At 72.2% G+C, this 57,252-nt stretch carries 52 protein-coding genes (2 of these 52 cut by a window edge); 27 read left to right on the forward strand and 25 right to left on the reverse strand.

Annotated elements, in window-relative coordinates; genetic code table 11:
• The 15 genes from M8H82_RS02340 to M8H82_RS02410 all read left to right on the forward strand — a co-directional run.
• Positions 1-1,080, forward strand: the 3' portion of a protein-coding gene (locus M8H82_RS02340) for a hypothetical protein (protein ID WP_250070589.1). 78 nt of this gene lie to the left of the window's left edge; the window shows 1,080 of its 1,158 coding nt (coding positions 79-1,158); its start codon lies off the left edge, out of view; the stop codon is at positions 1,078-1,080.
• A 142-nt stretch (positions 1,081-1,222) separates the two neighbouring features.
• The gene (locus tag M8H82_RS02345) at positions 1,223-1,810 is read left to right on the forward strand and encodes a TIGR03086 family metal-binding protein (RefSeq protein WP_250070590.1); all 588 of its coding nucleotides are present in this window, start codon (positions 1,223-1,225) and stop codon (positions 1,808-1,810) included.
• A 330-nt stretch (positions 1,811-2,140) separates the two neighbouring features.
• On the forward strand, positions 2,141-2,818 hold the full coding sequence (locus M8H82_RS02350) for a GntR family transcriptional regulator (RefSeq protein WP_250070591.1): 678 nt from the start codon (positions 2,141-2,143) through the stop codon (positions 2,816-2,818).
• Positions 2,815-3,726, forward strand: coding sequence for a dihydrodipicolinate synthase family protein (locus M8H82_RS02355; RefSeq protein WP_250070592.1), 912 nt, complete (start codon positions 2,815-2,817; stop codon positions 3,724-3,726). Before M8H82_RS02350 ends, M8H82_RS02355 begins: the two co-directional genes overlap by 4 nt.
• A complete protein-coding gene (gene araD / locus M8H82_RS02360) occupies positions 3,714-5,444 on the forward strand; it encodes an L-arabinonate dehydratase (protein ID WP_250070593.1) in 1,731 nt (576 codons plus the stop codon). The genes M8H82_RS02355 and araD overlap by 13 nt, the downstream gene beginning before the upstream one ends.
• Positions 5,445-5,526: 82 nt before the next feature.
• Positions 5,527-6,462, forward strand: a complete 936-nt coding sequence (locus M8H82_RS02365) for a carbohydrate ABC transporter permease (protein ID WP_250070594.1) — start codon at positions 5,527-5,529, stop codon at positions 6,460-6,462.
• On the forward strand, positions 6,459-7,352 hold the full coding sequence (locus tag M8H82_RS02370; RefSeq protein WP_374211616.1) for a carbohydrate ABC transporter permease: 894 nt from the start codon (positions 6,459-6,461) through the stop codon (positions 7,350-7,352). The genes M8H82_RS02365 and M8H82_RS02370 overlap by 4 nt, the downstream gene beginning before the upstream one ends.
• Before the next feature lie 76 nt (positions 7,353-7,428).
• The gene (locus tag M8H82_RS02375; protein ID WP_250070595.1) at positions 7,429-8,586 is read left to right on the forward strand and encodes a Gfo/Idh/MocA family protein; all 1,158 of its coding nucleotides are present in this window, start codon (positions 7,429-7,431) and stop codon (positions 8,584-8,586) included.
• Positions 8,586-9,431, forward strand: coding sequence for a PmoA family protein (locus M8H82_RS02380; protein WP_250070760.1), 846 nt, complete (start codon positions 8,586-8,588; stop codon positions 9,429-9,431). The genes M8H82_RS02375 and M8H82_RS02380 overlap by 1 nt, the downstream gene beginning before the upstream one ends.
• Complete coding sequence (locus M8H82_RS02385) at positions 9,428-10,963, forward strand: glycoside hydrolase 43 family protein (protein ID WP_250070596.1); 1,536 nt, start codon at positions 9,428-9,430, stop codon at positions 10,961-10,963. Before M8H82_RS02380 ends, M8H82_RS02385 begins: the two co-directional genes overlap by 4 nt.
• A 78-nt stretch (positions 10,964-11,041) precedes the next feature.
• Positions 11,042-12,058, forward strand: coding sequence for a polysaccharide lyase family 1 protein (locus tag M8H82_RS02390; RefSeq protein ID WP_250070597.1), 1,017 nt, complete (start codon positions 11,042-11,044; stop codon positions 12,056-12,058).
• 47 nt (positions 12,059-12,105) lie between these two features.
• Positions 12,106-13,449, forward strand: a complete 1,344-nt coding sequence (locus tag M8H82_RS02395; protein ID WP_250070598.1) for a sugar ABC transporter substrate-binding protein — start codon at positions 12,106-12,108, stop codon at positions 13,447-13,449.
• Between the two features lie 107 nt (positions 13,450-13,556).
• A complete protein-coding gene (locus M8H82_RS02400; protein WP_250070599.1) occupies positions 13,557-14,345 on the forward strand; it encodes a rhamnogalacturonan acetylesterase in 789 nt (262 codons plus the stop codon).
• A gap of 35 nt (positions 14,346-14,380) precedes the next feature.
• Positions 14,381-15,697, forward strand: a complete 1,317-nt coding sequence (locus tag M8H82_RS02405; protein WP_250070600.1) for a polysaccharide lyase family 1 protein — start codon at positions 14,381-14,383, stop codon at positions 15,695-15,697.
• Positions 15,698-15,759: 62 nt separating this feature from the next.
• Positions 15,760-16,890, forward strand: a complete 1,131-nt coding sequence (locus M8H82_RS02410) for a pectinesterase family protein (protein WP_250070601.1) — start codon at positions 15,760-15,762, stop codon at positions 16,888-16,890.
• 94 nt (positions 16,891-16,984) lie between these two features.
• Here the strand turns inward: M8H82_RS02410 and M8H82_RS02415 are convergent, their stop codons facing one another.
• From M8H82_RS02415 to M8H82_RS02425, 3 genes are all read right to left on the reverse strand, one after another.
• Positions 16,985-17,815: a pectate lyase gene (locus M8H82_RS02415; RefSeq protein WP_250070603.1), complete on the reverse strand. Its 831-nt coding sequence runs from the start codon at positions 17,813-17,815 to the stop codon at positions 16,985-16,987.
• A gap of 81 nt (positions 17,816-17,896) precedes the next feature.
• A complete protein-coding gene (locus M8H82_RS02420) occupies positions 17,897-18,628 on the reverse strand; it encodes a hypothetical protein (protein ID WP_250070604.1) in 732 nt (243 codons plus the stop codon).
• Complete coding sequence (locus tag M8H82_RS02425) at positions 18,625-19,188, reverse strand: SigE family RNA polymerase sigma factor (protein ID WP_250070605.1); 564 nt, start codon at positions 19,186-19,188, stop codon at positions 18,625-18,627. The genes M8H82_RS02420 and M8H82_RS02425 overlap by 4 nt, the downstream gene beginning before the upstream one ends.
• A gap of 182 nt (positions 19,189-19,370) precedes the next feature.
• On the opposite strand from M8H82_RS02425, the gene M8H82_RS02430 reads away from it, so the two are divergent.
• On the forward strand, positions 19,371-20,822 hold the full coding sequence (locus M8H82_RS02430; protein ID WP_250070606.1) for an NCS2 family permease: 1,452 nt from the start codon (positions 19,371-19,373) through the stop codon (positions 20,820-20,822).
• A gap of 10 nt (positions 20,823-20,832) precedes the next feature.
• Here the strand turns inward: M8H82_RS02430 and M8H82_RS02435 are convergent, their stop codons facing one another.
• The 5 genes from M8H82_RS02435 to M8H82_RS02455 all read right to left on the reverse strand — a co-directional run bounded on the left by M8H82_RS02435 (position 20,833) and on the right by M8H82_RS02455 (position 26,080).
• Positions 20,833-22,284 carry a penicillin-binding protein 2 gene (locus tag M8H82_RS02435; protein WP_250070607.1) on the reverse strand — a complete coding sequence of 484 codons (1,452 nt, stop codon included), beginning with the start codon at positions 22,282-22,284 and terminating at the stop codon, positions 20,833-20,835.
• 55 nt (positions 22,285-22,339) lie between these two features.
• Positions 22,340-22,990, reverse strand: a complete 651-nt coding sequence (locus M8H82_RS02440) for a response regulator transcription factor (protein ID WP_250070608.1) — start codon at positions 22,988-22,990, stop codon at positions 22,340-22,342.
• Positions 22,987-24,240, reverse strand: a complete 1,254-nt coding sequence (locus tag M8H82_RS02445; protein ID WP_250070609.1) for a histidine kinase — start codon at positions 24,238-24,240, stop codon at positions 22,987-22,989. The genes M8H82_RS02440 and M8H82_RS02445 overlap by 4 nt, the downstream gene beginning before the upstream one ends.
• Complete coding sequence (locus tag M8H82_RS02450; protein ID WP_250070610.1) at positions 24,237-25,220, reverse strand: hypothetical protein; 984 nt, start codon at positions 25,218-25,220, stop codon at positions 24,237-24,239. The genes M8H82_RS02445 and M8H82_RS02450 overlap by 4 nt, the downstream gene beginning before the upstream one ends.
• Before the next feature lie 86 nt (positions 25,221-25,306).
• The gene (locus M8H82_RS02455) at positions 25,307-26,080 is read right to left on the reverse strand and encodes an IclR family transcriptional regulator (protein ID WP_250070611.1); all 774 of its coding nucleotides are present in this window, start codon (positions 26,078-26,080) and stop codon (positions 25,307-25,309) included.
• Between the two features lie 133 nt (positions 26,081-26,213).
• On the opposite strand from M8H82_RS02455, the gene M8H82_RS02460 reads away from it, so the two are divergent.
• Together M8H82_RS02460 and M8H82_RS02465 are read left to right on the forward strand one after the other, a co-directional pair.
• Positions 26,214-27,743, forward strand: a complete 1,530-nt coding sequence (locus tag M8H82_RS02460) for an aldehyde dehydrogenase (NADP(+)) (protein WP_250070612.1) — start codon at positions 26,214-26,216, stop codon at positions 27,741-27,743.
• A 4-nt stretch (positions 27,744-27,747) separates the two neighbouring features.
• Positions 27,748-28,356, forward strand: a complete 609-nt coding sequence (locus tag M8H82_RS02465) for a DUF1349 domain-containing protein (protein ID WP_250070613.1) — start codon at positions 27,748-27,750, stop codon at positions 28,354-28,356.
• Here the strand turns inward: M8H82_RS02465 and M8H82_RS02470 are convergent.
• Positions 28,259-29,695 carry an MFS transporter gene (locus M8H82_RS02470; protein WP_250070614.1) on the reverse strand — a complete coding sequence of 479 codons (1,437 nt, stop codon included), beginning with the start codon at positions 29,693-29,695 and terminating at the stop codon, positions 28,259-28,261. The two genes, M8H82_RS02465 and M8H82_RS02470, sit on opposite strands and share 98 nt — an antisense overlap.
• A 70-nt stretch (positions 29,696-29,765) precedes the next feature.
• Between M8H82_RS02470 and M8H82_RS02475 the strand changes: the two genes are divergently transcribed.
• The 3 genes from M8H82_RS02475 to M8H82_RS02485 all read left to right on the forward strand — a co-directional run bounded on the left by M8H82_RS02475 (position 29,766) and on the right by M8H82_RS02485 (position 32,666).
• Positions 29,766-30,737, forward strand: coding sequence for a GlxA family transcriptional regulator (locus tag M8H82_RS02475; protein WP_250070615.1), 972 nt, complete (start codon positions 29,766-29,768; stop codon positions 30,735-30,737).
• 63 nt (positions 30,738-30,800) lie between these two features.
• A complete protein-coding gene (locus M8H82_RS02480; protein WP_250070616.1) occupies positions 30,801-31,517 on the forward strand; it encodes a DsbA family oxidoreductase in 717 nt (238 codons plus the stop codon).
• A gap of 96 nt (positions 31,518-31,613) precedes the next feature.
• Entirely contained in the window at positions 31,614-32,666 is a 1,053-nt protein-coding gene (locus M8H82_RS02485) for an aminotransferase class V-fold PLP-dependent enzyme (RefSeq protein ID WP_250070617.1), read from the forward strand.
• Positions 32,667-32,739: 73 nt separating this feature from the next.
• Here M8H82_RS02485 and thpD read toward each other — a convergent pair whose 3' ends face one another.
• From thpD to M8H82_RS02510, 5 genes are all read right to left on the reverse strand, one after another.
• Entirely contained in the window at positions 32,740-33,624 is an 885-nt protein-coding gene (thpD, locus tag M8H82_RS02490; RefSeq protein WP_250070618.1) for an ectoine hydroxylase, read from the reverse strand.
• 6 nt (positions 33,625-33,630) lie between these two features.
• The gene (locus tag M8H82_RS02495; RefSeq protein WP_250070619.1) at positions 33,631-34,035 is read right to left on the reverse strand and encodes an ectoine synthase; all 405 of its coding nucleotides are present in this window, start codon (positions 34,033-34,035) and stop codon (positions 33,631-33,633) included.
• Positions 34,036-34,054: 19 nt separating this feature from the next.
• Entirely contained in the window at positions 34,055-35,326 is a 1,272-nt protein-coding gene (ectB, locus tag M8H82_RS02500) for a diaminobutyrate--2-oxoglutarate transaminase (RefSeq protein ID WP_250070620.1), read from the reverse strand.
• Positions 35,327-35,369: 43 nt separating this feature from the next.
• Complete coding sequence (ectA, locus tag M8H82_RS02505) at positions 35,370-35,876, reverse strand: diaminobutyrate acetyltransferase (RefSeq protein ID WP_250070621.1); 507 nt, start codon at positions 35,874-35,876, stop codon at positions 35,370-35,372.
• 250 nt (positions 35,877-36,126) lie between these two features.
• Complete coding sequence (locus tag M8H82_RS02510; RefSeq protein ID WP_250070622.1) at positions 36,127-37,197, reverse strand: aminotransferase class V-fold PLP-dependent enzyme; 1,071 nt, start codon at positions 37,195-37,197, stop codon at positions 36,127-36,129.
• A gap of 221 nt (positions 37,198-37,418) precedes the next feature.
• Between M8H82_RS02510 and M8H82_RS02515 the strand changes: the two genes are divergently transcribed.
• The 5 genes from M8H82_RS02515 (at position 37,419) to M8H82_RS02535 (ending at position 42,051) form a co-directional block, all read left to right on the forward strand.
• Positions 37,419-38,270, forward strand: coding sequence for a basic amino acid ABC transporter substrate-binding protein (locus tag M8H82_RS02515; RefSeq protein WP_250070623.1), 852 nt, complete (start codon positions 37,419-37,421; stop codon positions 38,268-38,270).
• A gap of 4 nt (positions 38,271-38,274) precedes the next feature.
• Positions 38,275-39,108 carry an amino acid ABC transporter permease gene (locus tag M8H82_RS02520; RefSeq protein ID WP_250070624.1) on the forward strand — a complete coding sequence of 278 codons (834 nt, stop codon included), beginning with the start codon at positions 38,275-38,277 and terminating at the stop codon, positions 39,106-39,108.
• Positions 39,105-39,896, forward strand: coding sequence for an amino acid ABC transporter ATP-binding protein (locus M8H82_RS02525; protein WP_250070626.1), 792 nt, complete (start codon positions 39,105-39,107; stop codon positions 39,894-39,896). Before M8H82_RS02520 ends, M8H82_RS02525 begins: the two co-directional genes overlap by 4 nt.
• A 21-nt stretch (positions 39,897-39,917) precedes the next feature.
• Positions 39,918-41,009 carry an amidohydrolase family protein gene (locus M8H82_RS02530; protein WP_250070627.1) on the forward strand — a complete coding sequence of 364 codons (1,092 nt, stop codon included), beginning with the start codon at positions 39,918-39,920 and terminating at the stop codon, positions 41,007-41,009.
• Between the two features lie 154 nt (positions 41,010-41,163).
• Positions 41,164-42,051, forward strand: a complete 888-nt coding sequence (locus tag M8H82_RS02535; protein WP_250070628.1) for an SCO1860 family LAETG-anchored protein — start codon at positions 41,164-41,166, stop codon at positions 42,049-42,051.
• Positions 42,052-42,059: 8 nt separating this feature from the next.
• Here the strand turns inward: M8H82_RS02535 and cobC are convergent, their stop codons facing one another.
• Genes cobC through cobM form a run of 6 tightly spaced genes read right to left on the reverse strand, consistent with a single transcriptional unit; the run spans position 42,060 to position 48,344 of the window.
• Entirely contained in the window at positions 42,060-43,136 is a 1,077-nt protein-coding gene (gene cobC, locus M8H82_RS02540; protein ID WP_250070629.1) for an Rv2231c family pyridoxal phosphate-dependent protein CobC, read from the reverse strand.
• On the reverse strand, positions 43,126-44,046 hold the full coding sequence (locus tag M8H82_RS02545; RefSeq protein ID WP_250070630.1) for a sirohydrochlorin chelatase: 921 nt from the start codon (positions 44,044-44,046) through the stop codon (positions 43,126-43,128). Before M8H82_RS02545 ends, cobC begins: the two co-directional genes overlap by 11 nt.
• Positions 44,043-44,630 (reverse strand): precorrin-8X methylmutase, encoded by a 588-nt coding sequence (locus M8H82_RS02550; RefSeq protein WP_250070632.1) that lies wholly within the window; start codon positions 44,628-44,630, stop codon positions 44,043-44,045. The genes M8H82_RS02545 and M8H82_RS02550 overlap by 4 nt, the downstream gene beginning before the upstream one ends.
• Positions 44,627-46,300 carry a precorrin-3B C(17)-methyltransferase gene (cobJ, locus tag M8H82_RS02555; RefSeq protein ID WP_250070633.1) on the reverse strand — a complete coding sequence of 558 codons (1,674 nt, stop codon included), beginning with the start codon at positions 46,298-46,300 and terminating at the stop codon, positions 44,627-44,629. The genes M8H82_RS02550 and cobJ overlap by 4 nt, the downstream gene beginning before the upstream one ends.
• A complete protein-coding gene (gene cbiE / locus M8H82_RS02560) occupies positions 46,297-47,529 on the reverse strand; it encodes a precorrin-6y C5,15-methyltransferase (decarboxylating) subunit CbiE (RefSeq protein WP_250070634.1) in 1,233 nt (410 codons plus the stop codon). The genes cobJ and cbiE overlap by 4 nt, the downstream gene beginning before the upstream one ends.
• Positions 47,526-48,344 carry a precorrin-4 C(11)-methyltransferase gene (gene cobM, locus M8H82_RS02565; RefSeq protein ID WP_250070635.1) on the reverse strand — a complete coding sequence of 273 codons (819 nt, stop codon included), beginning with the start codon at positions 48,342-48,344 and terminating at the stop codon, positions 47,526-47,528. Before cobM ends, cbiE begins: the two co-directional genes overlap by 4 nt.
• A 142-nt stretch (positions 48,345-48,486) precedes the next feature.
• Between cobM and M8H82_RS02570 the strand changes: the two genes are divergently transcribed.
• Positions 48,487-49,215, forward strand: coding sequence for a ZIP family metal transporter (locus M8H82_RS02570; RefSeq protein ID WP_250070636.1), 729 nt, complete (start codon positions 48,487-48,489; stop codon positions 49,213-49,215).
• A gap of 17 nt (positions 49,216-49,232) precedes the next feature.
• On the opposite strand, the gene cobI is transcribed toward M8H82_RS02570, so the two are convergent.
• The 5 genes in view from cobI to cobN are tightly spaced (each overlapping or abutting the next) and all read right to left on the reverse strand, a layout consistent with a single transcriptional unit that may run on beyond the window.
• The gene (cobI, locus tag M8H82_RS02575) at positions 49,233-49,979 is read right to left on the reverse strand and encodes a precorrin-2 C(20)-methyltransferase (RefSeq protein ID WP_250070637.1); all 747 of its coding nucleotides are present in this window, start codon (positions 49,977-49,979) and stop codon (positions 49,233-49,235) included.
• Positions 49,964-51,364, reverse strand: coding sequence for a cobyrinate a,c-diamide synthase (locus tag M8H82_RS02580; RefSeq protein ID WP_250070638.1), 1,401 nt, complete (start codon positions 51,362-51,364; stop codon positions 49,964-49,966). Before M8H82_RS02580 ends, cobI begins: the two co-directional genes overlap by 16 nt.
• The gene (gene cobO / locus M8H82_RS02585) at positions 51,364-51,963 is read right to left on the reverse strand and encodes a cob(I)yrinic acid a,c-diamide adenosyltransferase (RefSeq protein ID WP_250070639.1); all 600 of its coding nucleotides are present in this window, start codon (positions 51,961-51,963) and stop codon (positions 51,364-51,366) included. The genes M8H82_RS02580 and cobO overlap by 1 nt, the downstream gene beginning before the upstream one ends.
• Positions 51,963-53,954 (reverse strand): putative cobaltochelatase, encoded by a 1,992-nt coding sequence (locus M8H82_RS02590; RefSeq protein WP_250070641.1) that lies wholly within the window; start codon positions 53,952-53,954, stop codon positions 51,963-51,965. The genes cobO and M8H82_RS02590 overlap by 1 nt, the downstream gene beginning before the upstream one ends.
• On the reverse strand, positions 53,951-57,252 hold the 3' portion of the coding sequence (gene cobN, locus M8H82_RS02595) for a cobaltochelatase subunit CobN (protein WP_250070642.1). The gene runs 352 nt beyond the window's last position; only the last 3,302 of its 3,654 coding nucleotides appear in the window; its start codon lies off the right edge, out of view — the gene reads right to left on this strand; its stop codon occupies positions 53,951-53,953. The genes M8H82_RS02590 and cobN overlap by 4 nt, the downstream gene beginning before the upstream one ends.

Genomic DNA, 57,252 nt, shown 5'->3' on the forward strand with positions numbered 1-57,252 from the left:
GTCGGGCAGGTGACCCTGGCCGCCGCCTACCACTCCACGCGCGCGCTCACCCCCCGCCACCCGCGCCACCGCATCGTCACGGCCGAACACGCGGCCGTGCTCTACCCGGCGGACGCCCGCTGGGACGGCCGGGAGCTGCGCCCGTACGCGGCCGGTGACTGGGCGCCCGGGGACGCCTACGGCGAGGCGGCGGCCGCGCTCGCGGAGGCCGGCCTGGAGGTGCACACCTGGGTGGTGCTCGCGCACAACTCCCGCCTCGGCGCCGAGCACCCGCACACCTCCGTCGTCAACGCCTACGGGGACCGCTACCCCTGGGCCCCGTGCATCGCCCAGCCCGCCACGCGCGCGTACCTGACCGAGCTGGCCGCGGAGGCGGCGGTACGGCCCGGCGCGCGCGGCACCGAACTGGAGTCGCTGGGCTGGTACGGCCTCGCCCATCTGCACGCCCACGACAAGACCGGCGGCGTCGGCCTGGGGGAGGCCGGGCAGTACCTGATGTCGCTCTGCTTCTGCCCGGCCTGCCGGCAGGGCTACGGCGCCCAGGGCCTGGACGCCGACGAGCTGGCGGCGGCCGTCCGGGCCGCCCTGGAGCCGCTGTGGCGGGGCGTGGCCGCCGACGAGGGCTGGGCGGACGTCGAGAAGCTGCTCGGCGAGGGCCACGCGGCCGCCACGCGCGCGTGGCGCGAGGAGACGGCCCGCACGCTCCAGGAGGCGGCCGTCGCCGCGGTCCGTGCCGCAGCGCCGGACGGCTTCCAGGTGCTGCTGCACGCCGACCCCGTGTCCTACCACTGCGGGGCGAACGCCGGTGTGGATCCGGCGCACATCCTGTCGGTCGCCGACGGTGTGGTCGTGCCCTGTACCGGCGGCCCCGGCGCGCTGGCGCCGTTCGCGGAGCAGCGGCGCGGGGTGCTGGCCGCCAACCTCACCGTGGTCTCCGGCATGGGCGGCAGCCCGGGCACCCTCGCCGCGGACGCGGCACGCGCGCGTGGGCTCGGGGCGACGGAGCTGCGGCTGTACCACGCGGGGCTGGCATCCGACGGGGACCTGGAACTGGTGCGGGCGACGCTCTCCGGGGGCTGACGGGCGCCGGGGCGGCGGTGGTGGTGCCGGCGGGTGGGAGCCGCCGTCGGGAGAGCCGTTTCCCCGGGTACGGGCGATGAGTTTCCGGGGTCGGGACGGTCCACGCTTCAGGACCGCCGTGCCGACCTCGAGGAGCAGCCCCATGACCGACTCGATCATCGACCTGGGACCCCAGACCCAGGTCCTCGCCCGCCTTGCCGAGGGCGTGACCGACCAGCAGCTGACGGGCCCGACGCCCTGCCCGGACCTGCGGGTCCGCAATCTGCTGGGCCACCTGCTGGGCCTGTCCGTCGCCTTCCGTGACGCCGGCCGCAAGAACCTGGGCGCCACGACCGACACCGCCCCCACCGCCTCCGTCCCCGACATCGGCCCCGGCTGGCGCGAGGAGTTCCCGAAGGTCCTGGACGAACTCGCCGGGGCCTGGCGCGACCCGGCCGCCTGGACCGGGATGACCCGGGCGGGCGGCGTCGACCTGCCCGGCGCCGTCGCCGGTGCCGTGGCCATCGACGAACTGGTCATCCACGGCTGGGACCTGGCCGTGGCCACGGGTCAGCCGTACGACCCCGACCCGGTCGCCCTCCGGGCCGCCCACGACTTCCTCCTCGCCTCGAAGGACGACCCCAGCCGCGGCGAGATCTTCGGTCCGGTCGTCCCGGTACCGCAGGACGCCGCTCTCCTCGACCGGGCGGTGGGTCTCAGCGGGCGGGATCCGCACTGGACGCGGCCGTAGCCGAAGGCAGTGAGCGGGGCGGCGACAGAGCCGCCCCGCAGGACCCTCACGCGCAGCACGCGGTTGCAGCGGCACACGGACCCGGCCGTGCGCGCACCCGGGCGACACCGACCGGCATCGCGAAGGCGAACACGTTCATGTGACCCGCGCTGCCTCGGCCTCCGTCGGCGTACCGCCACCGCCCGGACCGGAGCAACGCACTCCGCCCGAACGCAACTTCGACTTTCTTTGTCCGAAGCATTGACGAAACACAGGGGCGCTCCTACCTTCATCGCGTCGTACTTCGTACGTCATATATGAGACGCGATATGTGAGATCCGAGAGGCGCGCATGACCTCTGTGCCCACGCCGATCCCCTCCCGCACGCAGTACGTGCTGGAGGAGATCAAACGCCGTATCCTCACTGGCCAGTTGACTCCCGGTCAGGCTTTGGTGGAGGCCGAGCTGGCTGCGCAGTTCGGGGTGTCCAAGACCCCGGTGCGCGAGGCGCTCAAGACGCTCGCCGGGACCGGGCTCGTCGTGATGAACCAGTACAAGGGCGTCACGGTGCGCATGGTGGACGCGGACATGGCGCGCGAGGTCTACGACGTGCGGCTGCTCCTGGAGCCCGAGGCGCTGAAGCGGGCCGTCCGGCGGGGTGCCTCGCTCGACGCCGCCCGCGACGCGCTGACCCGCGCGGACCAGGCCACCGACACCGCCGAACGCTCCCTGGCCAACCGGGAGTTCCACCGCGCCCTGTACCTGCCCTGCGGCAACCCGCTGCTCGGCCGGATGCTCGACGAGGTCCGGGACCAGGCCGCCCTCGTCTCCGCCGTCGCCTGGGCCGCCTCCCCCTCCTGGGAGCGGGAGGCCGGTGAGCACGAGGAGATCCTGCGGCTCGCCCTCGGCGGCGACGCGGACGGCGCGGCACGCGCCCTGCACGCCCACATCGCGTCGTTCGTCGAGCGGGCGTTCCCCGGCACCGCCATCCAGGTCCCAGGCACCGCCAACCAGGAAGGTCAGGAATGAGCAGCGAGACGTTCGAGACCCAGCGGGCGGCCCTGGCCGACGTGGTGTCGATCCCGGTGACCCCGTTCGCCGAGGACGGCAGCGTCGACCAGGACGTCCACCGGGCCCTGCTGCGTCGGCTGCTCGACGGGGGGATCCGGACCCTGACCCCCAACGGCAACACCGGTGAGTTCTACGCCCTCAGCCCTCAGGAGCGCCGGCTCGTCACCGAGCTCACCGTGGACGAGGCCGGCGACCGTGCCGTGATCCTCGTCGGCGTCGGCCACGACGTGCCCACCGCGATCGCCTCCGCCCGGCACGCCCGCGAGCTGGGCGCGGCGATGGTGATGGTCCACCAGCCCGTCCATCCCTATGTCTCCCAGGACGGCTGGGTCGACTACCACCGTGCCATCGCCGAGGCCGTGCCCGAGCTGGGCGTGGTCCCCTACATCCGCAACGCCCAGCTCACCGGCGCCCGACTGGCCGAACTCGCCGACTTCTGCCCGAACGTCATCGGCGTCAAGTACGCCGTCCCGGACGCCGCCAAGTTCGCCGCCTTCGCCCGGGACGCGGGGCTCGAACGCTTCGTCTGGGTCGCCGGGCTCGCCGAGCCGTACGCCCCCTCCTACTTCTCGGCGGGCGCCACCGGCTTCACCTCGGGGCTCGTGAACGTCGCCCCGGCCGTCTCCCTGAACATGATCGAGGCGCTGCGCTCCGGTGACTACCCGGCCGCCATGAAGGTCTGGGAGCAGATCCGCCGCTTCGAGGAACTGCGGGCCGCGAGCGGCTCCGCCAACAACGTCACCGTGGTCAAGGAGGCCCTCGCCTCCCTCGGCCTGTGCCGCCGGGACGTCCGCCCGCCGAGCAGGCAGCTGCCCGAGAGCGAGCGCGCCGAGGTCGCCGCCATCGCCGCCGGATGGTCCATATGAAGACGCCGGAGGAGCTCAGAAGCCACCAGTGGTACGGCGCCGAGGGCCAGTTGCGCACCTGGTCGCACAACGCCCGGATGCGCCAGCTGGGCTACGAGGCGGAGGAGTACCGCGGCCGCCCCGTGATCGCCGTGCTCAACACCTGGTCCGACATCAACCCCTGCCACGTCCATCTGCGCGAGCGCGCCGAGGCGGTCAAGCGGGGCGTGTGGCAGGCCGGGGGCTTCCCGCTCGAGTTCCCGGTCGCCACGCTCTCGGAGACGTACCAGAAGCCGACCCCGATGCTCTACCGCAACCTCCTCGCCATGGAGACGGAGGAGCTGCTGCGGTCGTATCCGATCGACGCGGCGGTGCTGCTCGGCGGCTGCGACAAGTCGACGCCCGCGCTGCTCATGGGCGCCGCCTCGGCCGACGTCCCGTCGCTCTTCGTGCCCGCGGGGCCGATGCTGCCGGGGCACTGGCGGGGGGAGACCCTCGGCTCCGGCACCGACATGTGGAAGTACTGGGACGAGCACCGCGCCGGCAATCTCACCGACTGCGAACTGCGCGAGCTGCAGGGCGGGCTGGCGCGCTCCCCGGGGCACTGCATGACGATGGGGACCGCGTCCACGATGACCGCGGCGGCCGAAGTCCTCGGCATGACCCTGCCGGGCGCCTCCTCGATCCCGGCGGTCGACTCCGGGCACGAGCGGATGGCCGCCGCCTCCGGGCGCCGCGCCGTGCACCTCGCCTGGAACGGGCCCCGGCCCTCCGCGGTCCTGACCCGCGCGGCCTTCGAGGACGCCGTCACCACGGTGCTCGGTCTGGGCGGCTCCACCAACGCGGTCATCCATCTGATCGCGATGGCCGGCCGCTGCCAGGTCCCGCTCGCCCTCGACGACTTCGACCGCATCGCGCGTACCGTGCCGGTGCTCGCCAACGTCCGCCCCGGCGGCCGCACCCACCTCATGGAGGACTTCTACTTCGCCGGCGGCCTGCCCGGGTTCCTGTCCAGGATCACCGATCTGCTGCACCTGGACCGGCCGACCGTCAACGGCACCCTCGGGGAGCAGATCGCGGGCGCCGTCGTCCACGACGACGACGTCATCCGCACCCGCGCCAACCCGGTCGCGAGCGAGGGCGGAGTCGCCGTGCTGCGCGGCAACCTCTGCCCGGACGGCGCCGTCATCAAGCACATCACCGCCGAGCCGCACCTGCTCAAGCACACAGGCCCCGCCGTCGTCTTCGACGACTACCGGACCATGCAGCGCACCATCAACGACCCGGCGCTGGGCATCACCGCCGACAGCGTGTTGGTGCTGCGCAACGCCGGACCCAAGGGCGGCCCCGGCATGCCCGAGTACGGCATGCTGCCGATCCCCGACCACCTGCTCAAGCAGGGCGTACGCGACATGGTGCGGATCTCCGACGCCCGGATGAGCGGCACCAGTTACGGCGCCTGCGTCCTGCACGTGGCGCCCGAGTCGTACGTCGGCGGACCGCTGGCCCTGGTGCGCACCGGGGACTCCATCACCCTGGACGTCGAAGCGCGCACCCTCCAACTCAACGTGGAGGACGAAGAGTTGGCCCGCCGCCGGGAGCGCTGGACAGCGCCGCCCGCGCGCTACGAGCGCGGCTACGGCGCCCTCTACAACGAACAGATCACCCAGGCAGACACCGGCTGCGACTTCGCGTTCCTGGCCCGTCCGGGCACGGTGCACGACCCCTACGCCGGCTGAACCACCCCCTCGACCACCACCCTCTTCGGTCGAGCCCCCGAACGCTGATCGGAAAGCGCTTCACCGAGAACGGAGAACAGTCATGGCCCAAGCCGCAGCCGTGGCGAAACCGCCCGCGCCACCGAGGCGGCGCCGTGCCTCCGCCACCCCGCGCAGGCTCCCCTACCTGCTGATCGCCCCGGCCGCCCTGCTCATGCTGGGCTTCATCGCCTACCCGGTGATCAGCGTCTTCTACTACAGCCTGCAGCACTACAACCCCACCAAGCCGTGGCGCAACGGCTACGCGGGCTTCGACAACTTCATCCACGCCTTCACCGAGGATCCGCTGTTCTGGGACACGCTGGTCTTCAGCGCCAAGTGGGTCTTCGTCGAGGTCGGACTGCAACTGCTGTTCGGACTCGCGCTGGCCCTCATCGTCAACCAGACCTTCGTCGGGCGGGGACTCGGCCGCGCGATGGTCTTCTCCCCCTGGGCCGTCTCCGGAGTGCTGACCTCCGCGATCTGGGTGCTGCTCTACAACTCCCAGACGGGCATCACCCGTTACCTCGCGGACATGGGCATCGGCTCCTACGGCACCAGCTGGCTGTCGGACCCCTCCACCGTCTTCCCGGCGGCGATCATCGCCGACCTGTGGCGCGGAGTCCCCTTCTTCGCCATCCTCATCCTCGCCGACCTGCAATCCGTCTCGAAGGACCTGTACGAGGCCGCCGAGGTCGACGGGGCCGGCCGGCTCAAGCAGTTCTGGCACATCACGCTGCCCCATCTGAAGGACGCCATCATCCTGTCCACGCTGCTGCGCGCGGTGTGGGAGTTCAACAACGTCGACCTGCTCTACACCCTCACCGGCGGCGGACCCGCGGGCGAGACGACGACACTCCCGCTGTACATCGCCAACACCAGCGTCGACGCCCACAACTTCGGTTACGCGTCGGCCCTGACCACGGTCGCGTTCGTGATCCTGCTCTTCTGCTCGATGGTCTATCTGCGGCTGAGCAAGTTCGGAGGCGAGAGCAAGTGAGCATCAAGGAAGCCCCCCCGGTCGTGCCCGCCGCGCGCAAGACCCCGCCGCCGCCCCGCCCCACCAGCAAGCACCGCGCCTGGGACGAGGCCCCGCGCTGGCAGATCTATCTGCCGCTCGGCATCTATCTGGTCTTCACCCTGATTCCCTTCTACTGGATCCTGCTCTTCGCGCTCCGCCCGGCCGGCTCGACCTCGCTCGTGCCCTGGCCGATGACCTTCGACCACTTCGAGAAGGTCTGGAACGAGCGGAGCTTCGGCACCTACTTCCAGAACAGCGTCCTGGTCGGCGTCGCCACCCTGGTGATGACGACCGTCGTCGCCCTGGCCGGCGGTTACGCCCTCGCCCGGTTCGACTTCAAGATCAAGCGGGCCTTCATGCTCGCCCTGCTCTGCTCGCAGTTCGTGCCCGGCGCGCTGCTGCTGGTGCCGCTGTTCGAGATCTTCGCCGAACTCCAGATGATCAACTCGCTGGTCAGCGTCATCCTCGCGGAGACCGTCTTCCAGCTACCGCTGTCGATGATCCTGATCAGCAACTTCATCAAGAACGTGCCGTACTCCCTGGAGGAGGCCGCCTGGGTGGACGGCTGCGGACGGATGCGGGCCTTCCGGGTCGTGGTGCTGCCGCTGCTGCGGCCCGGTCTGATCGCGGTCGGCTCCTTCGCCTTCGTGCACTCCTGGAACCACTTCCTGTTCGCCCTGATGTTCCTCAACAACCAGGACAAGCAGACCATCCCGGTCGGCCTCAACACCCTGATGAGCGCCGACAGCGTCGACCTCGGCGCGCTCGCCGCGGGCGGCATCATCGCGGCCGTACCGGTGGTGCTCGTGTTCGCCTTCATCCAGAAGTGGCTGATCACCGGCTTCAGCGCGGGGGCGGTGAAGGGATGAGGAGGCATCGGTTCGCCGTCCCGCTCGCCCTGCCGGGCACCGCCCACGCACGCGGCGCGGGCGCGGGGAGGCTCCCATGAGCGGCGTGGACATCGTCCTGGCAGGCGCGCGCGGCCACGGTCGCTGGCACCTGGAGAACATCCGCCGGCTCCAGGACAAGGGCGTCGTCCGGCTGGCGGGCATCTGCGAACTGACCCCGCTGACCGCGCGGGAACTCCCCGAAGGACTCGGCACGCCCGAGCAGTCCGCCGACTTCGGCGCCCTGCTGGACTCCACCGGCGCCCGCATCGCGGTGCTCTGCACCCCGATCCAGACCCACACCGACCTCGCCCTCGAAGCGGCCCGGCGCCGCGTGCACCTCCTCCTGGAGAAGCCGCCCGCCCCGTCCTGCGCCGAGTTCCGGCGCATGGCCGAGGGGGTCGCGGAGGCCGGGATCGCCTGCCAGATCGGGTTCCAGTCGCTCGGTTCGCAGGCGGTGCCCGCGATCCGGCGGATGATCGCCGAGGGCGCCATCGGCCGGCTGGCCGGCATCGGCGGGGCCGGCGCCTGGGCCCGTGCGGAGTCCTACTACCGGCGCGCACCCTGGGCCGGCAGGCGGCGCCTGAACGGCGTCGACGTGATCGACGGCGCGCTGACCAACCCGCTCGCGCACGCCGTCGCCACCGCCCTCGCGCTCGGCGGCACGACCCGCGCCGAGCACGTCACCCACGTCGAGACCGAGCTGCTGCGCGCCAACGACATCGAGTCCGACGACACCTCCTGCGTCCGCGTCGCCACCGCACAGGGCCACCCGGTCACCGTCGCCGCCACCCTGTGCGCCGAACAGCCCGCCGAGCCGTATGTCGTGGTGCACGGCAGCAGCGGCCGGATCACCTTCTGGTACAAGCAGGACCGGGTGCTGCTCCAGCGCGCCGGCCACGGCCCCGAGGAGTCCGAGTACGGCCGCACCGACCTGCTGGAGAACCTGGTCCGGCATCTCACCGACGGCGACGACCTGCTGGTCGCCCCGGAGGAGACCGGCGCCTTCATGAAGGTCGTCGAGGCGGTCCGGCTGGCCCCCGACCCGGCGCCGCTGCCCGCCGGGGCCTGGCATCTGCTGCCCGACGAACAGCGCCGGGTCGTGCCCGGCGTCGACGGCCTGGTCGCGGCCGCCGCCGACACCCTCGCCCTCTACTCCGAGCTGGGCGCCCCCTGGGCGCTGCCGCACGGACTCCGCAAAGAGGTGAGCACATGATGACGACCCACGAGGCCCCCGTCCTGCGGGTCGCGGGCCGCCCGGTCGGCCGGTACGTCACCCGGCCCGAACTGCCGGAACGGCTCTCCCCGCGCCCGTACCTGCACCCGGTCACCACCCTGGCCGGCACGGCGGTCACCGAACTCGGCCCCGCCGACCACCCACACCACCTCGGCGTCGGTGTCGCCGTTCCCGACGTCGAGGGGCACAACTTCTGGGGCGGGCGCACCTTCGTCCGCGACCAGGGGCCCACCGAGCTGGACAACCACGGCGCCCAGCGCCACGCCGGCTTCCCGCTGCGCGACCCCGACGGCTTCGTCGAGGAACTGCGCTGGATGGCCGCGGGCACCGAGCTGCTGCACGAGCGCCGTACCGTCGCGGCCACCGAACTCACCGGCTCCGCCTGGGCGCTGGACTTCACCTTCTCGCTCACCAACACCACCCCGGCCACGCTGACCATCGGCAGCCCGGCCACCAACGGCCGCCCCGGTGCTGCCTACGGCGGCTTCTTCTGGCGGGCCCGCAAGGAGGCCGCCGCCCCGGACGTCCTCACCCCCGACACCGAGGGCGAGGAGCGGGCGCACGGCAGCTGGGCCGACTGGGTCGCCCTCGTCGGCTCCTCCTGGACGCTGGTGTTCGCGGGCGCCACCGAACGGACCCGGCAGGACCCGTGGTTCGTACGGACCGCCGAGTACCCGGGGGTCGGTTCCTCCCTCGCCCACCGGGACCGGCTGCCGGTCGCCCCGGGCGACACCGTCGTGCGCCGCATCGTCACCGTGGTCGCCGACGGCCGCCTGGACCGGGAAGCGGCGGCGGCCCTGGTCAAGAAGGCGGTGAGCCCGTGACGACGTACACGAACCCGATCCTCGACGCGGACTGGTCCGACCCGGACGTGCTGCGCGTCGGCGACGACTTCTACCTGACCGCCTCAAGCTTCGGCCGCGTCCCCGGACTGCCGCTGCTGCACTCCCGCGACCTGGTCAACTGGACCCTGGTCGGGCACGCCCTGGACCGCCTGGAACCGGCGGCCGAGTTCCGCACCCCACGGCACGACTGCGGGGTGTGGGCACCCTCCCTGCGCCATCACGCCGACCGCTTCTGGATCTTCTGGGGCGACCCCGACCAGGGCATCTTCCAGATCAACGCCCCCGCGATCCGCGGCCCGTGGAGCCGGCCGCACCTGCTGAAGGCCGGCAAGGGCCTGATCGACCCCTGCCCGCTGTGGGACGAGGAGACCGGCGAGGCGTATCTGGTGCACGCCTGGGCCAAGTCCCGCTCCGGCATCAAGAACCGGCTCACCGGCCACCGGATGGACCCCGACGGCACCGAACTCCTCGACGAGGGCAAGGTCGTCGTCGACGGCGACCGCATCCCCGGCTGGTTCACCCTGGAGGGCCCCAAGCTCTACCGGCACGACGGCTGGTTCTGGATCTTCGCCCCCGCCGGGGGAGTGGAGACCGGCTGGCAGGGCGCCTTCCGCTCCCGCGGCTTCTTCGGCCCGTACGAGGAGAGGATCGTCCTCGAACAGAAGGACACCGACGTCAACGGCCCCCACCAGGGCGGCTGGGTGCGCACCCGGTCCGGCGAGGACTGGTTCGTCCACTTCCAGCAGCGCGGCGCCTACGGCCGGGTCGTGCACCTCCAGCCGATGCGCTGGGGCGCCGACGGCTGGCCGGTGCTCGGCGCGGACGGCGCCCCCGTCACCGTGCACCGCAGGCCCGCCCTGCCGCCGCAGCCGCCCGCCGCGCCGGCCACCGACGACCACTTCCCCGGCGGCCGGCACGGCCGGCAGTGGCAGTGGACGGCCAACCCCCGCGAGGGCTGGTCCACCCAGCACTCCGCGGACGGGCTCCGGCTCACCTGCGTCCGCTCGGCCGACGCGCACGACCTGCGCAGACTGCCGAACGTCCTCACCCAGCGGCTGCCCGGCAGGCCGGCCACCGTCGAGGTCGGCCTGCGCCTGGACAGCGACGAGCCGGGCGCGCGGGCCGGACTCGCGGTGCTCGGGGACGCGTTCGGCTGGATCGGCCTCCAGCGCGGCTCGGACGGCAGCGTCCACCTCGTCCACCGCTTCGCCGAGCCCGTCGCCATGGGGGCACCTCCCACGCCTTTCGGGCAGTGGGGGAGCGAACGCGACGCGGGCCACCCCCGCCCGGCCCCCGAGGGCCGCGCCCGGCTGCGGATCGAGATCACCCCCGGCGCGCGCTGCCGCTTCCTGTACGACGTCGGGGACGGCTGGACTCCGTCCGGTCCTGTCTTCGCCGCCACCCCCTGGCGCTGGGTCGGCGCCCTGCTCGGCCTGTTCGCCCTCGCGCCCACCGGCCAGGGACACGCAGGCGCGGCAACCTTCACGCACTTCACGGTCACTCCCTCGTAACCCACTTCCTCCGTACGCCTGTTGGGAGACGCAATGACGCACCTCCGAGGCAAGCGCTTGCCAGGCGCGGGCAGAACCATGGCCGCCGTCCTGGGACTGGTCGCCGCCCTCGCCCTGGGGGCGGTCGGCGAGGCGGACGCCGGGTCCGCCCCCGACACGACGGCCGACCGCTTCGCCGACCGCCCGCACGGGTTCGCCTCCCTGGCGGGGGGCACCACCGGCGGCGCCGGCGGAAAGGTCGTCACGGTCACCGACCAGGCGGCGCTGGCCAGGTACGCGGCGGCGGCCGAGCCGTACGTCATCCGCATCGCGGGCACGGTCACCGCCGAGCCGTTCGGGGCGGTCATCGAGGTCGCCTCCGACAAGACGATCGTCGGGGTCGGCCGGAGCGGGGAGCTGGTCCAGGGCGAGCTCCGCCTCGGGCCCGGCACCCACAACGTGATCATCCGCAACCTGACGATCCGCGACTCGGCGGTCGAGGGCGACTGGGACTGCAAGGGCACCGACTTCGACGGCATCCAGATGGACACCGCCCACCACGTCTGGGTCGACCACAACCGCTTCTCGAACATCTGCGACGGGCAGCTCGACATCCGCAAGGACAGCGAGTACGTGACCGTCTCCTACAACCGCTTCGAGAACAACAACAAGACCTTCGGCCTGGGGTGGACCAGCAACCTCAGGACCCAGATCACCATCGACCACAACTGGTTCGCCCGCACCAAGCAGCGCAACCCGTCCGTGGACAACGCCGCTTACGCGCACCTGTACAACAACTACCTGACCGCGCAGGCGGATCCGGGCGACCCGGTGTGGACCTACGGCAACTGGTCCCGCGGCCGGACCCGGATGGTCATCGAGAACAGCTACTACCAGGACGTCCAGCACCCCTACCAGGCCGACGCCACCGCCGAGCTGGTGCAGCGCGGATCGATCCTGGAGAACACCACCGGACGCCACGACACCCGGGGCGCCGCCTTCGAACCGCGGGAGTTCTACGACTACCGCCTCGACCCCGCCGCCGCCGTGCCCGCGCTGGTGAAGCGCTTCTCGGGACCGCAGGAGCACCTCGGCCGGGCCCGCCCCACCCACTGACCCCCACCACCGCATGTCCCGCAGGATCCAGAAGAGAGAGCCGACCAATGAAGATCAGCATCCGTAGAAGCAGGCGCGCTGCCATAGCCGTCGCCCTGGGCTCCGTGCTCGCCCTGACCGCCACCGCCTGCGGCGACGACGGCAGTGGCAGCGGCGGGGACAAGGGATCCGAGGGCTCCGGCAAGGGCGAGATCGTCTTCTGGGACAACAACGGCGGTGTGCGCACCGACATCTGGAAGGAGATCATCACCGACTTCGAGAAGGCGAACCCGGACATCAAGGTCGAGTACGTCCCGATCGCCGCCACCGAGGTGCAGTCCAAGTACGACACCGCCATCCAGGGCGGCGGACTGCCCGACGTCGGCGGTGTCGGCGCCGCGATGCTCGCCGGGATCGCCGCACAGGACGCGCTGGAGCCCGTGGAGACCCGGCTCGCCGAGTCCGGCCTGAACGGCAAGCTCAACGAGGACATGGTCGAGTCGGTGAAGGTGGCCGGCGGCTCCGAGCAGCACATGTACTCCATCCCCACCTCCGCCAACAACGGCGTCCTGTACTACCGGACCGATTTGTTCAAGAAGGCGGGCCTGGAGGAGCCGACGACCTGGGACGCCTTCTACGAGGCCGCCGAGAAGCTCACGAACGTCGGCAAGAACCAGTTCGGGTACACCATCCGCGGCGGCGCGGGCTCGATCGCGCAGGCGCTGGACGCGATGTACGGGCAGAGCGGGATCACCTCGTTCTGGGACGGCGACAAGACCACCGTCAACGACCCCAAGAACGTGGAGGCGCTGGAGAAGTACGCGGGCCTCTACAAGAAGGTCACTCCGGCCGCCGACCTCAACAACGACTTCACCAAGATGGTCGCCCAGTGGGACTCCGGCACGATCGGCATGCTCAACCACAACCTGGGGTCCTACCAGGACCATGTGAAGGCGTTCGGGGTCGACAAGTTCCGGGGCATCCCGCAGCCGGTCGGCTCCTCCGGCAAGCGGGTCCAGGTGTCCAACCCGGTGGACGGGCTGGGGCTGTTCAAGAGCTCCAAGAACAAGGACGCGGCCTGGAAGTTCATCGAGTTCGCGGCGTCGCACGAGGCGAACTCGAAGTGGAACGAGTCGGCGGGCGCGATTCCGTCGAACACCGAGGCGGCGAAGGACGCGTGGATCAGTGAGGCGGAGCCCACGAAGCTGGCGGCTGCCTCGCTGAACGACGGATCCACGACCATCGTCCAGCTTCCCTACTACCTGCCGGACTGGAACACCATTTCCAAGGCGGACAACGAGCCGAACTTCCAGAAGGTGCTGCTCGGGAAGATGAGTGCGAAGGACTTCCTGGACACGCTGGCCGAGCAGCTGAACGAGGCGCAGGCCGAGTGGAACGAGCAGAAGTCCTAGCGGGTCGGGGGTTGTCCGTCGTGGGGGACTGCCGGCTGGTTGTGGCTGGTCGCGCAGTTCCCCGCGCCCCTGGGGAGTTCCACTTCCCTTGGCTGTAAGGAGATGGTGTGTCTCTGTCCCGTAGGCAGGTCGCCGGTGCCGTTGTCGCCGCCGTTCCGCTCACTTTCGGTACCGCCCAGGCCGGGGAGCGGCGCGGGCGTACGCTCTTCATCGCCGGGGATTCCACCGCCGCGCAGAAATACGCGGACGCCGCGCCCGAGACCGGGTGGGGAATGGCTCTTCCCTTCTTTCTCCACAAAGGGCTCGCGGTCGCCAATCACGCCGTGAACGGGCGCAGTTCGAAGAGTTTCGTCGACGAGGGCCGCCTCGATGCCGTGCTCGGGGCCATGCGGCCCGGGGACCTGCTGGTGATCCAGTTCGCGCACAACGACGAGAAGGTCACGGACCCGGCGCGCTGGACCGAGCCCTGGACGACGTACAAGGACTATCTGCGGCTGTACATCGAGGGTGCCCGTTCGCGGGGCGCCCGGCCCGTGCTCGCCACCGCCGTGGAGCGGCGGCGGTTCGACGCGCAGGGCAACGCCCAGGCCAGTCACGGCGACTACCCGGCTGCCATGCGCTCGCTCGCCGAGGAGGAGGGGGTCGCCCTGCTCGACCTCCAGGCGCGGTCGCTCGAGTTGTGGCAGTCGCTGGGGGCCGAGGAGACCAAGAAGTACTTCAACTGGACCGCCACCGAGCAGGACAACACCCACTTCAACCCGCCCGGGGCCATCGAGGTGGCGCGGCTCGTGGCGCGGGAGTCCCTGCGGACGCGGGTGCTGCGTCCGCAGGATCTGCGGCGGCTGGACGAGGTGATCCCGGAGTCCTGGATCACCTGGCCGGACGCCGGGGCCTGACCGTATCCCCACCGCTCAGAGAAGAGAGCCGCATCATGAACGCATACAAGTGGCATGGGCATGCCATGAAGAGAGCCGCCGTGCTGGCCGGCTGTGTCTCCCTCGTCCTCGGGGTCACCGCGGCCGGGACCGCCCAGGCGGGGCCGGCCCGTGATCTCGCGCGACAGGTGCTCCCCGCCGGGGACGGCTGGGCGTCCGAGGGCGCCGGGACCACCGGCGGGTCGGCCGCCGACGCCGCGCACGTCCACACCGTGACCACCTGGGCGGAGTTCAAGGCCGCCCTCGCGGACGGCGGCACCGGGCCCCGGATCATCAAGGTCAAGGGCATGCTCGACGCCGTCTCCGAGGGCTGTGACGCCCTCGCCGCCGAGGGGTACGACTTCCAGCAGTACCTCGCCGACTACGACCCCGCCGTATGGGGCCACGACACCCCGGTCAGCGGCGAGCAGGAGGACCTGCGGGCCGCCTCCGCCGCCAACCAGGACAGGATGATCAAAGCGAGCGTGCCGGCCGACACGACGATCGTGGGCGTCGGCCGGAACTCCGGGATCCGGGGCGGCAGCCTGCAGATCCGGGGCGTCGACAACGTGATCGTCCGGAACCTCACCATCGAGGCCCCGCTCGACTGCTTCCCGCAGTGGGACCCGACCGACGACAACAGGACCGGCGCCTGGAACTCCGAGTACGACGGTGTCGTCGTCTACGGCTCCACCCATGTGTGGATCGACCACAACACGCTCACCGACGGGCGCTACCCCGACAGCTCCCTGCCGGAGTACTTCGGCAAGGTCTACCAGCAGCACGACGGCCTGTTGGACGTGGTGCGCGGCGCCAACCACGTGACCGTGTCCTGGAACTCCTTCGAGGACCACGACAAGACCATGCTGATCGGCAACAGCGACGGCGCGGGCTCCACCGACGCCGGAAAGCTCAAGGTCACCCTGCACCACAACCGCTTCGAGGGCATCGTGGAGCGGGCGCCGCGCGTCCGATTCGGGCAGGTCGACTCGTACAACAACCACTTCGTGGTGACCGCCGGCCAGAAGTTCGGCTACGTCTTCGGCATCGGCGCCTCCTCCCAGTTGCACGCCACCCACAACGCCTTCTCGCTGGCGCCCGGGGTCAGCACCGGCAAGGTGCTGAAGAAGTGGAGCGAGGCGCCTCTCACCGCCGCGCACAACTACGTCAACGGCAAGCTCACCGACCTGATCGCCGTCCACAACGCGGAGATCCCCGGCGAGACCCTCCAGTCCGGGGCGGGATGGACGCCCACGCTGCGGACCCGGGTCGACCACCCCCGGGCGGTCCCGGGCATCGTCGACCACCGCGCGGGTGCCGGCCGCATCTGCTGACCCGCTGCGGGGACCGGGGCGGCCTCGCCCCGGCCCCCGTCCGCCTGTGAAGGAGCACCCGCATGCCCTCGCCCCACCTCCGACCCCCCTTCTCCAGAAGGGGATTCCTCCTGGCGAGCGCCGGAGCGAGCGCCGCCCTCGGGCTCGCCGCCGCCCCCGCACCGGCCGCCGCCGGCCACCGCCCGTTCGGCCGGTACGGCTCACCGGCCGCCCGCCTCACCCCGAGCACGCTCTACGTCGACCCGCACGGCCGCGGTGACGTCACCACCGTCCAGGCCGCCGTGAACGCCACCACCGGCAGCGGCTGGACCCTCGTCCTCGCACCCGGCACCTACCGGGAGACCGTGAGCGTCGACCCCACCCGCACCGAGATGACCTGGCTCGGCGCGGGCGACGGCCCCCGGGACGTCGTCATCGTCTACGACAACGCCGCCGGCACCCCGAAACCCGACGGCTCCGGCACCTACGGCACCACCGGATCGGCCACCACCACCGTGCGCGCCGACGGCTTCACCGCCCGCCGGATCACCTTTGCCAACGACTGGCTGCGCGCCGACCACCCCGGGACGAGCGGCACCCAGGCCGTCGCCATCAAGGTCACCGGCGACCGCTCCGCCTTCCACCACTGCCGCTTCCTCGGCCACCAGGACACCCTGTACGCCGACACCAACGCGCTGACCGTCTTCGCCCGGCAGTACTTCGCGCACTGCTACGCCGAGGGTGACGTCGACTTCGTCTTCGGCCGGGCGACGGCCGTCTTCGAGCACTGCCACTTCCGCACGCTGCCCCGCACCGACCTGGCCTCCGCGCCGTACGGCTTCGTCTTCGCGCCCTCGACGGCGGGCGCCAACCCGCGCGGCTACCTGGTCACCCGGAGCCGGATCACCAGCGAGGCCCCGGACGCCTTCTACAAGCTGGCCCGCCCCTGGGTGCCCAGCTCCGACCGCACCGCCCGTCCCATGCTGACCGTCCGGGACACCTGGCTCGGCCCCGGCATCGACGCGGCGGCGCCCTACGCGAACATGTCGGACGCCTACCCGTGGCAGGAGCAGCGGTTCGCCGAGTACCGCAACACCGGCCCCGGGGCGGAGATCACCCTGCCCGCCAACCGGCCCCAACTCACCCCCGAGGAGGCCGGGTCGGCGACCCGGGCGGCCTACCTGGGGGACTGGCGGCCGTGGAGCACGGACTGACCCACGGCGCCCACGAAGACGCCCCCGCCGGTCGTCACCGGCGGGGGCGTTCCTCTGCTGACCGAGGGGGGCTCAGGTCAGCAGGTCCTCGGGATTACTGGTACGTGATGTCAGACGCCGTGAAGCGGCACGACGTTGCGTCCGGGCCCACACCGAGCTGGGTCGGCTCGGCACCGGTGTTGTTGCCCTTGAAGCGGACACACGTCTTGATCTTCTTGGCGCTGTCGCCGTGGATGCGGACCTTGCGCAGCGCCGCCGTGTCCCCGTAGTTGGTGTTGATGCCGACGATGGAGTTCATCGGCGCGGTGACGTCCACGTCGTTGATGATGACCGTGCGCTTGTACTGCGTGGAGCAGTTGCCGCAACTACGCACCAGCTTACCGGAGTTGGCCACCTGGAACTTGCTCACGACCAGCTTGCCGGCACCGTTGAACTGCAGGACCTTGTCCGAGGCGTTCTTCGCGCCGCCGCCGTACACCGTGTACACGGAGGAGGCGGACTTGCCCTTGAAGGTCGCCGCGTCCTCGCCGACGTCCAGCCACCACACGTTCTGCAGCGTGCAGGAGCCCAGGCAGTGCACGCCGTCCGCGGCCGGGGTCCCGATGATCACGTTCTTCAGGACGGCGCCGTCGGCGAGCTGGAACACCGGGTCCTGGCCCTCGTCCTGGCTGTCGCCGCCGAGCGCGCCGCTGCCGTAGAACTTCTTGTAGCCGCCGTCGTAGGTGCCCGAGACCTTGATGGTGCCGGTCACGGCCTGGCTGCCCTTGGCCGTCGGCCAAGTGGACGCGGCTCCCGCGGTGGACAGCATCGTCGTGGTGACGATCGCCGCGCCGGTGATGCCGAGGGCGGAGGCTCCGGCGATCACCGCCCGTCGCCTGGTGACCTTGCGGCGGTGGCGGACGCGCTGTTCGGCTGGTGCAGTCATGCCCATTCCTTGCGTGGGAGGTGTCTTGCGCTCCTTGGTCGCCACCGGCCGGGAAAGGGTTGCCGCGGTTCCGGAAATTTTCTACGAGCGCGGCGCGAAGTCGCCCGCCACGGAGAACTCTTCGTCTCCCGCGCGGGCCGTCGCCGAGTAGCCGTCGTCCTTGGCGTCCCGGCCGCCGCGCGCATGGTCGTACTGTCCCGCGAACACCCACTCGCCCGGCGGGACGGTACGGCCGTCCCTGAGCCGCCAGGTGTAGACGAGGAAGCCGTCCCGCTCGGCGACCGTCAGCGCGAAGTCGTCCTCGGGCAGGGACCGCCAGGCACCGGTGGAGGTGACCCCGCCGGTCTGCGCGACCGTCAACTCGACTTCGAGGGCGGTGAGGTGGCGGCCGGTCTTCAAGGTCACATTGCTCTGTGCCCAGAACTCGTTGCTGTGCGGGTCGACCGAGCCGTCCGACCAGAACGGCCCGTCCTCCTCCGACGGCGTGGACGCGGGGGCGGACGTCGGACTGGACGTAGGAGTGGACGGGGGCGTGGGTGAAGTGGCCACCGTCCGCTGCGCGGTGTCCTCCTTCACGGCCGACGCCACCGCCCAACCGCCGGCGGCCAGCACCCCCGCGACCGCGGCCGTGGCACCGGCCACCCGCAGCCAGCCGAACACCGGCGGCCGGGCCGCCCGGCGCTCGGGACGGGCTTCCTCGGCCATGCCCCGTTCGATCCGGGCGAGGATGCGCTCGCGGTCCGGCTCGTGCGCCCCGGCCGCCTCCTGCAGCCGGGCGCGCAGCTCGTCGTGCACGTCCCGCCGCATCGTCATCGGTCCCTTCCCGCCGCGTCACCGGTACGCGCCATCGCCGCATGCATCCGCGGTGCCGCCCGGGGGCCGAGCAGTCGCTGGAGTTCCGCCATCCCCTTGGAGGTCTGGCTCTTCACCGTACCCACCGAGACACCGAGGGCCAGCGCGGTGTCCTTCTCCGAGAGGTCGAAGGCGTGCCGGAGCACCACACAGGCGCGTTTGCGGAACGGCAGTCTGCGCAGCGCCTCCTGCACATCGACCACGCCGGCCACGTCGGGGTTCTCGGTCCGCTCCTCGCGCTGCGACCAGAACAGCGCGATCCGGCGCCGCTCGCGCACCGCGCTGCGGATCCGGGTCCGGGCCAGGTTGGTGACCACGCCCCGGGCGTAGGCGACGGGGTGGTCGGCGGCGCGGACCCGGTCCCAGCGGTGCCACAGCGCCAGCAACGCGTCCGCCGCGAGATCGTCGGCGGCGTCCGCCTCGCCCGTCAGCAGATGGGCCAGGCGCGACAGTTCGGCGTAGTGGCGCTCGAAGAAGGCGTGGAACTCCACGGAGGCGGCGTCGTCGACGACCGTGCCCACCGCTACCCCTCCTGCCTCCGAGTGCGCTCCCACGTTCGTACGGAGCTTCGAACACTGTATGGCCTGCCGCACATGAGCAGGGCTGATTCCGTAACACGGGGAAAACCTGTGGCGGGTGCAACACGGGAACAATCCAGCCAGCATCCGCCCACCGATCATTCAGGTACCGAGGAGCCGCTGTCATGTCCGAGACCCACCAGGCCGTCGAGCGGCCGGAGGGCACGCCTCCCGCCCCGAGCGGCGTCGACCGCTTCTTCAAGATCTCCGAACGAGGATCCACGGTCGGCCGTGAGATACGCGGCGGCTTCGCCACGTTCTTCACCATGGCCTACATCCTTGTCCTGAATCCGATCATCCTCGGCAGCGCCAAGGACAAGTTCGGCGAGACCCTCGACCCGGTCCAGCTCACCACCGCCACCGCCCTGGTGGCCGCCGTCATGACGGTCATCATGGGCGTCGGCGGCAACCTCCCCCTGGCGCTCGCCGCGGGCCTCGGCCTGAACGCCGTCGTCGCCTTCCAGATCGCCCCGTTGATGAGCTGGGACGACGCGATGGGCCTCGTCGTCCTGGAGGGCCTGCTGATCTGCGTCCTGGTGGTCACCGGGCTGCGCGAGGCCGTCATGCACGCCATTCCGCAACCCCTCAAGCAGGCGATCAGCGTCGGCATCGGCCTGTTCATCGCCTTCATCGGCTTCGTCGACGCCGGGTTCGTCAGCCGGATCCCGGACGCGGCGAACACCACGGTTCCGGTGCAGCTCGGGGGCACCGGCAACCTCACCGGCTGGCCCATCCTCGTCTTCTGCCTCGGCGTGCTGCTGACGGTCGGGCTGCTCGCCCGCAAGGTCAAGGGCGCGATCCTGATCAGCATCGTGGTCATGACGCTCGTCGCGCTCGTCATCAACTCCCTGGCCGACGTCAAGAGCTGGGGCCTGACCACGCCCGAGTGGCCCGAAAAGCTCGTCGACGCCCCCGACTTCGGGCTGCTCGGACAGTTCAGCCTCTTCGGCGCGTTCGGCGAGACCACCGTCATCACCGTCGTACTGCTCGTCTTCACGCTGGTGCTGTCCGACTTCTTCGACACCATGGGCACGGTCGTCGGCATCAGCGCCGAGGCGAACCTGCTGGACGAGGAGGGCAAGGTCCCGGACCTCGGCCGGGTCCTGCTCATCGACGGCGCGGCGGCGGTCGCGGGCGGCGCGGCGTCCTCGTCCTCCGCGACCTCCTACATCGAGTCGGCGGCCGGCGTCGGCGAGGGCGCGCGCACGGGCTTCTCGAACCTCGTCACCGGCGGCCTCTTCGCCCTCGCCCTCTTCCTGACCCCGCTGCTCACCATCGTCCCGCTCCAGGCCGCGGCGCCCGCCCTGGTCGCGGTCGGGTTCCTGATGATGACGCAGGTCAAGCACATCGACTGGGACAAGTACGAGATCGCCATTCCGGCCTTCCTGACCATCGCGGTGATGCCGTTCACCTACTCCATCACCAACGGCATCGGGGCCGGCTTCATCGCCTACGTCGTCATCAAGGCGGTGCTGGGCAGGGCGAAGGAGGTCCACTGGCTGCTGTGGGGCACCTCGGCGCTGTTCCTCGTCTACTTCGCCATCGACCCCATCGAGCAGATCCTCGGCGTCAAGTAGCGGGCCCGCCTCAGTCCTCCAGCGCCGCCTGCATCATCGCCTTCGCCACCGGCGCCGCCAGCCCGTTGCCACTGACCTCGGAGCGGGCGGCGTCGGACTGCTCCACCAGCACCGCCACGGCGACCTGCCGGTCACCGTCGGTCGCGTACGAGGTGAACCAGGCGTACGGGATCTCGCTGTTGTTCTCGCCATGCTGGGCCGTACCCGTCTTGCCGCCCACCGTCGCGCCGGAGATCTGCGCGTTGCTGCCCGTGCCCTCGGAGACCACCGTCTCCATCGCCGACCGCAACTGCTCGGCAGTCGAGGCGCTCACGATCTCCTCGCTGTCCGGGTCGGAGCCGTAGTCCTGCAGAACGTCCCCGCCGCCGTCGGTCACCTGGGACACCATGTGCGGCGAGACCAGCTTGCCGCCGTTGGCGATGGCCGCCGACACCATGGCGATCTGCAGCGGCGTGGCCGTGACGTCGAACTGGCCGATACCCGTCAGCGCGGTCTGCGCCTCGTCCATGCCGGAGGGGTACACGCTGGCGTACGCCCGCACCGGCACGTCCTGCTCGGCGTCGTTGAAGCCGAACTTCTCGGCCATCGCCCGGACCTTGTCCTGGCCCAGGTCGTGGGCCATGTTCGCGAAGACGTTGTTGCAGGAGTACTGCAGCGCCACCCGGATCGTGGCGTTCTCGCAGGGCGCCGACTTGTTCTCGTTCTCCAGCACGGTGACCGTGCCGGGCAGCGTGTACGGGTCCGGGCTGTCCGTCCTCTCGTCGACCGAGGAGTACAGCCCGTCCTCCAGCGCGGCCGCCGCCACGACCAGCTTGAACGTCGAACCCGGCGCCACCGGCCGGCGCAGCGCGCGGTTGGTCAGCGGCTTGTCGGCGTCCTCGGTGAGCTTCTTCCAGGCCGCCCCGGCGGTGTTGGCGTCCGTCAGCGACGAGGGGTCGTACGACGGGGTCGACGCGACCGCCAGGATCCGGCCGGTGGCCGGGTCGAGCGCGACCGCCGCGCCCTTCTTGTCGCCGAGCGCGTCGTACGCCGCCCGCTGCACCTCGGGGTCGATCGTGGTGATCAGGTTGCCGGGCTCGGCCCGCTTGTCGGTGACCGTGTCCAGCACGGTCCGCAGCCGGCTGTCCGTGCCGTTGAGGACGTCCTGGTAGATGCCCTCCAGCTGGGTCGGCGCATACGCCTGCGAGGCATAGCCCGTCACCGCGGCGTACAGCTCGCCGTCGGTGTACGTGCGTCTGTACGCGAGGTCGCTGCCCTTCGCCCGCTCGGAGCCGGTGATCGCCTCCCCGGCCACGATGATGTTCCCGAGCGGGGCCGCGTACGTCTCGATCGCGTTCCGCCGGTTGTCCGTGTCGTCCGCGAGTGCCTGGCCCTCGTAGAACTGCACCCAGGTGGCCCTGGCCAGCAGAGCCAGCACCATGAGCAGTGTGAAGACCGATGCGCGCCTGATCGTCTTGTTCATTGCAACGGTAGGGACGAGCGAAGCGGGACGGATCGTTCCCGGGCGGTGGCTTTTCTCATCGGGGATTCATGAAGCCGGCCTCGTACGCCGCGATCACCGCCTGGGTGCGGTCCCGGGTGCCGGTCTTCGCCAGGACGGCCGCCACATGCGACTTCACGGTGGCCGGACCGACCGCCATGCGCTCGGCGATCTCCGCGTTGGTCAGGCCGCCCGCCATCAGCCGCAGCACCTCGCTCTCCCGGCCGGTGAGCCGCGCCACCCACGGCGGCGGCGCCGGGTACGCGCGCGCGTGCTCGGCCGCGAGGGTGCGCAGGGCCGCCGGGAACAGCAGGGTGTCGCTGCGCGCGACCAGCCGTACCGTCTGCACCAGCGCGTCGGCGTCGGACCGCTTGAGCAGGAACCCGGCGGCTCCGGCGCGCAGGGCGTCGTAGACGTAGGAGTCGTTCTCGAAGGTGGTGACCACGACGATCCTGGGCGGCTCGGCGAGCGTGGCGAGGATCTGCTCGGTGGCGCGGATGCCGTCCAGTTCCGGCATCCGGACGTCCATCAGCACGACGTCCGGGGTCCGCTCCCGGACCACGGACACCGCCTCGGCGCCGGTCGCCGCCTCGCCGACGACCTCCATGTCCGGCTCGGCGGAGAGGATGGCGCGCAGGGCGGTGCGGACCATGAGTTCGTCGTCGGCGAGGACGACACGGATCGTCATGCGGGTCCTTTCAGGGGCAGTCCTACGTGCAGTCGCCACACCCCGTGCACGGCGCCCGCCTCCGCCGTCCCGCCGAGCAGCCGGGCCCGGTCGGCGATGCCGCGCAGACCGTGCCCGCCGCCGGGACGGCAGGCGGGGGCAGGAGCGGACGGGACGGGATTCTCCACGGTGATCTCCAGGTGCCCGCCGGTCACCGCGATCCGCAGCAGCACGGGCCTGCCCGCGTGCTTGAGGGCGTTGCTCAGTCCCTCCTGCACGATGCGGTAGGCCTCGCGGGACAGGACGGGCGGCAGGCGTTCGGGGTCGGCGTCGATCGTCGCGGTCACCCGCAGCCCGCCCGCCCTCGTGCGGTGCAGCAGTCCGTCCAGGTCGGCGGCGAGGGTCGGCGCGGGTGCCGTACCGGGCGCGTCGCCTTCGCGCAGCACCCCGAGGACGGCGTCGAGTTCACCCACCGTGCGCCGGGTGGTCTCCTCGATCGCGGCCAGCGCCGTACGGACGAACTCCGGGTCGCGGTCGAGCAGTCGGCGGGCCGCGCTCGCCTGGAGGGTCACCGCGCTCAGGGCGTGACCGACGGAATCGTGCAGCTCGCGGGCGAGCCGGTTGCGTACGGCGAGATCGGCGGCGCGCGCCTCGGCCGCCGCGAGCCGGTCCTCGGGCGTGGGCCCGAGCAGCGCCGGAGCCCACCGGGCGAGCAGGGCGCCCGCGACGGCCGCGCAGGCGGCGAGCGCGAGCAGACAGGCGGCGCCCGCGACCGGCATCAGCGCCAGCACCCAGCCCCGGTCCAGGGCCTCGGGCAGTCCGAGCAGATCGTCCCGGAACACGGCGACGGCCGGCAGGGCGATGAGCATGGCGGCGAACGGCGGCAGCGCCAGCGACATCCCCGAGATGATCCCGCCGAGGCCGAGGTGCAGCGTGAACCAGGCCGCCGTGCGCCCCTTGGCGGCCCGGCCGTGCGCGGGGGAGGAGGAGAGCCGGTCCGCGCCGACCCCGCACAGCGAGCGCACCGCGCCCGCCTCCAGCGAACGGGTCAGCGGGAACAGCGCCGCGGTGAGCGCGGCCAGCGGCAGCGCGACCGCGAACGACAGGAGCTGCGCGAGGAGATCGGCGAAGACGTAACGGGCGTGCACGGCCGGTCCGACGATCAGCTGGCCGACGAAGACGTACGGCATGGCGAGCGCGCCGCCGAGGATCAGATGGATCCACCGCCGGCGCGTCCGCCGCCCGAGCAGGAACCGGGCGAGCTCCCTCACGTGCGGCGCCGGGGGAGGACGGCGGACCGCTGCGCGAGGAAGTGGGCGCCCACGGCGGCCACCAGGATGCCGGTGAGCATCCGGCCGGCGTGGGCGAGGTGCATCCACCCGGTCGCGGTCCCGGGATCGACCAGGGAGGCGAGGCTGAGCCATGCTCCCCAGCAGGCCGCGACGCCGGACCCGACCCAGGCCAGGGCGAGCGGGACGCGCACGGGCAGCACCGGGACGCGCCGGAAGGCGAGCGCCAGGGCGCCGCCCACGGCCGCGAGGAGGAAGAGGGCGTCCAGTGCCTGAAGGACATGGACGTCGGTGGTGCGGGCGTCGTTCAGTCCGGCGGTGACCCCGCCCGCCCACAGCAGGTGCAGGGTGAGCGGGCCCAGGGCGACCACGGCGGCCGTCACCGCGCCGACGCGCTGGACCGTGCTCCCGGAGGCGCGGGGCAGCTCCCACACCCGGCCCCGCCACAGGTGGCCCCAGCGGTCACGGGCGTACAGCGCGAACAGGGTGCCGAGCGCCAGCCCCTGCACGATGAAACCGCCGTACACCACCCCGAACACCCAGTCGTGGAGGAAGGGTTCGCCCCCGGTGTCGCCCGCGGAGTTCACGGTGCCGCCGAACAGCCTCACCAGGAGCTGCAGCGGGAACCCGGTCATGATCGGCGCGAGCAGCCCCGTGGCGACCCACACGGGCACCGCCAGCAGCCAGGCCGGTACCCGGAGCCCCCAGGGCCGGGTCAGCACCAGCGCGAGCACGATGACACAGGCGTCCATCAGCAGCGTGACGCCGTTGGCGACGGCCACCGCGGCCCGGTGCTCCAGCAGGGAGCTGCCCGCGGGGACCCCGATCTCGCTCCCGGCGAGCCAGGCGACCTTCAGCCCGAGGTAGGGCAGACAGGACACGATCGCGACCGCGCGCAGCAGCGCACGCCGGCCGGAGGGACCGAGGGCACCGGAGGGTTGGGCAAGCAGTGACTGCGTCATGCGTACACGCTCTCGCGGGAACGGCCCCCGGCACGTCCTGCCCGGCGATGATCCCGCTCCGCCTGACGGGGGAGAAGGGACTCGGCCTAGAGTCGGCGGGTGGCCAGGGTCAGCCGGTCGCGGGCGTCGAACAGGGCGTCCTTCACCATCTGTTCATGGGCCGGGGTCAGCCGGGCCACCGGGACCGAGCAGCTGATCGCGTCGCGGGCCGGGGTGCGGTAGGGGATCGCCACGCCGAAGCAGCGCAGGCCCAGCGTGTTCTCCTCGCGGTCCACGGCGAAGCCCTGCTCGCGGACCTGGTGGAGCTCCTCGATGAGCCGCTCGCGGTCCGTGATCGTGTTCTCGGTCAGCGCCGGCAGCGTCTCGGGGAGCATCTTGCGGACCTGCTCGTCGGTGTAGGTGCTGAGCAGCGCCTTGCCGAGGGAGGTCGAGTGGGCGGGCAACCGGCGGCCCACGCGGGTGAAGGGCCGCAGGTAGTGCTGGGACTGGCGGGTGGCCAGGTAGACCACGTTCGTGCCGTCCAGGCGCGCCAGGTGGATGGTCTCGGTGGTGTCGTCCGACAGCCGGTCCAGCGTCGGACGCGCCGCCGCGACCACCTCGTCGCCGTCGATGTACGACGTGCCGACCAGCAGCGCCCGCACCCCGATGCCGTACCGCGTGCCGGTCGCGTCGGTCTCCACCCAGCCCAGTTCCACCAGGGTCCGCAGCAGCATGTACAGGCTGGACTTGGGGTAGCCGACCGCCTCCTGGACCGCCGCGAGGGAGTGCATACCGGGGCGTCCGGCGAAGTACTCGAGCAGTTCAACCGTCCGTACGGCGGACTTGACCTGCGACCCGCCCCCCGTCTCGCCAGCCGACATCGCCCTTGACCCCTTCGTTCGGCGGGAAATAGTCTCGCACAGCATATTCACCATGCGGGACAGCGTTCAGTATATCGAACAACCCTGGTGAATGACCCCGTACTGCGGCAATACATGTGTGGAGGGACTCGCGGTGGCAGCAGCACCAGTCTGGAGTGTCGACCCCCGAACCGGGAAGCAGCGCGAGCAGGTTGCGGTGGAGGCCACAGCCCAGGAGGTGGACGCCGCCGTCCGCGCCGCGCAGGGGGCGCGCGGCGCCCTCGCCGACCGGACGGTCCGCGCGGCCTTCCTGCGCACGGCCGCGGACCGGCTCCAGGACGCCAAGGACCGGCTCGTCGAGGCCGCCGACGCCGAGACCGCGCTCGGCCCGGTCCGGCTGGCCGGCGAACTCGCCCGCACCTGCTACCAGCTGCGCGCCTTCGCGGACATCGTCGACGAGGGCGCCTTCCTGGACATCGTCATCAACCACCCCGACGACACCGCGACCCCGCCCGTCCCGGACCTGCGGCGCTACAAGGTGCCGCTCGGGGTCGTCGCCGTCTACTCCGCCTCCAACTTCCCCTTCGCCTTCTCGGTCGCAGGCGGCGACACGGCCAGCGCGCTCGGCGCCGGCTGCCCGGTGGTCGTCAAGGCCCACCCCGACCACCCGGCCCTGTCCGAGCTGGTCGCCCAGGTGCTGCGGGACGCCGCCGCCGAGCACGGCATCCCCGAGGGAGTCCTCGGCCTGGTCCACGGCTTCGAGGCGGGCGTCGAGCTGATCAAGCACCCGCTGGTCGCCGCGGCCGGCTTCACCGGGTCGGTACGCGGCGGGCGGGCCCTCTTCGACGCGGCGGCGGCGCGGCCGGTGCCGATCCCGTTCCACGGCGAGCTGGGCTCGCTGAACCCGGTGCTCGTCACGGAGGCCGCCGCGGCCGAGCGGCCGGACGCCATCGGTGCCGGGCTCGCGGGCTCGATGACCATGGGCGTCGGCCAGTTCTGCGTCAAGCCGGGACTGGTGCTCGCGCCGGCCGGTGACGCCGGGGACCAGTTGGTCAAGTCCCTCACGGACGCCGTGAGCGCCGTCGACGCCGGGGTCCTGCTCGACCACCGGATGCGCGACAACTTCGTCGCCGGGGTGGCCGAGCGCGCCGAACTCCCCGAGGTGACCGCCCCGGTGACCCCGGGAGCGGGCGGCGAGCACACGGTGAGCCCGGGCTTCCTGACCGTCCCGGCGGCCAGGCTGGCCGAGGAAGGGGCGCACGACCTGCTCCTGGAGGAGTGCTTCGGGCCCGTCACCGTCGTCGTGCGCTACACGGACGAGACCGAGGCCAAGGCGGTGCTGTCCCGGCTGCCCGGCAACCTGACGGCGACCGTCCACCTGTCGTCGGAGGAGGCCGCCGGTCAGGGCCGGGGTCCCGAACTCCTCGCGGAACTGACGCCGTTGGCGGGACGCGTGCTGGTCAACGGCTGGCCGACGGGCGTCGCCGTGGCCCCCGCCCAGCACCACGGCGGCCCCTACCCGGCCACGACCTCCACGTCGACCTCCGTGGGCGGTACGGCCATCGAGCGGTGGCTGCGCCCGGTCGCGTACCAGGGCGCGCCCGAGGCACTGCTGCCGCCGGAACTGAGGGACGACAATCAGCTGGGACTCCCGCGCAGGTTCAACGGACGTCTGGAACGCTAGGACGATGGAACTGGAACTCCCCGAACTGCCCTTCCCGCTGCGCACCTACGGCCCCGACGGCCACTGGTCCTACGAGGACGGGGTCCTCACCGGATGGGCCGGGGCCGGGCAGGACCGGTTCGTGCCGCCCACCGGCGAGGCGCTGGACCCGGCCGCCGACGCGCCCCGCCTGCTCGGGGCGCCCGAGGGGGAGTTCCAGCTCGTCGCCCGGGTGACCGTCGGGTTCGCCGGGGCCTTCGACGCCGGGGTGCTGTACGTCCACGTCGGCGAGCGGGCGTGGGCGAAGCTCTGCCTGGAGTACTCCCCGGACGTGCCCACCGTCTGCACGGTGGTCACCCGGGGACATTCCGACGACGCCAACTCCTTCACCGTGGACGGCAGTTCGGTCTGGCTCCGGGTCAGCCGCACCGGACGCGCCTTCGCCTTCCACGCCTCCCGCGACGGCGAACGCTGGACCTTCGTCCGGCTGTTCACGCTCGGCGACGAGAAGGAGACCGACGCGGCCCTCGTCGGCTTCATGACCCAGTCCCCGCTCGGCGAGGGCTGCGTCGTGACCTACGACCACATCGCGTTCCGGCCGGGCTGGCCGCGCGATCTGCGAGACGGAAGCTGAGCACGAAGGTCACCGCGAGCAGCGCCGCGCTGATCCCGACGGACAGCCGCATCCCGGTCACGAAACCGTCGGAGATCAGCGCCCCGAAGACCGCGATCCCGAGCGCTCCGGACACCTGACGGGCCGCGTTCAGGATGCCGGCCGTCAGCCCCGCCCGCTCCGCCGGCACGGCGTCCATCATCGCCGCGGTCAGCGGCGGCACCGTGAGCGCGCAGCCCAGCGCCATGGGGACCAGCAGCACCGCCAGCAGCCCCGGGGGCGTACCGGCGTCGACGCACAGCAGCAGGAGCAGCCCCGCCACGGCCAGGCCCTGGCCCAGCAGCATGGGCAGGCGGGTGCCGTGGCGGCTCGCGAGCTTGCCCGCGATCACGTTCGTCACCGCAATCAGACCGGTCATCGGCAGGAACAGCAGACCCGTGTGGAGCGCGCTCAGCCCCTGGACCTGCTGGAAGAAGAGCGAGAAGACGAAGACCATGCTGTAGAAGGCAACGCTGATCGCCGCTCCCGTGGCGACCGCCGAGGCCACCGTCCGGTCGCGGAAGAGGGCGAGCGGCACCACCGGATGCGGATGGCGCGCCTCGATCCGCAGGAACGCCGCGCCCGAGACCACGGCCACCCCCAGCGCGGCCCAGCCGACCGTCCCGCCCTCGATCACCGCGAACGCCAGCGAGGTCAGCGCCAGCACCGCCGTCACCTGGCCCGGCACGTCCAGCGGCGCCGGACGGCGCCCGGAGCGGGGGGCCCGGCGGAGCAGGGCCAGGATCAGCAGGCCCACCGGCAGGTTCACGAAGAAGATCCCCCGCCAGTCGAGGGCCGTCGTCAGCGCCCCGCCCGCCACCGGACCCAGCGCCACCGCCACCGAACCGCCCGCCGCCCACGCGGCCACCGCCCGGGCCCGCCCCGCCGTGTCGGGGTACGCCTGCCGCACCAGCGCCAGCGAGGCCGGGAGCACGACCGCCGCCGCCACCCCCTGCGCCACCCGCGCGCCGAGCAGCACCGGAAGGTTCGGGGCCAGACCGCAGGCGACCGAGGCCAGCGTGAACACCGCGGTCCCGAGGGCGTACGCCCGGCTCGCGCCCACCCGGTCGGAGAAGGCGCCGGTGGAGAGCATCAGCGCGGCGAAGGGCAGCGTGTACGCGTCCACCACCCACTGCAGTCCCGACATGCCGCTGCCGAAGGAGTCGCCGATGGCGGGCAGGGCGACGTTCACCACGGAGGCGTCGAGGCAGATCAGCCCGAAGCCGAGGAGAGCCGCGGTGAGGGTGAGCGCGGGAGAGGGCCGCCCGGGGTGCAACTCGGTGCCGGTGCCCGCCGTTTCGGCGGTCTGCTTCGTTGACATGCCCCCATGCTGCGGATCTTGGGCGGCGTACAGTAGTGGCCCGAATGCCATACGTCCGGAGGTTCTGGCCATGCACCGCGTCGCCGTCATCGCGCCCTTCCGGGTGTCGATGTTCAACCTCGCCATCCCGGAGCTGTTCTTCGAGCGGACCCGGGTCGACGGCGCGCCCGGGTACGAGGTGACCGTCTGCACCCCCGATCCGGGCGCGATCGTCACGACCGGCGGCCTGGACCTGCACGTCGGCCGGGGCCTGGAGGTCCTCGACGACGCCGACACCGTCCTCGTGGCCGGCACCGGGGAGCGGTTCGAGCCGGAGCCGCGCACCGTCGCCGCCGTCCGCCGGGCCGCGGCCGCCGGCAAGCGCGTCGCCTCCATCTGCAGCGGCGCCTTCGTGCTCGCCGAGGCCGGACTGCTCGACGGGCGCAGCGCCACCACGTACTGGCAGCTGACCCGGGAACTGCGCGAGCGGTACCCGGCGCTCGACGTGCAGGGCGACGTCCTGTACGTCCAGGACGGCCAGATCCTCACCGCGTCCGGCTACGCGGCCGGTATCGACATGTGCCTGCACATCATCCGCACCGACTACGGCGCCGCCGTCGCCAACGAGGTGGCCCGCCTCGCCCTGGTCGCGCCGGTACGGCCCGGCGGACAGACCCAGTTCACCCAGACCCCGCTGCCGCCCGAGCGCGGCACCGCCTGCGCCGACACCCGGGCCTGGGCCATGCGCAACCTCGACAAGCCGCTCACCCTCACCGACCTGGCCCGGCACGCGGGGGTGAGCGTGCGCACCCTCAGCCGCCGGTTCCACGCCGAGAGCGGGGTGAGCCCGCTGCAGTGGCTGCTCCACCAGCGCGTCGAGCGGGCCCGGGAACTGCTGGAGACCACCTCGCTGCCGATGGACCAGGTGGCCCGCGCCTGCGGCCTGGGCACCGCCGACTCGCTCCGCGCCCACGTGGTCCGCCGCACCGGACTGACCCCGAGCGCCTACCGGGCCCAGTTCAGCCGCCTCGGGACGGCCGCGGGAATGAACCCGGCCGCTTGAACGTTCACACATCTTCGCGGAGGGTGTCTCCGCGCCCGCCCGAACCGGAGAGAGCCGAGAACCATGCGCGTCGAGATCTGGAGCGACATCGCCTGCCCCTGGTGCTACGTGGGCAAGGCCCGCTTCGAGAAGGCGCTCGCGGCCTTCCCGCACCACGACCGGGTCGAGGTCGTGCACCGCTCCTTCGAGCTGGACCCGAACCGCGCCAAGGACGACACCGGCCCGGTCGTCCCGATGCTCGCGAAGAAGTACGGCATCAGCGAGGCGCAGGCCCAGGCCGCGGAGGACAACCTCGGCACCCAGGCCGCCGCCGAGGGCCTCGCCTACCGCACCCGGGACCGCGACCACGGCAGCACCTTCGACATGCACCGCCTGCTGCACTTCGCCAAGGCACAGGGCCGCCAGGGCGAGCTGATCCAGGCCCTGTACGAGGCGAACTTCGCCGAGGAGGCTTCTGTCTTCGGCGACGACGAGCGGCTCGTACGGATCGCCGTCGCCGCCGGTCTCGACGCGGACGGCGCCCGCACGGTGCTCGGGGACCCCACCGCCTACGCCGACGACGTCCGCGCCGACGAACGCGAGGCCGCCCGGCTCGGCGCGACCGGAGTGCCCTTCTTCGTCATCGACCGCACCTACGGCATCTCCGGCGCCCAGCCCGCCGAGGTCTTCGCCCAGGCCCTCACCCAGGCGTGGGGCGAGCGCTCCCCGCTGACCCTGATCGACCAGGGCGGGGCCGCCGAGGCCTGCGGTCCCGACGGGTGCGCGGTGCCGCAGAGCTGAAAGCCGCAGGTCGGGGCGGACCTATAAGGACCGCTTAGCGGAACCACGTAAATATTCGCAATGGACGGGGAGTTCCGGGGGCCGCAGAGTGGTCCCATGGAGACCTTCGAGAGCCTCGTCCGTGCCGAGTTCGCCCCGGAGCACACCTTCCTCAACACCGCGAGCAACGGCCTCCTGCCGGCCCGCACCGTCACCGCCGTACAGGAGGCCCTGCGGATGCGGGCCGAAGGACGGCCGATCGGCTCCCTCTACGAGGACGCCGAGCGGGTCCGGGCCGCGTTTGCCCGGCTGGCCGGGGTGCCGGTCGAGCGGGTCGCGATGGGCGCCTCGGTCGCCGAGTACGGCGGGCTGATCGCGGCCTCGCTGCCCGCCGGGGCCGAAGTCCTCACCGCCGAGGCGGACTTCTCGTCCCTGGTGAACCCCTTCCACATGCGCGGTGACCTCAAGGTGCGGGCGGTTCCGCTGGAGCGGATCGCCGAGTCGGTCCGGCCGGACACCGCGCTCGTCGCGGTCAGCGCCGTCCAGTCCGCCGACGGGCGCCTCGCCGATCTGGCCGCGGTGCGCGAGGCGGCCCGTACGCATGGCGCCCGGACCTATGTCGACGCCTCCCAGTCGGCGGGCTGGCTGCCGATGGAGGCCGGCTCGCACGACTTCCTCGCCGCCGTCGGCTTCAAGTGGCTGATGGGCCCGCACGGGAACGCCTTCCTCGTCGTCCCCGAGGACTTCGGCGGTCTGACCCCGCTGCTCGCCGGCTGGGTCGCGGGCGAGCTGCCCTGGGAGAGCTGCTACGGCCCGGTCGAGGAACTCGCCCACTCGGCACGCCGGTTCGACGTCAGCCCCTCGCTCCTCACCTACGCCGGCCTGGCCGCGTCCCTCTCCCTCATCGAGGAGCTCGGCGTCGACGCCGTGCACGCCCATGACGTCGCCCTCGCCGACCGCTTCCGCTCCGGCCTCGCCGACCTCGGCCACACCCCGATCCCGTCCCCGGGCTCGGCGATCGTCTCCGTCCCGGAACTCGGTGTCCGCCAGGCGGAGTTGAGCGAGTCCGGCATCGAGGTCTCCGACCGCGCGGGCAATCTGCGCGCCGCCTTCCACCTCTACAACACCACCACCGACGTGGACCGGCTGCTGACGGCTCTCTCGTCCTGACGGGTGCCACGGGCGACGCGGCCGCCTCCGGAACGTACCGGAGACGGCCGCGTGGCTGTGCTGCGGGGCGGGACTACTTCACCGGTGTGAAGTCCCGGGCGCCGATGAACTCCGGCCGCCGTACCGGAGCCGCGAACGGCTCGACCGCCTCGTTCTCCACGCTGTTGAACACGATGAAGACGTTGCTGCGCGGGAACGGTGTGATGTTGTCACCCGAGCCGTGCATGCAGTTGCAGTCGAACCAGGTCGCCGAACCGGCCCGGCCGGTGAACAGCCGGATGCCGTGCTGGGCGGCCAGCGAGGTCAGCGCCTCGTCCGAGGGCGTGCCCGCGTCCTGCATCTGCAGGGACTTCTTGTAGTTGTCCTTCGGCGTGGCCCCCGCGCAGCCGAGGAACGTCTTGTGCGACCCCGGCATGATCATGAGTCCGCCGTTGGTGTCGTAGTTCTCGGTCAGCGCGATCGAGACGGACACCGTGCGCATGTTCGGCAGGCCGTCCTCGGCGTGCCAGGTCTCGAAGTCCGAGTGCCAGTAGAAGCCGCTGGCGCCGAACCCGGGCTTGACGTTGATCCGGGACTGGTGGACGTACACGTCCGAGCCGAGCAGTTGCCGGGCCCGGCCGACGACCCGCTCGTCGCGTACCAGCCGGGCGAACACCTCGCTGATTCTGTGCACCTCGAAGACCGACCGGATCTCCTTGGTCTGCGGCTCGATGATCGAGCGTTCGTCGGCGCGGATGTCCGGGTCGGTGACCAGCCGCTCCAGCTCCTGCCGGTAGACGGCGACTTCGTCGTCGGTGATGAGCTGGTCGACGGCGAGGAAGCCGTCGCGCTCGTACGTCTCGAGGTCCGGGGCCGCGATCGGGCCCGGCGTGCCGGGCGGGGACCAGAGGACCGGGTCGCGGCGGGGGGTCATCACCTCGGTGGCGCCCCGGGTGGGGTACAGATCAGTCATCGTCATGATGCGTCACACCTCCTCGTCCTCGGTGAGCAGCGGATACACGCCGTTCTCGTCGTGGTCCTCCCGGCCGGTCACCGGCGGGTTGAAGACACAGATGCAGCGGAAGTCCTGCTTCACCCGCAGCGTGTGCCTCTCGTGGCCGTTCAGGAGGTACATGGTCCCGGGCGTGATCGAGTGGGTCAGCCCGGACTCGTGATCGGTCAGTTCGGCCTCGCCCTCGACGCAGACGACCGCCTCGATGTGGTTCGCGTACCACATCGACGTCTCCGTCCCCGCGTAGAGGATCGTCTCGTGCAGCGAGAAGCCGACCCGCTCCTTGGCGAGGACGATGCGTTTGCTCTCCCATGTGCCGGACGCGGCCTTCACATGCCGGTCGGTGCCTTCGATGTCCTTGAACGAACGGACGATCACGGTTCTGGACGCCTCCTGATCAGATGGTTTCTCGGACGGAACGGGCGAGGACGCTCAGGCCCTCGTCCAGTTCCTCGGGGGTGATGGTGAGGGCGGGCAGCAGCTTGACGACCTCGCTCTCGGGGCCGGACGTCTCGATGAGCAGCCCGAGTTCGAAGGCGCGCCGCGCGATGCGCTCGGCACGGGCCTTCTCGTGGAACTCCAGGCCCCACACCAGACCGCGGCCGCGGTACTCCTTCACATCGGCGAGGTTCTCCTCGGTGATGGAGATCAGCGCCTGCTCGACCTGCTCACCGCGGGCCCGGGTCTGCTTCTCCATCGCCGAGCCGTCGGCCCAGTAGGTCTCCAGGGCGGCGGTGGCGGTGACGAAGGCGGGGTTGTTGCCGCGGAAGGTGCCGTTGTGCTCGCCCGGCTCCCAGATGTCCAGCTCGGGCTTGAACAGGCAGAGCGACATGGGCAGTCCGTAGCCGCTGATGGACTTGGACACGGTGACGATGTCCGGCGTGATGCCCGCCTCCTCGAAGGAGAAGAAGGCACCGGTACGGCCGCACCCCATCTGGATGTCGTCCACGATCAGCAGCATGTCCTGGCGCTCGCACAGCTCGGCGAGCGCGCGCAGCCACTCCGTGCGGGCGACGTTGATGCCGCCCTCGCCCTGCACGGTCTCCACGATCACCGCGGCCGGCTTGTTGAGCCCGGAGCCCTGGTCCTCCAGGAGCCGCTCGAACCACAGGAAGTCGGGGACCTGGCCGTCGAAGTAGTTGTCGAACGGCATGGGCGTGCCGTGCACCAGCGGGATGCCCGCGCCGGCCCGCTTGAAGGCGTTGCCGGTGACGGCGAGCGAGCCCAGCGACATGCCGTGGAAGGCGTTGGTGAACGAGACGATGGCCTCGCGCCCCTTCACCTTCCGCGCCAGCTTCAGCGCGGACTCCACGGCGTTGGTGCCCGTCGGCCCCGGGAACATGACCTTGTACGGCAGGTCCCGCGGCCGCAGCACCAGGTCCTGGAAGGTCTGCAGGAAGGCCCGCTTGGCGGTGGTCGACATGTCGAGCCCGTGCGTGACGCCGTCGCGCTCCAGGTAGTCGAGCAGCGCCCGTTTCAGGACCGGGTTGTTGTGCCCGTAGTTGAGTGATCCGGCGCCGGCGAAGAAGTCCAGGTACTCGTGGCCGTCCTCGTCGTACATACGGCTGCCGCGCGCACGGTCGAAGACGGTGGGCCAGCCTCGGCAGTAGCTGCGCACCTCGGACTCCAGGGTCTGGAAGACGCTGAGGTCGGGCTGGGTGATGGTCACGACGAATCGCTCCTCGATGCGTGGGGGAGGTCGGGGGGAGAGGTCAGCGGGAGAGGGGACCGATGCGGTACAGGACTTCCGGGTCGTGCGGCCCGTCGGGGAACAGGCCCGTCTCGAACAGCACCTCGCGCTCCATGGCGGCGCCGTGCCGTTCCGCGAACGAGGCGAACAGCCGCTCGGAGGCGGTGTTGCCGGGGGTGATGGTGGTCTCGACGCGGGTGACGCCGTACTCGCCGCCGACCCGGGCGGCCAGACCGTCGAGCAGGGCGGCGGCGAGACCGCGTCCGCGGTACGCGTCGTCCACCGCCACCTGCCAGACGAGCAGGGTGTGCGGACGGTCTGGCCGCACGTAGCCGGTGACGAAGCCGACCGGCTGCCCGTGCTCGTCGCGGGCGACCGCCGAGGTGCCGGCGAAGTCGCGGCACCACAGCAGATAGCTGTAGGACGAGTTCAGGTCGAGGGCTTTGGAGTCCCGGGCGATCCGCCACAGTGCGGCGCCGTCGGCCACCGTCGGCCGGTCGATTTGCAGGTCTGCTTGTGCGGCAGTCATGCGAATTGAACTTACCGATGGCAATTGAAAAATGCATGGCCGTACGGGGTTCCGTGGCATGGCTCGATATGTTATCCGCGCGAGGAGGTAAACACCCGATTTGCCCCATGCATAAACCGCAAAACGGACGCTATGTGTAACGCGTCACAACCGTTTAACCTGCACGAAATCTTTGCGTTTAGCTCAAAAAAAACAGGGCAGAAGAGAACGGTAAGCTACCCCTGAAAAAGAATTCATAATTACCTTGAATTCAGCATTCGGTAACTCGGTGGATGTCCTCGTGCGTCATTGCGGCCCCCAGCGCCGCCAGGCACCGCCGTACCGTTTCCGGGGTCGCGTCCGCGCCGTAGTGGTTCACCCGGATCATCTCCTTGGCCAGTGCGCCGCCGCCCGCCGCCAGCGGCAGTGCGGGGTCCAGGCTCAGGGCCCTGGCCACCACCGCCGAGGCGTCCACGCCGGGCGGGGTCCGCAGGGTCGTCGCGACCGGGGCCGCCTCCCGGGCCTCGTGGACGTACGGCTCCAGCCCGCCGCCCAGGGCGAGCGCCCCCGCCCGTGTCGCCGCCGCGGCCGCCGCGTGCCGGGCCATCACCGTCTCCAGGCCCTCCGCCTCGATGCGCTGCACGCACGCCTCCAGCGCCAGCATCTCCAGCTGGGCCGGAGCGTGCAGCAGGGTGCGACGGCCGCCGTCGATCCAGCGCTGCTTCCAGTCCAGCAGCGAGAGGTAGGAGCGACGCGGCGCCCGCGGATTCGCCTCCATGCGGGTCCACGCCCGCTCGCTCACCGACACCGCCGACACCCCCGCCGGGCCGCCCATCGCCTTCTGCGCCCCGATCACGCACAGGTCGACGCCCCACGCGTCCGGCAGCACCGGCTCCGCGCCGATCGACGCCACGGCGTCCAGGTAGAACAGGGCGCCGTGCGCGCGGACGACCTCCCCGATCCCGGCCACCGGGTTGGTGTTGCCCGTCGCCGCCTCCGCGTGGACCAGGGAGACGAAGTCGATCTCCGGGTGCTCGGCGAAGGCCTCGGAGATCTGCGCGGCCGTGACCGCCGTGTGGAAGGGCACCGCGAGATCGATCACCGTGGCGCCGCAGTCCCGCAGCCAGTCGCCGAATGTCTGCCCGTAGGGGCCGGTGATGACGTTAAGGGCGGTCGTGCCGGGGCCCGCGGTGCCGCGGATCGCGCCCTCCAGCGGCAGCAGCGCCTCGCCCTGCATGATCACGACGTCCTGCCGGGTGTCCAGCAGCCGTGCCACCCGGTCCTCGATCGAGGCGAACTGCACTGCGCTCAGCGGGGCGAGGTCCAGGAAGGGGTGGGTCACGGCGGTGCTCTCTTCTCGTCATGAGGGTCGACGGAGTCGAGCGTAGTCCCCGCCCCGAGGGCCCCCTGCCCCCGACTTCCGGGGCCTCTGCTCCCGGCTTCCGGGGGCCCCGCCTCCCGACTTCTTAGGCCGAACGCCCCGGGAGCCATGGGTTTGTTTTGAGAGACTCAAACTTCTCCTTATAATCGGAACGCACAGTTCCCGTACAGGAGGCTCCCCCCGTGAAGACGACCTTCGGGCGCCGGACCCGCATTCTGGCCGCCACCACCGCTACGGCCGGGCTGGTGCTCGTGGCCGGCTGCTCCTCGGACGACGACGGCGGCAGCGGCAGCAAGACCGCCGCCGGCGGCGTCGAGCTCGTCAAGGCGGGGCAGCTGACCACCTGCACCCACCTGCCCTACCCGCCCTTCCAGTCGGAGATCGACGGCAAGGTGCAGGGCTTCGACGTCTCGCTCATCGACCTCGTCGCCGAGGACCTGGGCGTGCAGCAGGACATCGTCGACCAGCCCTTCGAGAACTTCAAGACGGGTGGCTCCCTCAACGCCGGCCAGTGCGACCTGGCCGCCGCCGGTATGACCATCACCGAGGAGCGCAAGAAGAACGTCGACTTCTCGGACCCGTACTTCGACGCCACCCAGGCCGTCCTCGCCGACAAGGACAGCGGCATCGCGTCCTTCGCGGACCTCAAGGGCAAGAAGGTCGGCGCCCAGGCGCAGACCACCGGTGAGGACTACGCCAAGAGCAAGGGCCTCGACCCGGTCTCCTTCGAGTCCTCCGACGCCGTCCTCAACGGCCTGCGCACCGGCCAGGTCGACGCCGTCGTCATCGACTACCCGGTCGTGCAGGGCTGGCTGAAGGACAAGGCCAACGCCGACGCCTTCGAGGTCGCCGAGCAGATCAACACCGGCGAGCAGTACGGCTTCACGGTGAAGAAGGGCAACGCCAAGCTCCTCGCCGCCATCAACAAGGCGCTCGCCGACGCCAAGGCCGACGGCACGTACAAGGAGATCTACGAGAAGTGGATCGGCCCGTACGACGAGGCCGCCGCGTCGCCGTCCGCGTCGGCGTCCTGACCCCATGGCCGAATCGGACGTACCGCTCCAGCCGAAGAAAAAAGGACTGACCCGGCGGCAGAAGCGCAGGCTGTCCCAGGGCATCCAGTACCTCGTCTTCGCCGCGGCCGTGATCGCCTTCGCGCTCGCGGCCGACTGGGACCGCCTGCAGAACCAGTTCGCGCAGGCGGACATCGCCGAGCAGATGTTCCCCGAGATCATCACGCTGGCGCTGAAGAACACCGTGCTGTACACCCTGTCCGGCTTCGTCTTCGGACTGGTCCTCGGCATGGTGATCGCGCTGATGCGGCTGTCGTCCGTGGGCCCGTACCGCTGGTTCGCCGGGGTCTACATCGAGATCTTCCGGGGCCTGCCCGCCCTGCTGATCTTCATCTTCATCGGGGTGGCCGTACCGCTCGCCTTCCCGGGCACGGAGATTCCCGGCGGCACCTACGGCAAGGTCGCGCTCGCGCTCGGCCTGGTCGCGGCCGCCTACATGGCCGAGACGATCCGCGCGGGCATCCAGGCGGTGCCCAAGGGGCAGCTGGAGGCGGCGCGCTCGCTGGGCTTCTCGCCCGCCCGCGCGATGGTCTCGATCATCCTCCCGCAGGCGTTCCGGATCATCCTCCCGCCACTGACCAACGAACTGGTCCTGCTCTTCAAGGACTCCTCGCTGGTGCTGTTCCTCGGGGTCACCCTGGAGGAGCGGGAGCTGTCCAAGTACGGCCGCGACCTGGCGAGCACCACCGCCAACTCCACGCCGATCCTCGTCGCGGGCCTGTGCTACCTGCTGGTCACGATCCCGCTCGGCTTCGTCGTGCGCCGCATGGAGGCCAAGGCCCAGGAGGCCGTGAAGTGAGTCGTCCCGAGATCCACGTCAAGGGCCTGCACAAGTCCTTCGGCGACAACGAGGTGCTGCGCGGCATCGACCTGGAGATCCGGCAGGGCGAGGTCGTCTGCGTCATCGGCCCGTCCGGCTCCGGCAAGTCGACGCTGCTGCGGTGCGTGAACCTGCTGGAGGAGCCGACCCGGGGCCAGGTCTTCGTCGGCGGCACGGAACTCACCGACCCGGACGTCGACATCGACGCCGTCCGCCGCCGCATCGGCATGGTCTTCCAGCAGTTCAACCTCTTCCCGCATCTGACGGTGACCGAGAACCTCACGCTGCCGCAGCGCCGGGTGCTCCGGCGCGGCAAGGCGGAGGCCGCCAAGGTCGCCGCCGAGAACCTGGCGCGGGTCGGCCTCGCCGAGAAGGCGGACGCCTACCCGTCCTCCCTCTCCGGCGGCCAGCAGCAGCGGGTGGCCATCGCCCGCTCGCTGGCCATGGGCCCCGAGGTGATGCTCTTCGACGAGCCGACCTCGGCGCTCGACCCGGAGCTGGTCGGCGACGTCCTCGCGGTCATGCGGATGCTCGCCGACGAGGGCATGACGATGATGGTCGTCACCCACGAGATGACCTTCGCCCGCGAGGTCGCCGACCGGGTCGTCTTCATGGACGGCGGAGTGATCGTCGAGGACGGCACCCCGGCCCAGGTCATCGGCAGCCCGCGTCACGAGCGCACCCGCCACTTCCTGTCCCGCCTGCTCGACCCGGCGATGGCCGAGGTGGAGGAGGAGACCTCGGACCAGGTGGGCACGCCCGAGTAGCGGCTGACTAATGTGCGGTGCATGAGCGATCACGCGGTGCTGCACGTGCGAGGCCGGGTCCTGGTTGGGCCCGACGACGTCCGGGACGAGCTGTGGGTCATCGACGGCCGTATCTCCTACGACCGCCCCACGGCCGCGCAGGACGTCCGTACCGTCGACGGCTGGGCCCTGCCCGGCCTCGTCGACGCGCACTGCCATGTCGGGCTCGGCGCGCACGGCCCCGTGGACCGGGACACCGCCGAGCAGCAGGCGCTCACCGACCGCGGGACCGGCACCCTGCTGATCCGGGACGCGGGCTCCCCCTCCGACACCCGCTGGACCGACGACCGCGAGGACCTCCCGAAGATCATCCGGGCGGGCCGGCACATCGCCCGCACCCGCCGCTACATCCGCGGCTACGCCCACGAGATCGAGCCCCCCGACCTGGTCGCCCACGTGGCCCGGGAGGCCCGCCGGGGCGACGGCTGGGTGAAGCTGGTCGGCGACTGGATCGACCGGGACCTCGGCGACCTCGCCCCCAGCTGGCCGCGCGAGGCGGCCGAGGCGGCCATCGCCGAGGCCCACCGCCTCGGCGCCCGCGTCACCGCGCACTGCTTCGCCGAGAACTCCCTGCGGGACCTCGTCGAGGCGGGCATCGACTGCATCGAGCACGCCACCGGGCTCACCGAGGACCTGATCCCGCTCTTCGCCGAGCGCGGCGTCGCCATCGTGCCGACCCTGGTCAACATCGCGACCTTCCCCAAGCTCGCCGACGGCGGCGAGGCCAGGTTCCCCCGCTGGTCGGCCCATATGCGCCGGCTCCACGAACGCCGCTACGACACCGTCCGCGGCGCCTACGACGCCGGCATCCCGGTCTTCGTCGGCACCGACGCCGGCGGCACCCTGCCGCACGGCCTGGTCGCCGCCGAGGTCGAGGAACTGGTCACCGCCGGCATCCCGCCCCTCCAGGCGCTCTCGGCGACCACGTGGGGCGCACGGCGCTGGCTCGGGCGCCCCGGCCTCGACGAAGGAGCGCCGGCGGACCTGGTGGTGTACGAGACGGACCCGAGGGCCGATGTGCGGGTGCTGGCGGCGCCGCGGCGGATCGTGCTGAACGGCAGGGTCGTGGGATGACCGGGTGACGGTGGAGAACGTGCGTGCCCAGGGATTCGAAGACATGCACGGAACGGTCACGTTGGAGTGAACCCTCGTCAGCTCGCTGACGGCCATCCGTGCGCGCGTAATCCTTACGGGGTCCCAAGCATGTCTCTCTGGGGGTCCCACCACCGTGAACAGCAACACCTTCCGCATGCCCGCACGCCGTCTCGCGACCGTCGCGGCGGCCACGGCCCTCGCCGCCGGACCAGCGGCACTCGCCGGCGCGGGCTCCGCGCACGCGACCGGCGACCAGGGCCGGGCGAGCGCCGTCGTGCTGCGCACCGGGCTCGACGTGTCCCTGCTCAACAAGACCGTGAACCTCCCGCTCGCGGTCTCCCTCAACGAGGTCCAGGCACCGCAAAGCGACGAGCGGACCGCGCTCACCGCCCGGCTCGACGGCGTCAACGGCGGACAGCCGTTCAGCGTGCTGCGCGCCGACGTCGCCTCGGCGAAGGCGACGGTCACCGACGCGAAGGCCGAGGGCCGCACCAACCTGGCGCACGCCAAGCTCCACGTCCCGGGGCTGCCCCTGCTCTCCCTGATCGAGCTGGAGGGCGTCACCTCCCGGGCGACCTGCGAGGCGGGGAAGACCCCGACGGCGACCTCCAACCTGCTCGGCGCGGTGACCGTCCTCGGCAAGAAGGTCACCGTGACCACCGGCGGCACCACCGACGTCCAGGTGCCCGGCGTCGGCGAGGTCCGCCTGGACCTGTCGAGGACGGAGACCACCTCCCGTACGGCCGCCGCCACCGCCCTCGAACTCACCGTGTCCGTCAACCCGTTGAAGCTGAACGTGGCCGAGGTGACCGGCACGGTCACCCTGGCGAAGGCCACCTGCGAAGCCCCCGCGGTCCGCAGCGAGGAACCCGGGATCGAGCCGCAGGGCGCCCCGGTGGAGGAGGCGGGTCTCGCCGAGACCGGCGGCAACTCGATGACTCCGTACCTCGCGGGCGGCGCGCTCGTCCTGCTCACCGCGGGCGGGGGAGCGGTGGCCCTGTCCCGTCGCGGCAAGGGCTGAGCCGCACCTCACCCCCGCGTGGGCGCCAGCGCCTGATCCAGCGCCTGGAGGAAGGAGTTCACCGTCGCCCGGTCCCGCACCGCCAGGCGCAGCCACTCCTCGTCCAGACCCGGGAAGGTGTCCCCGCGGCGCACCGCGAAGCCCAGGTCGCGCAGTCGTCCTCGTACCGCCGCCGCCTCCGGCAGCCGTACGAGGACGAAGGGGCCCTCCGCCGGTTCCGCCACCCGTAGGCCCGCGGAGGCGAACTCGCGCAGGCCCGCGACGAGATGGGCGCGGTCGGCGGCGATGCGGTGGGCCGCGTGGGCCGCCTCGGCCAGGGCCCGCGGCTCCACGCACGCCTGCGCGGCGGCCAGCGCCGGGGTGGACACCGGCCACAGCGGCTGCGCCCGCTCCAGCTCCGCGATCGTCTCCGGGCCGGCGAGGACGTAGCCGATGCGCAGCCCGGCCAGGCCCCACGTCTTGGTCAGGCTGCGCAGGACGACCAGGCCGGGCACGTCCGTGCGTCCGGCGAGCGCCTCCCGCTCGCCCGGGACCGCGTCCATGAACGCCTCGTCCACCACCAGCGTCCGCCCCGGCCGGGCCAGTTCGGCGAGGGACGCGGCCGGGTGCAGCACCGAGGTCGGGTTCGTCGGGTTGCCGACGACCACGAGGTCGGCGTCCCCGGGGACGGCCGCCGGGTCGAGCCGGAAGCCGTCCTCCGCCCGCAGCAGCACCCGGTCCACCGTGTGCCCGGCATCCCGCAGCGCCGCCTCCGGCTCGGTGAACTGCGGGTGCACCACCACCGGCCGGCGGACCTTCAGGGCGCGCGCCAGCAGCACGAACGCCTCGGCGGCGCCCGCCGTCAGCAGCACCCGCTCCACGGGGAGCCCGTGCCGTGCCGCCACCGCCGCCCGCGCGGGCCGGCCGTCCGGGTAGGCCGCCAGCGAGGCGAGCGAGTCGGCGATCCGCTCCCGCAGCCAGGGCGGCGGGGTGTCGGCGCGGACGTTCACCGCCAGGTCGACCAGCGCCGAGCCGTCGTCCCGGACCTCGGCGTCCCCGTGGTGCCGCAGATCGTGGCTGCCCTCGGTGCTGCCCTCAGTGCGCATGCGAGTGGGCCCCGTGGTGGTGGCCGTGGTGGTGATGGTGGCCGTCGTCGTCCGGGTGGAAGTGCGGCTGCTGCGGCAGGCCCACCTTCTCCTCGAACCCGGGCAGCGCGATCCGGTACACGCAGGAGTCGCAGTTCATCCGCAGATCACCCTTGACGGCCTCCGCGTACCGCTCCATGACCAGGTCCAGCAGCTCCGGCTCCGGGCCGATCACCTCGGCCGAGCGCACCTCGACCTCCGGGCGCGCGGCCGCCCACCCCTCTGTCTGCTGCTTCACCCGGTCCGGCAGGATCCCGGTGAACAGGAAGTACGGCAGCACCACGATCCGCCGCGCGCCGAGCCTCGCGCACCGGTCCAGGCCGCTCGGCACGTCCGGCGCCGCCAGCGACACGAACGCCGTCTCCACGCCCACGTACCCGCGCCCCTCCCACAGCAGCCGGGCCGCCTTGAGCACCTCGGCGTTGGCGTCCGGGTCCGTCGACCCGCGCCCCACCAGCAGCACCGTGACGTCCTCGCGGGCCCCCGGGTCGCGCCCGCCGAGCGCCTCGTCGATCCGCCGCTCCAGCACGTTCAGCAGCGAGGGGTGCGGGCCCAACGGGCGGCCGTAGGTGTAGGAGATGCCGGGGTGGCGCTCCTTCTCGCGGGCCAGCGCCGCCGGGATGTCGCCCTTGGCGTGCCCGGCGGACACCAGCATCAGCGGCACCGCGGCGAACCGGCGCACGCCCCGCTCCACCAGCTCGGTGACGGCGTCGCCCAGCGGCGGCGGGGACAGCTCGATGAAACCGCCCGCGACGGGCAGTTCGGGGTGGCGGTGGCCCAGCTCCCGTACGAAGTCGCGGAACGCCTCGGCCCCGGCGTCGTCCCGGGTGCCGTGGCCGGCGATGAGCAGCGCGGGCGGAGGGGTGGTCACGGGTTCTCCTCGGGTGAAGTGGGGTGGTACAGCAGGGCGTTCAGCGCCGCGGAGGCGACGGCCGAACCGCCCTTCTCGGACACGTTGCTGACCGCGGGCAGCCCGCTCTCGCGCAACGCGGCCTTGGACTCGACCGCGCCGACGAAACCGACGGGCAGGCCGATGACGAGTGCGGGGGAGGCGTCCAGGGTCAGCAGCTCCTCCAGGGCGGTCGGCGCGTTGCCGATCACCCAGAGGGCGCCCGGGCCGACCTGTTCGTACGCCAGCCGGATGCCGTGGGCCGAACGGGTCAGACCCGGCCCGGCCACCCCGTCCCTGAGCCGGCAGACGGTCTCGCGCCGGGTGATCCCGGCCCCGACCATCTCCACGTCCACGACCACGGGCGCACCCGCGTGCAGCGCGGCATGGGCCTTCGCGAGGTCGCCCTCGTCCATGACCAGGTCGGTCGCGTACTCCAGGTCGGCCGCGGAGTGGATGACCCGCTCCACCACCGCCCGGGTCAGCGGCGGGAAGTGCGAGGTGTCCAGCCGGGCGCGCAGCCGCCGGTAGGACTCCTCCTCGATCGGATGGACGACTCGAATCACTTCGGGTCCTCCTGCGCGGCCTGCCAGCGGTAGCCGCGCGGCGTCACCATGCGCCCCGCGATGGTCCGCGTCGCCGTGTTGCCCACGGTCACGACCGTCATCATGTCGACCGTCGCCGGGTCCAGTTCCCCGAGCGTGGTCACCCGGGACGCCTCGTCGGGCCGGGAGGCGTTGCGTACGACACCGACGGGCGTCGTGGGCTCCCGGTGCCCGGCGAGGATCGCCAGCGCCTTCGGCAGCTGCCAGTCACGGCCGCGCGAGCGGGGGTTGTAGAAGGTGACCACGAGGTCCGCCTCGGCCGCCGCCCGCACCCGCCGCTCGATGATCTCCCACGGTGTGTGCAGGTCGGACAGGCTGATCGAGACGTGATCGTGGCCGAGCGGCGCCCCGAGGATCGCCCCGGCCGCCAGCGCGGCGGTGACCCCGGGCACGCCGACCACCTCGATGTCGTCGCTCGCCTCCGCCAGCGCCGGCGAGGCCATGGCGTACACCCCGGCGTCCCCGCTGCCGATCAGTGCCACGGCATGCCCCTGCCGGGCCTCGGCCACCGCCGTCCGGGCCCGCTCCTCCTCGGCGCCGAGCCCCGACTCCAGCACCCGGGTGCCGGGGCGGAGCAGATCGCGGATCTGGTCGACGTACTGGTCGAGCCCGACGAGCACCGCAGCGCGCCGCAGTTCGGCCTTCGCACGCGGGGTGAGCAGGTCCCGGGCGCCGGGTCCGAGCCCGACGACCGCGAGCCGGCCGCGCGCGGGACGCCGTACGACCGCGCAGGTCGCCATCGCCGACTTCCGCTTGGGGAGGAGGAGTTCACCACCCTCCCGGAGGGCCGAGGCCTCGGCGACGGACGGGGTGCCCACGGCGGCCAGCGGAGCGGCCGAGGGGTTGGGGACGTCGACGGCCGCCAGTTCCGCCGCCGGGTAGGTGACCAGCGGGACGCCGAGCCGCTCGGCCGCCTCGACGATGCCGGGCTCCCCGGCCTTGGCGTCCACCGTGGTCAGCCGGGCCACGGAACGGACCGACAGGCCCTGGAGCGAGCCGTGGATCAGCGCGAGGATCTCCTCGGCCGGTGCCCCCTTCGAGGCGCCGACGCCGACGACGAGGGACGGCGGACGCAGGACGACCTCGCGCTCGGCGGGGTCGACGGCACGGTCGGTCACCCGGACCGTGTACGCGCCCTCGTCGGAGACCTTCAGCGCGGGCAGCGGCCACGCCACCTCCGCCCGCAGCGCGACCGGTTCGCCGTCCAGCAGGGCCCGCGAGACCGCGGCGACATCGCCCTCGACGGGGAAGCCGAGCGTGTCGAGACCGGGCAGGCCGACGGCATCGGTCGCCGTCGTCACCACGGGCGCCGCCCCCAGCACCTCGGCGACCTCCTTGGCGAGGTCATTGGCGCCGCCCCCGTGGCCGCCGACCAGCGACACGGCGAACCGCCCGCCCTCGTCGACGCAGACCACGCCCGGGTCGGTCCGCTTGTCGCCGAGCAGGGGCGCGACCAGCCGCACCACCGCCCCCGTGGCCAGGAAGCACACGAGCTGCTCGCACTCCGCGAACGCGGCCCGTACGGCGTCCGGCACGGGACCCTCGTACACGCGCGTACGGTCCGGCCACGCCGCGGCCAGCCGGTCCCGCGCAACCGCCCCCGCCGCGGTGGCGGAAATCAGGCCGATCACTGAGCAACTCCTTCACGAGAAAGGGGCGTTCGCACACCCCAGAGCAGAAATACCGGATTGGTCGCCGCCAGCCGGGACACGTCCCCGGGCAGTGGCGCGAGCCGCGAGGACTGCAACAGCACCCCGTCGCAGCCGAACCCGGCGCCGGTCAGCGCCGCCCGCACGGCCGGCACCCGGTCCAGCGCCGCCACGGCGACGACCACGGCCCGCCGGGCCCGCCGCGCACAGGCGGTCACGATGGCGGGCAGCTCCTGCCCCCCGCCCCCGATGAACACGGCGTCCGGATCGTCCAGATCGGACAGCACCGTGGGCGCGGCCCCGTGCACGGCCCGTACGTCGACCCCGTGCGCGGCCGCGTTGGCGCGGATCCGCTCGATGCCGTCCCGGGTCTTCTCCACCGCGACGACGGCGGCACCGAACCGCGCGCACTCCACGGCCACCGAACCCGAGCCCGCGCCGACGTCCCAGACCAGATCGCCGAGCCGCGGCCCGAGCCTGGCCAGGGCCAGCGCCCGCACCTCGAACTTGGTGATCATCGAGTCCCGGTGGGCGAACTCCGCCTCGTCCAGCGCCCATCCGGCGGGCCCGACGGGCGGCCCGGCGACCGTGCGCACCGGTCCCAGCAGCCGCGTCTCGTCCAGGCACAGCACGACACTCACCGCCGTACCCCAGTCGCGGGCCGCGGCCTCGGCCGGTGTGACCCGTTCGACGCGCTCCCCGGCGGTGCCCAGCGCGGAGGCGACGAGCAGGACCCGCGCCTCGCACCGGAGGGCGGCGCCCAGTTCGGCGGGGCCGGACCCGGGGCCCGTCAGCACGGCCACCTTCGGCCGCGCCCGGCACACGTTGACGGCCGTACGCAGCTCCCGCCCGTGCGCGCTGACCACGACGGCGTCGTCCCACGGCACCCCGGCCCGCGCGAACGCCGCGGCCACGGAGGAGACACCGGGCCGCACCTCCAGCGCGCCGGCCCCGAACCGCTCGGCCAGCACCCGCACGATCCCGAAGAACCCCGGGTCGCCGGAGGCCAGCACGACCACCCGGTCCGACTTCTCCAGATGCCGCTCGATGACGTCCATCGCCGGTGCCAGCGGACCGAGGACGACCCGCTCGGCATCGGCCGGGACGGCGGCGGCATCCAGGTGCCGCCGCCCGCCGACGACGAGCCGCGCCCCGGCCAGCACCTCGGCGGGAACCGGCGCCCCCGTCCCCGTACCGACGACCGTGATCACGTACTCGCCCCCCGCTCGCGCAGCGCCCGACGCGCCTCCGGGTCCGCCTTGCGGAAGCCGTGGAAGTGACCGGGGTGGTAGAGGTGCGAGCGGGTGCCGTGCGCGGCGAGCGCCGGGCCGACCAGGAAGAGCGTGTGCTTCCAGAGCTTGTGCTCCTTCACGGTCTCCTCCAGCGTGCCCACCGTGCACCGCACGATCAGCTCCTCCGGCCAGGTGGCCTGGTAGGCGACCACGACCGGGGTCTCGGTCGGATAGCCGCCCTCCAGCAGCTCCCGCACCAGCTGCCCGCTGCGGGCCGCGGACAGGAAGATCGCCATGGTGGTCCCGTGCTTGGCGAACTCCCGCACCTCCTCGCCGGGCGGCATCGGCGTCTTGCCGCCCCCGAGCCGGGTCAGGACGACGGACTGCGCCACCTCCGGAATGGTCAGCTCGCGCTGGGCGAGCGCGGCGACCGCGGAGAAGGCGGAGACACCGGGAATCACCTCGGTTGCGATCCCGATCTGGGCACACCGGTCGAGCTGCTCCTGGGTGCCGCCCCACAGGGCGGGGTCACCGGAGTGGATCCGGGCGACCGTCAGTCGCTCGTCCCGCGCCCGCTCGTACACGGCGACGACGTCCTCCAGGGACATGGCCGCCGAGTCCAGGATCTCCGCGCCCTCGCGCGCGTGCTGGAGGACCTCCGCCTGGACCAGGCTGGCGGCCCAGATCACCACATCGGCCTCGGCGATGGCACGCGCGGCTCGGAACGTCAGCAGATCGGCGGCGCCGGGGCCGGCACCGACGAAGGTCACCTTGCCGGCGGGGGCATCGGCCATGGGGATCGGTCCTCTCGGGTTTGCGGGGTGGAGCGGTTCACGGATGCACGGGGTGGGGCGGTTCATGGGGTGACGCGAAAAGTCAGTGGCCACGCGGGCGTCGCACCCGCACGGACGCCTGCCGATCGGATAGCAAGGCCCTATGGCGGTCTTCGTAGCGCTCGGCGCGTTCCTCATGACGCTGGCCGGCGGCTGGACGGCGCAGCGCGTCACGGACCGCCGCCACCTCGTGCTGGGCCTGGCCGGGGGCCTGATGCTGGGCGTGGTCGGCCTCGACCTGCTCCCGGAGGCACTGGACGCGGCCGGCCAGGAGGTCCACGGCGTACCGGCCGCCCTGCTCCTCTTCGTGGCCGGCTTCCTCCTCGCCCACCTGGTGGAACGGCTGCTGGCCGCCCGTCAGGCCGCGCACGGCGCCGAGGAGAAGGACGGGCGCGCCCCCGAGGTGGGCCTCACGGCGGCCGCGGCGATGGTCGGCCACAGCGCCATGGACGGCGTGGCCATCGGCGCGGCCTTCCAGGTCGGCGGCGGCATGGGCGCCGCGGTCGCCGTCGCCGTCATCGCCCACGACTTCGCGGACGGCTTCAACACGTACACGATCACCAGCCTGTACGGCAACGCCCGCCGCCGAGCTCTCGCGATGCTGTTCGCGGACGCCGTCGCACCGGTGGCGGGCGCCGCGTCCACGCTTTTCGTGGACATCCCCGAGGGCCTGCTCGGCGCCTATCTCGGGTTGTTCGGCGGCGCCCTGCTCTACCTCGCGGCGGCGGAGATCCTGCCCGAGGCCCACCACGAGCACCCGGCCGGCTCGACGCTGCTGTGCACGATCGCGGGCGTGGTGTTCATCTGGCTGGTGGTCGGGGTGGCCGGCTGACCGCGGCCCGGGACCGCTCACAGCTTCCCGCCCCGCCCGCCGTCGCGCCGGGCGGGCGCGATGAGCGTGGAGAGGTACGGCAGCGGCGCCCCGTCGAGTTCGGCGGCGGGCCGGATGGACTCCTCGGGCAGCCCGAGCGCGGCACCCCACACGGCGTCGCCGAGCCGCCCGGTCTCCCGCAGCGCCTCGGCCACCTCGGCGGCCTGCCGCCCGAACTTGTAGGCGACGACGGTGCCGGGCCCGGCCAGCGCGTCCTTGAGCACGGCGGCGCCGGCGGTGACCGGAACGAGGGTGAGCGGCTCGGTGCCCTCGGTGAGCACGGCACCGGAGCGGGCGGCGAGATCCTGCATGGCGGTGATGCCGGGCACGGTCTCGACCGCGGTGTCCGGCAGCAGCTCCCCGATGGTCAGGGCGAGATAGGTGAAGGTGGAGTACACGTTCGGATCGCCGATGGTGGCGAAGGCGACGACGGAGTGCTCGCGCAACAGCTGCGCCACACGCTCCCCGGCGGCGTCCCAGGCGTCCTCCCGCCGCTTGCGGTCGCTGCGCTCATTGAGAGCGAACACGACCCGTACGACCTTGTCCTCGGGCACGTAGTGCAGCACGGTCGCCTCGGCGCGCCCCCGCTCACCGGTGTCCAGGACGGGCACGACGACGACATCGGCGGCCCGCAGAGCGTTGACGCCCTTGACGGTCACCAGCTCGGGATCGCCGGGGCCCACCCCGACTCCGATCAACCTGCTGCTGCTCATGACGTCCGGCACCTCTCCACGAACCGACGGGCGACACCGGGCCGGGACGCCCAGTGCGTGTGCAGATAACTGGCGTGCACACCGCGCTGTACAAAACCTTCGACACGACGCTCCGGGGCACGCACGCCCCACGCCGGGTCCGCCCCCGCCCCCGGCGCCACGACGGTCCGGTGGAACTCGTGCCCCCGCATCCGGGTCCCGGCGCCGGCGAGCGAACTGTCGCTCACCGCCACCGCGTCCCGGTACCCGAGGGTGAGCCGCTCCGACATCCGCGCCTCGGCGTCGAGGACCCCGCACATCGGCAGCCCGTCGAGCTCCCGGCACAGGTAGAGCAGCCCGGCGCATTCGGCGGCGACGGGAGCGCCGCTCAGGGCGAGCTCGGTCACGGCCTTGCGCAGCGGCTCATTGGCGGACAGCTCGGCGGCGTACACCTCCGGGAACCCGCCCCCGATGACCAGACCCCGGGTGCCGTCGGGCAGCTCCTCGTCCCGCACCGGATCGAAGGCGACGACGTCGGCACCGGCGGCGGCGAGCAACTCGGCGTGCTCGGCATAGGAGAAGGTGAAGGCGGGCCCGCCGGCCACGGCCACCACCGGACGCTCGCCGGCCACGGCCACCACGGGACGCCCGTCGGCACCCTCAGCCCGTCCGGCAGCCGCAGCCGCAGCCGCACCCGGAGACCAGGCAGCACCCGGCACAGCCCCCGCACTCCGCGCCAGCGCCAGCAACCCGTCCAGATCACACCCCGCCGCGACCTGCGCGCCCATCGCGGCGACAGCCTCCACCGCCGCAGCCCGCCGCTCGGCGACCGGCACCAACCCCAGATGCCGAGACGGCGTATCCACCTGAGCCACCCGCCGAAGCACCCCGAGCACCGGCACCCCGACCGACTCCAACGCCTCCCGCAACAACCCCTCATGCCGATCCGACGCGACCTTGTTCAGGATCACGCCCCCGACCCGCACCTCCGGATCCCACGACACGAACCCGTGCACCAGCGCCGCGACGGACCGCGACTGCGAGGACGCGTCCACCACCAGCACCACCGGCGCCCGCAGCAGCTTCGCCACCTGGGCGGTGGACGCCAGTTCGCCCTCGCCCGCGGCCCCGTCGTAGAGCCCCATCACACCCTCGACCACGGCGAGGTCGCACCCGCGCGCCCCGTGCAGGAACAACGGCCCGACCAGCTCCGTCCCGCACAGGTACGCGTCGAGATTGCGCCCCGTCCGCCCGGTGGCGAGCGCGTGGTACCCGGGATCGATGTAGTCGGGCCCCACCTTGTGCCCGGACACGGCAAGCCCCCGCGCGGCGAACGCGGCCATCAGCCCGGTGGCGACGGTGGTCTTGCCGCTGCCGGAGGACGGCGCGGCGACGACCAGACGGGGGACCGCGGACATCACCACTCGATGCCCCTCTGCCCCTTCTGCCCGGCGTCCATCGGGTGCTTCACCTTGGACATGTCGGTCACCAGATCGGCGAAGCTGACGAGCTTCTCGGGGGCGTTCCGCCCGGTGATCACCACATGCTGGGTCCCGGGCCGGTCGCGCAGCACGTCGACGACCTCGTCGGTGTCGACCCACCCCCAGTGCATCGGGTACGCGAACTCGTCGAGCACGTACAGCTTGTACGTCTCGGCCGCCAGGTCCCGCTTGACCTGCTCCCAGCCCTCGCGGGCCTTCTCCTCGTTGTCCATCTGGGCATCGCGCTGCACCCACGACCAGCCCTCGCCCATCTTGTGCCAGTCGACGGACCCGCCCTCACCACTGGCACCGAGCACCCGCAGCGCGTTCTCCTCGCCGACCTTCCACTTGGCCGACTTCACGAACTGGAACACCCCGATCGGCCACCCCTGGTTCCAGGCGCGCAGCGCGAGCCCGAACGCGGCCGTCGACTTGCCCTTCCCGATGCCCGTGTGCACCACGACCAACGGCCGGTTGCGTCGCTGACGCGTCGTCAGCCCGTCATCGGGAATCACACTCGGCTGCCCCTGCGGCATTACGCGGCCCTCCTCTGTACGTCCTTCACCAGTCCGGCGATCGAGTCGGCCCGCAACTCGTCCAGCGTCACGGCCGTACCCTCCAGCTCCCCGGCCAACTGCCCGGCGAGACCGAGCCGTACGGGCCCCGACTCGCAGTCGACGACGACCGACGCGACCCCGTCGGCGGCGAACAGCCGGGCCGCCCGTCCGGCCAGCGCGACCGGCTCCGGCCCACCGGTGGCGCGCCCGTCGGTCACCACAACGACCAGCGCCCGCCGCGCGGGGTCGCGCAGCCGCTCCACCCGCAGCACCTCGTGCGCCTTCAGCAGCCCGGCGGCGAGCGGCGTACGCCCGCCCGTGGGCAGCGACTCCAGCCGGCCCGCGGCCGCGTCCACCGACGAGGTCGGCGGCAGCGCCACCTCCGCGGCCGACCCCCGGAAGGTCACCAGCCCCACCTTGTCCCGCCGCTGGTAGGCGTCCAGCAGCAGCGACAGCACGGCCCCCTTCACGGCGGCCATCCGCTGCCGGGCCGCCATCGACCCGGACGCGTCGACCACGAAGAGGACGAGATTGCCCTCACGCCCCTCCCGGACCGCCTGCCGCAGATCGTCCCGCCGGACCACCAGCCCCGGGCCCGACCGCCCGCGGGCCCGCTGGTGCGGAGCGGCCGCCTGCACGGTCGCCGCCAGATGCAGCTTCGTCAGCGCGCCCTGGGGCCGCCGTGCGCCGGTCGTCCGCCCGTGCGCGGTCCGCGCCCGCGACCGCCGGCCGGCGGCGCCCTCACCGATCCCGGGCACGCTCAGCACCTTGGTACGGAACGGCTCGGCCGCCCGTACCGCGGACTGCTCACCGGCACCCGAGGGGGACCCGGCGCCCTCACCCTCTTCGGGCCGCGCTCCGGTGTCACCGCCCTGCGGGGGCCCGTCGTCCGGCTGTCCGCCGCCCCCGCCGGGACCGCCGCCCGGCCCGTCGGGGTCCGGATCGTCCTCGGGGGACTCCCCGGAGAACTCCTCCAGCGTCTGGTCCAGTTTGTCCTCGTCCAGGCCGGGCGCATCGAAGGGATTGCGCCGCCGGCGGTGCGGCAGCGCGAGCAGCGCGGCCTGCCGGACGTCCTCGGCCAGCACCTCCGTGCGCCCGGCCCACGCCGCCAGCGCGGTGGCGGTGCGCGCCATCACGATGTCGGCGCGCATCCCGTCCACCTCGAAGGCGGCGCAGGTCGCCGCGATCTGCCGGAGCGCCCGGTCCCCGAGCCGCACCGACGGCAACAACTCCCGTGCGGCGACGATCCGTTGCCGTACCGCCGCCTCCTCGTCCGCCCAGCGGGCCGCGAAGCCGGCCGGATCGTCGTCGTGGGCGAGCCGCCGCCGGACCACCTCCACCCGCTGGTCGGGCTCCCGCGAGGCCGCGACCTCGACGGTCAGCCCGAACCGGTCCAGGAGCTGCGGCCGCAGCTCGCCCTCCTCGGGGTTCATCGTCCCGACGAGCAGGAACTTCGAGGCGTGCCGTACGGAGACACCCTCCCGCTCCACGTAGGACGCGCCCATCGCCGCCGCGTCGAGCAGCAGGTCGACCAGGTGGTCGTGGAGGAGGTTGACCTCGTCGACGTAGAGGATCCCGCGGTGCGCGTCGGCCAGCAGGCCCGGCTCGAAGGCCTTCACGCCCTCCGCGAGCGCCCGCTCGATGTCGAGGGCACCGACGAGCCGGTCCTCGGAGGCCCCGACGGGCAGTTCGACCATGCGGGCGGGCCGGGCGGCGCCGGGACCGGCCTCGTGCGGCCCGTCCGGGCAGACCGGGTCCGGCTTCGCGGGGTCGCAGGAGAACCGGCATCCGGGCACGACGGCCACTTGGGGCAGCAGCGCCGAAAGGGCCCGCACGGCCGTCGACTTGGCGGTGCCTTTCTCGCCGCGCACGAGCACACCGCCGACCGCCGGGGACACGGCGTTCAGCAGCAGCGCGAGCCGCAGATCGTCCTGGCCGACAACGGCCGTGAACGGGAAGGGGGTGGTCACTGGTCGCCCTCCAAGTCGCCTTCCAGCTCCAGATACGTGGCCCGCAGCCGCTCCAGCGTCTCCGCGTCCGGCTCCGCCCACAGTCCGCGGTCCGCGGCCTCCAGCAGCCGCTCGGTGATCCCGCGCAGCGCCCAGGGGTTGGACTTCTTCATGAAGTCCCGGTTCTCGGGGTCGAAGACGTACTCGGCGCTGAGCTTCTCGTACATCCAGTCGTCCACGACCCCGGCGGTGGCGTCGTAGCCGAAGAGGTAGTCCACGGTCGCCGCCATCTCGAAGGCGCCCTTGTACCCGTGCCGGCGCATCGCCGCCATCCAGCGCGGGTTGACCACGCGAGCCCGGAAGACCCGGTGCGTCTCCTCGCCCAGCGTGCGGGTCTTGACCTGGTCGGGGGTGGCGGAGTCGCCGACGTAAGCCTCGGGGGAGGCGCCCGTCAGATGGCGGACCATGGCGACCATGCCGCCGTGGTACTGGAAGTAGTCGTCCGCGTCGACGAGGTCGTGCTCACGGGTGTCGACGTTCTTCGCCGCGACCGCGATCCGCCTGAACGCCGTCTCCATGTCCCCGCGCGCCGCGCGCCCGTCGAGCCCGCGCCCGTAGGCGTAGCCGCCCCACACCGCGTACACCTCGGCGAGGTCGGCGTCGGAGCGCCAGTTGCGGGCGTCGATCAGCGGCAGCAGACCGGCGCCGTACGCGCCCGGCTTGGAGCCGAAGACACGGGCGGTCGCGCGCCGGCGGTCACCGTGCTCGGCGGTGTCCTCCTCCACGTGCTTGCGCACGAAGTTGACCTCGGCGGGCTCGTCCAGCTCGGCCACCGCCCGCACCGCGTCGTCGATCAGCGCGACCACATGCGGGAACGCGTCCCGGAAGAACCCGGAGATCCGGACGGTGACGTCGATGCGCGGCCGTCCCAGCTCCGCCGGCGGCACCACCTCGAACCCGGTCACCCGGCGCGAGGCGTCGTCCCACACCGGGCGGCAGCCCAGCAGCGCCAGGATCTCCGCGATGTCGTCGCCCTGGGTGCGCATCGCGGACGTGCCCCACACCGTGAGCCCGACGGACTGCGGGTACTCCCCGGTGTCCTGGAGGTAGCGGGCCACCAGCGAGTCGGCGAGGGACTGGCCGACCTCCCAGCTCAGCCGGGAGGGGATGGCCTTGGGGTCGACCGAGTAGAAGTTGCGGCCGGTCGGCAGGACGTTCACCAGACCGCGGGTCGGCGACCCGGACGGGCCCGCCGGGACGTAACCGCCGTCCAGGGCCCGCAGGATGTGCCCGATCTCGTCCGTCGTGCGGGCGAGCCGCGGCACGACCTCGTCGCAGGCGAACTCCAGCACGGCGACGGCCTCGGGCAGTTCGGTACCGAGCACCTCGCGGACGAGGGCGGGAACCGCGGCGGCCTGCCAGTCCCGCTCCTCCATGCCCTCCGCCACCCGGCGGCACAGCTGCTCCAGCAGGTCGATCGCGTCGGCGGCCGTACGCGCGGGCCCCTCCACCAGGTCGGACAGCTCCACCGGCACCTTCAGGGGCGCGCCCGGCTCGGCCAGCAACTCCTTCTCGCTGAGCCCGAAGTGGGCCGCGAAGGACGCCCTGAGGCCGGGCAGCGCGTTCGCCTGTCCGCCCCACACCTGCGCGGCGCGCAACACGGCGAGCACCAGGTTCACCCGCGGCTCACCGACCGGGCCGCTGCCGAGGATGTGCAGGCCGTCACGGATCTGCACGTCCTTGATCTCGCACAGGTAGCCGTCGATGTGCATGACGAACTCGTCGAACTCCGTGTCGTCCGGCTGCTCGTCGACATGCAGGTCGTGGTGGAGCTCGGCCGCCTTCACCAGCGTCCAGATCTGCGCGCGCACGGCCGGCGCCTTGGTCGGGTCCAGGTCGGAGACGAGCGCGTACTCGTCGAGCAGCTGCTCCAGCTTCGCCAGGTCACCGTAGGTGTCCGCGCGCGCCATCGGCGGTACGAGGTGGTCGACGACCGTGGCGTGGCCGCGCCGCTTGGCCTGGGTGCCCTCGCCGGGGTCATTGACGATGAAGGGGTAGATGAGGGGGAGTTCACCGAGTACGGCGTCCGGTGCGCAGCCTCCGCTCAGCCCGAGCCCCTTGCCCGGCAGCCACTCCATCGTGCCGTGCTTGCCCATGTGGACGACGGCGTCGGCACCGAAGGAGTTCTCCAGCCACCGGTAGGCCGCCATGTAGTGGTGGGACGGCGGCATGTCCGGGTCGTGGTAGATCGCGATCGGGTTCTCGCCGAAGCCCCGCGGCGGCTGGATCATCACGACGACGTTGCCGAACTGGAGGGACGCGAGCACGATCTCGTCCCCGTCGACGTACAGCGAGCCCGGCGGCTCGCCCCACGCCTCCAGCATGGCGTCCCTGAGCTCCGGGTCGAGCCGGTCGAACCACGCCCGGTAGTCCGCGAGCGGCACCCGCGCGGGCGCGGAGGCCAGCTGCTCCTCGGTCAGCCACTCGACGTCGTGACCGCCGGCCTCGATCAGCCGGTGGATCAGCTCGTCGCCGCCGGAGGGGTATGCGGTGACCCCGTACCCGGCTTCCTTGAGCGCGTCCAGGACCCGCACCGCCGAGACGGGCGTGTCGAGTCCGACCGCGTTGCCGACCCGGGAGTGCTTGGTCGGGTAGGCGGTGAAGACGAGCGCCAGCTTCTTCTCGGCGTTCGGCTTGTGCCGCAACCGGGCGTGCCGTACGGCGATGCCGGCGACGCGCGCGGCCCGCTCCGGGTCGGCGACGTACACCGGGACGTCGTCTGGGCCCTGCTCCTTGAAGGAGAACGGCACGGTGATCAGCCGGCCGTCGAACTCCGGGATGGCGACCTGCATGGCCGCGTCCATGGGGGAGAGGGCGGCGTCGGACTCGTCCCAGGCGCGGCGCGAGGAGGTCAGGCAGAGCCCTTGCAGCACCGGGATGTCGAGGTCGGCGAGGGCGCCGATGTCCCACGCCTCCTCGTCGCCGCCCGCCGACGCCTGCGAGGCGTGCGTGCCGCCGGCGGCGAGGACCGTGGCGACGAGGGCGTCGGCCCGCCCGAGGATCTCGTACAGGCCCGCGTCCGCGCCGCGCAGCGAACCGCAGTACACGGGCAGGGCGTTGGCGCCGCGGTCCTCGATGGCGTCGCAGAGCGTGTCGACGAACGCGGTGTTGCCGCTGAGCTCATGGGCCCGGTAGAAGAGCACGCCGACGGTCGGGCGGCCGCTCTCCTGCGCGCGGGAGCCGTGGACGCCGTACTCCGGCATCTGCTGCGGCTCCAGGAACCCCTCGCCGGTCAGCAGCACGGTGTCGGAGAGGAACC

The organism is Streptomyces sp. YS415, assembly GCF_023544665.1.
Classification (GTDB): Bacteria; Actinomycetota; Actinomycetes; order Streptomycetales; family Streptomycetaceae; genus Streptomyces.

Bases quoted from the DNA above. Each gene is read 5' to 3' on its own strand.
- M8H82_RS02345 (WP_250070590.1), top strand. From the start codon at position 1,223: ATGACCGACTCGATCATCGACCTGGGACCCCAGACCCAGGTCCTCGCC.
- M8H82_RS02350 (WP_250070591.1), top strand. From the start codon at position 2,141: ATGACCTCTGTGCCCACGCCGATCCCCTCCCGCACGCAGTACGTGCTG.
- M8H82_RS02355 (WP_250070592.1), top strand. From the start codon at position 2,815: ATGAGCAGCGAGACGTTCGAGACCCAGCGGGCGGCCCTGGCCGACGTG.
- araD (WP_250070593.1), top strand. From the start codon at position 3,714: ATGGTCCATATGAAGACGCCGGAGGAGCTCAGAAGCCACCAGTGGTAC.
- M8H82_RS02365 (WP_250070594.1), top strand. From the start codon at position 5,527: ATGGCCCAAGCCGCAGCCGTGGCGAAACCGCCCGCGCCACCGAGGCGG.
- M8H82_RS02375 (WP_250070595.1), top strand. From the start codon at position 7,429: ATGAGCGGCGTGGACATCGTCCTGGCAGGCGCGCGCGGCCACGGTCGC.
- M8H82_RS02380 (WP_250070760.1), top strand. From the start codon at position 8,586: ATGACGACCCACGAGGCCCCCGTCCTGCGGGTCGCGGGCCGCCCGGTC.
- M8H82_RS02390 (WP_250070597.1), top strand. From the start codon at position 11,042: ATGGCCGCCGTCCTGGGACTGGTCGCCGCCCTCGCCCTGGGGGCGGTC.
- M8H82_RS02395 (WP_250070598.1), top strand. From the start codon at position 12,106: ATGAAGATCAGCATCCGTAGAAGCAGGCGCGCTGCCATAGCCGTCGCC.
- M8H82_RS02405 (WP_250070600.1), top strand. From the start codon at position 14,381: ATGAACGCATACAAGTGGCATGGGCATGCCATGAAGAGAGCCGCCGTG.
- M8H82_RS02410 (WP_250070601.1), top strand. From the start codon at position 15,760: ATGCCCTCGCCCCACCTCCGACCCCCCTTCTCCAGAAGGGGATTCCTC.
- M8H82_RS02415 (WP_250070603.1), bottom strand. From the start codon at position 17,815: ATGACTGCACCAGCCGAACAGCGCGTCCGCCACCGCCGCAAGGTCACC.
- M8H82_RS02420 (WP_250070604.1), bottom strand. From the start codon at position 18,628: ATGACGATGCGGCGGGACGTGCACGACGAGCTGCGCGCCCGGCTGCAG.
- M8H82_RS02430 (WP_250070606.1), top strand. From the start codon at position 19,371: ATGTCCGAGACCCACCAGGCCGTCGAGCGGCCGGAGGGCACGCCTCCC.
- M8H82_RS02435 (WP_250070607.1), bottom strand. From the start codon at position 22,284: ATGAACAAGACGATCAGGCGCGCATCGGTCTTCACACTGCTCATGGTG.
- M8H82_RS02440 (WP_250070608.1), bottom strand. From the start codon at position 22,990: ATGACGATCCGTGTCGTCCTCGCCGACGACGAACTCATGGTCCGCACC.
- M8H82_RS02450 (WP_250070610.1), bottom strand. From the start codon at position 25,220: ATGACGCAGTCACTGCTTGCCCAACCCTCCGGTGCCCTCGGTCCCTCC.
- M8H82_RS02455 (WP_250070611.1), bottom strand. From the start codon at position 26,080: ATGTCGGCTGGCGAGACGGGGGGCGGGTCGCAGGTCAAGTCCGCCGTA.
- M8H82_RS02465 (WP_250070613.1), top strand. From the start codon at position 27,748: ATGGAACTGGAACTCCCCGAACTGCCCTTCCCGCTGCGCACCTACGGC.
- M8H82_RS02470 (WP_250070614.1), bottom strand. From the start codon at position 29,695: ATGTCAACGAAGCAGACCGCCGAAACGGCGGGCACCGGCACCGAGTTG.
- M8H82_RS02475 (WP_250070615.1), top strand. From the start codon at position 29,766: ATGCACCGCGTCGCCGTCATCGCGCCCTTCCGGGTGTCGATGTTCAAC.
- M8H82_RS02480 (WP_250070616.1), top strand. From the start codon at position 30,801: ATGCGCGTCGAGATCTGGAGCGACATCGCCTGCCCCTGGTGCTACGTG.
- M8H82_RS02485 (WP_250070617.1), top strand. From the start codon at position 31,614: ATGGAGACCTTCGAGAGCCTCGTCCGTGCCGAGTTCGCCCCGGAGCAC.
- thpD (WP_250070618.1), bottom strand. From the start codon at position 33,624: ATGACGATGACTGATCTGTACCCCACCCGGGGCGCCACCGAGGTGATG.
- ectA (WP_250070621.1), bottom strand. From the start codon at position 35,876: ATGACTGCCGCACAAGCAGACCTGCAAATCGACCGGCCGACGGTGGCC.
- M8H82_RS02520 (WP_250070624.1), top strand. From the start codon at position 38,275: ATGGCCGAATCGGACGTACCGCTCCAGCCGAAGAAAAAAGGACTGACC.
- M8H82_RS02530 (WP_250070627.1), top strand. From the start codon at position 39,918: ATGAGCGATCACGCGGTGCTGCACGTGCGAGGCCGGGTCCTGGTTGGG.
- cobC (WP_250070629.1), bottom strand. From the start codon at position 43,136: ATGCGCACTGAGGGCAGCACCGAGGGCAGCCACGATCTGCGGCACCAC.
- cobM (WP_250070635.1), bottom strand. From the start codon at position 48,344: ATGGCCGATGCCCCCGCCGGCAAGGTGACCTTCGTCGGTGCCGGCCCC.
- M8H82_RS02570 (WP_250070636.1), top strand. From the start codon at position 48,487: ATGGCGGTCTTCGTAGCGCTCGGCGCGTTCCTCATGACGCTGGCCGGC.
- M8H82_RS02580 (WP_250070638.1), bottom strand. From the start codon at position 51,364: ATGTCCGCGGTCCCCCGTCTGGTCGTCGCCGCGCCGTCCTCCGGCAGC.
- cobO (WP_250070639.1), bottom strand. From the start codon at position 51,963: ATGCCGCAGGGGCAGCCGAGTGTGATTCCCGATGACGGGCTGACGACG.